Origin of the sequence: Streptomyces sp. NPDC059008 (assembly GCF_042749045.1) — a bacterium.
Lineage (GTDB): Bacteria > Actinomycetota > Actinomycetes > Streptomycetales > Streptomycetaceae > Streptomyces.
Window position 1 is genome coordinate 1 of record NZ_JBHYJC010000051.1, and the last position, 49,196, is coordinate 49,196.

Below are 49,196 nucleotides of genomic sequence, written 5' to 3' on the forward strand. Positions count from 1 at the left end.
GCGCCCGGCTGAGCAACCGGGCGCCGGCGCCGGGAGGTTGCGCCGCGACGTCCCGTCCGGCCACGCCCCTACGGCGCGGCCGGACGGGACCCGTGGTCAGGACACCAGCTCCACCGTCTGACGGCTACGGCGGTGCTGCTCCTCCCAGTTCGTCAGCGCCGCGCCACAGGCGTGGTCGAGATGGCGCAGCCCGCTCAGGTCGAGCCGCACATCGCGGTCGGCGGGCAGTGCCTCGAGCTGGTCGAGGATCTTCGGCAGCCGCAGGAAGGTGGCGTTGCCGACGGCCCGTACCAGCACCGGCTCGTCCTCGTCGGCCGGGGTGTCGACCTCCAGGTGGACATGGGAGGTCTCCCAGGCCGTCTTCACGACGGCCATCAGCAGACCGATCAGGACGCCCTCGAACATGTTCACCGTGACGATCGCGATGGCGGTGACCATCAGTACGACCGCCTCACCGCGGTGTTCGCGCCACAGCGGCCGCAGCGCGCGCACCGGGATCAGCTTGCAGCCCGAGTACACCAGGACGCCCGCCAGCGCGGCCAGCGGCACCACGCCCAGCGCGGCCGGGAACGCCGCGGCGAACACCAGCAGCCAGACGCCGTGCAGCACCCGGGAGGCCTTGGTCTTCGCGCCCGCATGGACGTTGGCGGCGCTGCGCACGATGACCGCGGTCATCGGCAGCGCACCGAGCACACCGCATACGGCGTTGCCCGCGCCCTGGGCCATCAGCTCCTTGTCGTAGTCGGTCTTCGGCCCGTCGTGGAGCCGGTCGACGGCGGCGGCGCTGAAGAGGGACTCGGCCGAGGCGATCAACGCGAAGGCGAACACCGTGCCGATCACCCCGATGTCGGCCAGCCGGCCCAGGTCGGCGAGGCCGGGCGGCTGGATCGCGTCCAGCAGCCCGCTGACCTTGACCCGGGCGACCGGCAGGTCCAGCACCCAGACCGTGGTGGTGGCGAGCGCCACCGCGGCCAGCGGCGCGGGCAGGATCCGTGCCGCGCGCCGCCAGCGGGGCCACAGCACCAGGACGGCGATGGTGCCGGCGCCGATGGCGAGCGCACTGAGCGCGGTCTGGGACCGTGCGGTGTCGGCGACCAGGCCCGGCAGCGAGCCGATGTTGGCCAGTCCGCTGCCCGGCGCCTTGGCGTCGGTGAGGGCGTAGAGCTGTCCGGCGATCAGCACCAGGCCGATGCCGGCCAGCATGCCCTGGACGACGGCGACCGAGATCGCCCGGAACCAGCGCCCCAACTTCAGTGCGCCCATGACCAGTTGCAGGGCACCCGCGGCCAGCACCAGCGCACCCAGCGTGCTGACGCCGTACTCCTTGACGGCCTCGAAGACCAGCACCGTCAGGCCCGCGGCCGGGCCGCTGACCTGCAGGCTGCTGCCGGGGAGCAGACCGGTGAGCAGTCCGCCGACGATACCGGTGACGAGCCCCAGCTCGGCCGGTACGCCGGAGGCGACCGCCACGCCCACACACAGCGGGACGGCGACCAGGAAGACGACGAGGGAGGCGGTGAAGTCCGCGCGGAAGGAGGTGAGTTTCTTCATGAGGGTCACCTGTGCCTTCACAGCGGGAGGAACAGGTCGGTGGCCGGATGGTGGGCGGCCACCATGCCGGTGTGGACTTCGTAGAACCAGCCGTGCAGGTTCACCTCGCCGGTGGCCAGCCGCTCCTGGACACAGGGGTAGCCGCGCAGCCGGTCGAGCTGCTCGCGCACATGCTGCTGGACGGCGGCGGAGACGGTCGGCTCCGCGTCGTCGGGCAGCTGGTCGGAGAGCTGTTGCGCCAGCCAGTCGCGGACGGCGGGCGCACCGGTCAGGTCCTCGCCGCGGGCCTTGGCGCCGACCGCGCCGCAGTGCGAGTGGCCGCACACCACGATGTCGGCCACCTGCAGCACGCGCATCGCGTACTCGATGGTGGCGGCCTCCGCGCAGGCCGCCATGCCCTCTTGGTAGGCGGGGACGGCGTTGCCCGCCGTCCGCAGTTCGAACAGTTCGCCGGGCCGCGCGCCGGTGATCAGGGACGGCACGACACGGGAGTCGGAGCAGGTGATGAACAGGGCGAGGGGCGACTGCCCGGCCGCGAGGCGGCCGTAGGTCTCCTGCTCCTCACGCCGGTCGGCGATATGGGCCATCAGACCCCGGGCGTGCTGAATGAAGGTCTCCACTGGGAGGTCTCCTGCTGATGAGGGTTGCCACTGTGGGGTGGTGGCGGAAACATGCGAGGTGCGGATGGTGCGGCAAGACCGCCACGACCGCCCTCAGCAGCGGAAGACGCAGTGCAGGACGGGGAGTCTCTCCGGTCTCGACGCGGCCTTGGTCGAGCTGTGTGCGGGAGCGGGGTCGGTGTCCTCGGCGCCGTGGCGCAGCCGGTCGACTTGGCCGTACGGCAGCGGCCGGCCGCCGTGCCTGGGGACCCCGACGGCGGTGTGCGCGGAGCCGCGGGCCTTGCCGCGCTCGTTCTCGCGCTTGGTCTTTTCCTCGTTGGTGTCGCCGGCGGGCTGGGCGGACTTGGTGCCCGCGGGCTGGCCGGCTTTTGCGGTGGCAAGTGCGGGCGCACTGGCGGCCGTTGACGCGCCACCGAGCAGAAACGCCAGGATCACGGCGAGGACGGCCAGCGCGAAGCGGCAGGCGCGCAGCGCCGGTGTGCAGGGTATGCCGGTGCCCTTCCGCGTCATCGCTCCCCCGTGGATCGTCCACACGACTAAAACGTCCCCCAATAGTGCACCACATAGGTTTCCCGTGTGCTAACGAGAAATGACATCAAGTTTCAAGACATTCTTGGATGTTGCGGCAGACGTCCGAAGTGACGTCCGGATACCCGCCTGCCGTCGCTGCCGGCCGGGTTCAGGCCCGTTCCGTCTCCGCCCGCGGGGCCGCGGGGGCCGCGACGGGGGCCGCAGGCCGTCTGGCGGCCCAGGCGACGAGGGGGACGATCGCCAGTGCGAGGATGCCGCCGGACAGCGCCAGCGTCGTGAAGCCCCCGGCCACCACGACCAGCCCCGAGGACGCGCCGCCGGCCGCGCCGGCGACGGATATGCCGACGTCCACCAGCCCCTGCGCCGCGGCCCGGTTGGCGGGCGGCAGTGCGTCGGTGACGATGGCGGTGCCGCTGACCAGGCCGAAGTTCCAGCCGAGGCCGAGCAGCATCAGCGCAGTGGCGAGCGCGGGTACGGAGTGCGGTGACGCCGTGGCCGCGAGGACACCGGCCGCCAGCAGGGTCACCCCGGACGCGGCGGCGGTCCACAGCCGGCCGACCCGGTCGACCAGGAGCCCGGTCAGGGGCGACGGCAGGAACATCGCGCCGACGTGGAGGGCGATGACGAACCCGGCCTCCTGGGTGCCGTGCCCGTGCGCGCGCATGTGCACGGGGGTCATCGTCATGATCGCGATCATGACGAGCTGGGTGAGGACCATGACCAGCGTGCCCATGACCACCCGCCCGCGCTGCGGGGGTGGGGCCGGCCGGTCGTCCGCCGCCGCGGCGTCGGCCGGTGGGGACGCCTTCTCGGCCAGCGTCTGGGCCAGTCGCAGCGGATCGGGCCGCAGCAGGAAGGCGAGGACGACCGCGGCCGCCCCGAACGCCGCGGTGGCCAGTATGAACGGCCCGGCGAGGCGCGGGATGCCCCAGGAGTGCGCGAGCCGACCGGTCAGCGTGACCAGGTTGGGGCCGACCACCGCGCCGAACGTGGTGGCGAAGAGCACCGTGCTCACCGCGCGGCCGCGGCGCGCGGGGGAGGCCAGATCCGCTCCCGCGTAGCGCGCCATCAGGTTCGTCGCGGTGCCGGCCCCGTACACCAGCAGGCCCAGGAAGAGCAGCGGAGCGCTGTCGACGGCGGCCGCCGCGACGACGCCGAGGCTGCCGAGCGCCCCGGTGCCGTAGCCGAGCGCGAGTCCGGGGCGCCGGCCCCAGCGCCGGCAGATCCGGCCGATGCCCACGGCACCGAACGCGGACCCGGCGGTGAACAGCGCGCTGGGCACGCCCGCCAGACCGGTCGAGCCGAGCATCTCCTCGGCGAGCAGGGCGCCGACGGTGATTCCCGCGGCGAGGCCCGCACCGCTGAGGATCTGGGAGAAGACCAGCACGGCCAGAATGCGCCGCTGTTCGGGGAGGTCGCGCGTGGCCGGCGCACCGTTCCTAGCCGTCATGGTTCCTTTCCGATCGGGACGGTGTCTGCTAAGCGGTCGACACGGGTTCGAGCGCCGCGATGTCCGAGAGGGACAGGTTCATCTGCTGGTGCAGGAAGCGCACGATCGTCCAGTGCGGCAGTGCGCCCTCGTCGAACGGGCCGAACTCCCGGCAGTACAACGGGATCCAGCGCAGGGCCTCTTCGAGCGCCTGCTCCCGGCCCGGCTCCTGCTGGTAGTCCTCGTACGCGATGCTGCGGTGTTCGATGAAGCACCGTCCCGGAAGCCGCTCCTCGCACAGGGCACGGTATTCACGGGTCTGCAGTATGAGGTAGTGCCATATCTCGTCGATTTCCTGCTCGACCGGCAGGAACAGTCCGCCGAGCTGATCGCGGTGGCGGGAGACGAGGTAGAGGTACCGCAGGCATTCGGTGACCTGCCGCGTCACGAACTCGGGTGAGAGTTCCGGGTCCTTGGCGGTGAAATGGTCGACCACCTCGGTGTACAACGCGTCTCCGAGCAGGTCCCTCAGATCGTCGGCGGATATCCGCGGGCGGCTGGTCATGACTCTCCTGTGCGAACGTGGGGTCGGGTGCGGTGCGCGGGTCAGGCGCCGTCGGCGAGCCAGGCGTACTTTCCCGACCGCCCGATGGGGATGTGCGCGCGGTGCTCGATCCGGCAGCGCCGTCCGGTCAGTTCACCGACGCCGTGCTCCAGCTCCGCGGCCTCCGCGTCGCCCAGGGGCGCGCCGTTGAACGTCGTGTACGCCAGCAGCGCCGCACCCTCGCCGGTCAGCCGCAGTTGGTGCACGAAGACGTGCGAGGACGCCTCGCCGATGCACCGGTCGAGATCGCCCTGGGCGACGGGTCCGCGCGGGGTGCTCAGCAGTTCCTTCTGGCGGCCGCAGAACTGGGCGATCTTCGACGGGTCCGGCGTGCCGTCCAGGGTGCGTACGCAGTCGCCCGAGCGGTAGCGGATCAAGGGCATGAAGGGGTTGCGCACACTGGAGACGATGAGCTCGTAGATCGTGCTTTCCGGTGCGACCGGGTGGAGTTCGACGCTCATTTTGTCGAGGTGCGGCCGGTAGGTGCCGCGTCGGTCGCTGAAGTAGAGATAGCCGAGCTCGGTGCTGCCGAACAGGTCGATGACGGGGCAGGCGAAGTGCTGGTGCAGAAAGCGCCGGACGTTCACCGGGGTGTATTCGTAGGCGTGGATGATGCTCGCGGGCGGCGGGAAGTCGTCCCACAGCCCCCATTCGCTGACTTTGCGCACCAGATGCGCCAGGTGGTAGCCGGAGCAGTCGAGGTGGTACCAGCCGCGGGGGTGCGCCTGCCGGGCGGTCTGGATCTCGTCGAGCATCCGCACGACCTCGTCGCGCTCCCACAGGGCCGGATCGAGCCGCAGGTTGAGATAGCAGGTGCGCTCGTCGAGCCGCCGGTCGTCGAGGGTGGGCACCGGCCGGGGCGGTACGCCGCTGCGGGCGGCGTTGACCCGTGCCACGTGCTCCGTCGCCAGAACGGTGGTCAGCGAGACCCGCCGGCAGCCCGACTCCCAGGTGTCGGCGATGTCGGGGTGCTCGCTCCACAACTGGTAGTAGGAGCGCAGCAGGAAGTACGGGGGCCGGATGATCTGCATGCGGGCGTGGTTGGTGCCCGTGGACAGTACGAACTCCGCCTCGCCGGCCTCCAGGGCCGCGGCCAGATGGGGCGTCATCCAGTTGTCGGGGAAGCCGCGCGCGATCTCCGGCTTGTCGAGTATGGGGAAGTGACCCTTCGCCAGCGACTCGCGGTAGATGGGGATGTCGCGGATCTGCTCGATGACCTCGGCGGTCGGCTGACCATCCATGGATTCCTCGTCAAGGCTCGGAGAACGGTGCCCTAGGGGGCGCATGCGGGGCGCGGTGCCCGGAAGGGGGCGGTGGCAGGCAGCGCCACCGGTCCCCCTCCCGGGTCCCTCAGCGGATACGGCGTCAGGAGATACAGCCGGCCTTCGGCGTGGCGCTGATGCAGCCGGACTTGGGCGCCGCGCTGATGCAGCCGTTCTTCGCGGCCTGCTGTGCGGAGTTGGCGGCGAGCCAGTTCTGCCAGACGTTGTCCTGGGCCATCTTCTTGATGAGCTGTTCCATGGGAGACCTCCGGGAAGAGTGCGGAAGACGGATGCGGCACAGCGCTGACCTGCGCTGATACCGCCACCATGAAGGTAAAAGTGTTACCAAGTGAATGTCAATCAAAGGCAATGTCGACGCGGGTGGAAGCGCAGCCCGCGCGCCAACTTTGGCGAGATTCCGTCGAGTTGATCAATGACGGGAACCAAATGACCCACAGTCATGTCGCGCCCGAATTTCTATGGTTCGACTCATTGGCGGGTATCAATCCCGTGCGGTACCTACGCCGGTATTACGCCGGATTGCGACCGTATTGCGCCGCACGGCGGACGCCGATCGGGTGACCTGCCGCGCACGTCCAAAGGCCGTCGGACACCACGGTGGAACGATCACTACCGGTTACCCGCTCATCGGTCCCGGCCCCAGGGGAGTCTGCTGTGCGAATTCTGCTCATCGCCGGCGCGTTCAACAGCCTCACACAGCGCGTCCACGCCGAACTCGGCGATGGCGGACACCAGGTGCGGGTGGAGCTGGTGACCCGCGAGACCCCGTTGCTGGAGGTCGTACGCCGGCATTCCCCCGAACTGATCGTGGCGCCGATGCTCAAGACGGCGGTGCCCCGCGAGGTGTGGTCCGCGTACACCTGCCTGATCGTGCACCCGGGGCCCGTCGGCGACCGCGGGCCGTCCTCGGTGGACTGGGCGGTGCACCTGGGCGCGGACCGCTGGGGCGTCACGGTCCTGCAGGCCAACGAGGAGATGGACGCCGGCGATGTCTGGGCCGCGGCCGACTGCCCCGTACCCGAAGTGGGCAAGAGCGATCTCTACCGCAACGAGATCGCCGACGCGGCGGTCGAGGCGGTGCTCTCGGCCGTCGACCGGGTGGCGTCCGGCAGCCATCGCCCGCAGCCCCAGGACGCCCTGCCCGACGCCGCCAAGCCCGGCCGCCCCCGGCCGCCGCTGCGCCAGGAGCAGCGCCGGATCGACTGGCACCGCGACCCCACCGACACCGTCGTACGCACCCTGCGCGCGGCCGACTCCCAGCCCGGCGTACGCGACGAACTGCTCGGCGACACCTGGTTTCTGCACGGCGGCCACCCGGAGGACACCCTGACCGGCCGACCGGGCGAGCTGCTCGCCACCCGATGTGGCGCGATCTGCCGGGCGACGGCCGACGGGGCGGTGTGGATCCCGCAACTGCGCCCGCCGCGCCGCCCGGGGGAGCCCGGCACCTTCACCCTGCCCGCCACGCTCGCGCTGGGCGCGGGCCTCCCGCCGCTCCCCGAGGTCCCGGCCCCGCTCGATCCCGACGACGGCCCCCGCACCTGGAGCGACATCCGCTACCGCGAGGACGGCCCGGCCGGATTCCTGGAGTTCTCCTTCCCCGGCGGCGCCATGAGCACCGACCACTGCCGGCGGCTGCTGGCGGCCTACCGCCACGCCTGTACCCGGCCCACATCCGTGCTGGTCCTCGGCGGCCGCCGGGACTTCTTCTCCAACGGCATCCATCTGAACGTCATCGAGGCCGCCGCCGACCCGGCCGAGGAGTCCTGGGCCAACATCAACGCCATCGACGACCTGGTGCACGCCGTCCTGACCACCACCGACCGGCTGGTGGTCGCCGCGCTGGGCGGCAACGCGGCAGCCGGCGGGGTGATGCTGGCGCTCGCCGCGGACGAGGTGTGGTGCCGCTCGGCGTCGGTGCTCAACCCGCACTACCGGCTGATGGGCCTCTACGGTTCGGAGTACTGGACGTACACCCTGCCGGGCCGGGTGGGCTCAGAGGTGGCCGGGCAACTCACCGCACGCGCCCTGCCGGTCACCGCCGCGGCCGGGCAGCGGCTCGGGCTGGTGGACCGGCTCGTCGACTGCCCGCCCCAGGAGTTCGCGCCCCGGACCGCTCACCTGGCGGCCCGGCTGGCGTCCTCGCCCGCGGTCCAGGCCCGTATCGCCGGCAAGAAGGCCACCCGGGAGCGTGACGAGGCCGAACGCCCGCTGCACGCCTATCGCGAGCAGGAACTGTCCCGTATGCGCGAGATCTTCTTCGACCCCGAGCAGCCTTACCACGCGCTGCGACGGGCGTTCGTGCGCAAGGAGCCGCCGGCCGGCACGCCCCCGCACCTCAACGCGGCCGCGTCGGGACCGGGGGCGGACCCGCAGTTTCGCTGAGCCCGAAGGCCGGTGGCCGAGGTCCCCCTCCCAGGCCACCGGCCCTTTGCGCGTACGAGCGGCGTCCGCCGCCCGCCGCCGTCCGGTTACGTGACGGGCAGGTACTTGTAACCGATACCGAAAACGGTGCTGATGGAGTCGCGCAGCCCGGGACCGAGGCGTCGGCGCAGCCGGGCGATGTGGACATCGACGGTGCGTGTACTGGACTGGCAGCTGGGCCAGACCGCGGCCATCAGCTGCTCCCGGGTGAAGGCGCGCTGGGGATGCAGCACCAGGTGGGCGAGGAGATCGAATTCCAGCCGTGGCAGGCAGACTTGGCGGCCTCTGATGAAGACCGTCCGGGCCGCGGTGTCGATCTGGATCGGCTCGGGCCGGGCGACTCGGCCGGCCGGGGCCGGTTCCATGGCGCCCGACGGCTCCTCACGCGGTGGTGCCAGAATGATGTGGACCTCGTCCGAGGGCAGCCGGTGCACCGATACGGGTTCCAGGTCGTGCAGGGTCAGTTGCCACTTGCCGTCGGGGAGCCGGTCGACCGCCAGGGGTGGCCCTTCGCCGGGCCCGGCTATCGCCGGACGGCCGAAGCCGGTCTCCGGTCGCCACGCAAGCGGGGTCGTCGAGGAGTTCATAAACATGATCTGGGCCCATTCCTCTTGCAAAGCAGGCGTGTACGGACAGACATGGCGGTGCTCGACGTTCAAGGTGTGCAGGTGCTGCGCAGCAGTCGCGACGCAGTCCGGGTTCGAGGCGGTGGACGGCGAGCCGGCACCTCCGTCGCAGGTGCGCCCAACGGGGGCGATCGCTCCGTTCGTGCCGTGGGAACGCTCGCGTCCACGCCCGTGGTCGGCCATGACGTGGTGCGATGCCGCGGCCTCCGGTCCAGTCGAACGCTACATGTGATCGAGCGGTTCCGGAAAGTAGCTTCCGCTAATTTCGGTTGCTCTTGAGCCGATTCCGTGTTTGCGCGGAGCCGCGGCGGGCGGCACAGCGGCAGGCCGCGTCCGGGCGGGCCGTTGTTTCCTTCCGTAAGCGCACGGGAAATTGAGGGAACGCTGTCAGATGGCGCCCGCCCGCCCTGGCTTCCATGCCGCGCCGCCCGCCCGTCCGGCATGGCTCAAAACCATCGGCCGGTCGGCTGTGATGGACGGATGCCCGTCGGATGGTCTGTACCTGTGGGCGTTGTCGTGGTGGGGCGCCCGGCAGGCGTCCGACCGGCCGTTCGGCGCGTGCCGCGCGGTGGGCGTCGTTCCGGCCACTGTGTGTCGTCGGCGCGACCGCCGCCCCGGGGGCTCGATTCCAGCCTCCACCGGCCCGCTGGGTCGCGCTCAACTTGGCCTATGCGGAGGGGTGTCGGTTGTTGATGTCCGCTTGTGGAGGGCTCGTGAAGGTGTGAATATGCCAAATAAATGACCTGTAGTGGCCGTGACTCCGAGGGGCGGCAAAGCGGAGGGGCTTCCGGGAGGGCGGCCGGAAAGTGGTTTCCTTTTCAATTTCATCGCGGCGAAACGGTGCGGAACCAGATATTCCAGACGACTGTTTTCGCAATGAGTTGAGGGTGAGTAGGGTGTGCCCCGCTGTCACTTGACCGGTGACGGGGTCCAGTTGAATTCGGCGCGGCTGGAATGCGGTGTGGGGGATGACGCCTTCGTGACCGGGAGGGGACCATGGCGGCCGGCTCTTTCGAGGGGCAGTACGTGTGGAGTCCGGCGGCCGACGACCGGGCGCTGGCGCGGGCGTGCATGGACGTCAGGGCCGGCCGGTACTTCAGCGCGCACGAGGTGCTGAAGGAGGCCCGGGAGGACTTCGAGCTGCGTGCCCACCGCTCGCTCGTCCTGGCGTCCGTGGCCGCCGACTCGGACCTGGCGGAGCGCTGGCTGGCCGAAGAGCCGGGCCCGGAGGCGGCGTTGCTCTGGGCGCGGGTGGCGATGCTGCGCGCCCTGCGCATGGCCGACGCCGGAGACCGGAGGCAGGGGGCGCTGGCCCGGATAGCGCAGGCGGCGTGCGAGCGGGCGGCGAAGGAGCTGCCCGAGGACCCCACCCCCTGGGTCGCCCAGCTGGCACTGGCCCGCCTCGACCGCCACCAGGACCCCGCGCCGCAGGGGCTGCTGACCGCGCCGACCGGTCCGTGGTACCTCTTCGCCCACATCCTCCGGCTCGACTCCTGGCACCGCGAGGCGCACCACCGCTTCCTGTCGTACTTCTTCACCCGGAACGGCGGTTCGTCCGGCGCGAGTTGGGACGTCGCCGCGTTCCTGAGCCAGCGGGCCCCGGCCCACTCGCCGCTGCGGCTGCTGCCGCTGGTGGCGCTGGTCGAGGACTACAACCCGTCCGCCCTGCTCGCGGACCGCACATGGGAGCAGCCCCAGTGGATCAGCACCGCCATGGGCATCTACCGCAACTGGTTTCCGCGGGTCGCCGATTACCGCTTCACACCGGTTTTGGACCTGGCGTACCTGGCACACGCGCTGTTCATGGCGAAACATGAATTCGAGGCGCGGGAGGTCTTCACGGCGATGGGGCCCTATGCCTCACGCATGCCCTGGAGTGCGTTCGGCGATCCGGCCGAGCAATTGACCAGGGCCAGACGCTCCTGCGGACTCCCGGTACCGCACGGCACCTGAGGAGTGTGCCGGGCGCTGCCGTGGGCCGTTTTCCGGTAGGCGTCGCGGGCACTTCCGTGGAAACGTTCTCAGCCGCCTCCACACCTTCTCCGCAAGCGCACCGAACGTTCGATCCGCTCAGCCCGATCAATTCTCCCCACGAATTCCCCAGAAAGGTTGCGGTTGTGTCCGAGCGTACCTCTCTTACTCGCTCGAAATCCCCCCACCATCCGTCGAGTCCCGTCACTCTCGACGACGACGCGACACTGCACGCCATGGGTTATCCGCGGAAACTGACCCGCAGATTCCGGGCGTTCGACAATTTCGCCATCTCCTTCACCATCATCAACATCATTTCCGGGATCTTCTCCTCCTTCGGTTTCGGGATGAACGCCGGCGGCCCACGGATCCTGATCTTCGGCTGGGTCGCCGTATCGATCATGGTGCTGTTCGTCGGCGCCGCGATGGGTGAGATCGCCTCCGCCTACCCGACCAGCGGCGCGCTCTACTTCTCGGCCGGCAAGCTCGCCAAGCGGCACAAGGGTGCCTGGTCCTGGTACACGGGTTGGTTGAACTTCGTCGGCCAGGTCGGCGGCACGGCCGCCACCAACTTCGCCGCCGCCACCTTCATCCAGGCGTTCATCGCCATGCAGTGGCCGTCCTACGAACCGACACCGCAGCAGACGGTCGGCATCACCGCGGCCATCCTTCTCGTCCAGGCGCTGGCGAACACCTATACGGTGCGGTTGGTCGCCTTGGTGAACCGGATTTCCGTATGGTGGCTGCTGATCGGCCTGGTGGTGATCGTCGGCGCGCTGACCCTGATACCCGACCACCATCAGTCGCCTTCCTTCGTGACCCACTTCGTCAACAACACCGGCTTCACCCACGCGATGTACGGCGGAATGCTGGGCCTGCTCGTCACCAGCTGGACCTTCACCGGTTTCGACGGCAGCTTCCACATGTCCGAAGAGACGGTGAAGGCGACGGTCAACGCGCCCAGGGGCATCATGCGGGCCATCACCTGCTCCGCGATCACCGGGCTGATCCTGATGCTCGCTCTGGTGTACGCAATCCGCGACTACGGCCATGCCGCGGCCGCCGAAGCACCGCCGGTGCAGATTCTCGTCGACGCGCTCGGCCAAAGCACCGCGAAGTTCCTGTTGTTGATCGTTATCGGCGCCATGCTGTTCTGCGGACTCGCCAACATGACCAGCAATACCCGGCAGATCTTCGCCTTCTCGCGCGACGGTGCGATGCCCGGCTCGCGGTGGTGGCATTCGGTCTCCGCCCGCACCCGTACCCCCGTCAAGGCCGTCTGGCTCGCGGCGGCGTGCCCGCTGGTGCTGGTGCTGCCCGGCTGGTGGTCGCACACCGCCTTCACCGCCGTGGTCAGCGTCAACGTCGTCGGGCTGTTCCTCGCCTACGCGGTACCGATCTTCCTGCGGCTGCGGCTGGACGACTTCCAGGCCGGACCGTGGAACCTCGGCCGCTACGGCAAGCCCGTCGCGGCGATCGCGGTGACCTGGATCCTGGTCAGCAACGTGCTGTTCATGCTGCCCCAGGCGTCACCGATCACCCCCACCTCGTTCAACTACGCGCCCATCGCGCTGACGGTGGTGCTGATCATCGCGACGGTGTGGTGGTTCGCCACCGCCCGGCGGCGCTTCCAGGGCCCGGTCAGCTACGGCCGCCCCGACGAGGTCGCGGCCATGGACCTCATCTAGGGCCTGTCCGCGTACGCACCATCCCGCCCCCTGACCCCACCAGAAGGGACGATCCCCGGCATGCCCCCGACAGGCGAAGCCCCGCACCCCCAGCCGACCGCCGCCGGCGAACTCACCGTCGAACCCGCCACGTCGGACGACTGGCACCAGGTGGTGCGGTGGGCCGCCGACGAACAGTGGAACCCCGGCCGCGACGACACCGCCTGCTTCCACCCCACCGACCCCGCCGGCTTCTTCCTCGGCCGGCGCGCCGGACGGACCGTCTCCGCGGTCTCCGTCGTCAACTACTCCGACCGCTACGCCTTCCTGGGCTACTACCTGGTCCACCCCGACCACCGCGGGCAGGGCCTGGGGCTCGCCACGTGGCGCGCCGCCGTCCCGCACGCCGGCGCCCGGACCGTGGGCCTGGACGCGGTGCCCGCCCAGCAACCGACGTACCGGCGCGCCGGGTTCACCCCCGCCCACGACACCATCCGCTACGGGGGACACCCCACCCGCCCCGGCACGGTGTCCCCGCACGTCGTCCCCGTCACCGGATGCCACCTCGACGCCCTCGCCGCCTACGACCGGCGCTGCTTCCCCGCCGACCGGCGGGCCTTCGTCGCCCGCTGGCTGACGGCTCCCGGCCACATCGCCCGCGCATACGTCCGTGACGGCGCGATCGCCGGCTACGGAGTCGTCCGGCCGGCCCACACCGGCCACCGCGTCGGTCCGCTCTTCGCCGACACCCCCGAAGCCGCCGAGGCGCTCTTCGACGCCCTCACCGCCTGTGTCGAGCCGTCCACCGAGGTCTTCCTCGACGCGCCCGAACCCCGGCGCGCCGCCCACACCTTGGCCACCAGCCGCGGTCTGACTCCCCGCTCCCACACCGTCCGCATGTACGCCGGGCCGGTCCCGCCGCCCGACCGGCAACGCACCTTCGGGGTGACGAGCCTGGAACTGGGCTGATCCGCCGCACGCGGACCCCAGGCGCCCGGAACGGGACGCCGTCGGGCCGCGTCAGGCGCCGACGGTGCCGTCGATGCCCTCCCGGAGGAGGTCGGCGTGGCCGTTGTGACGGGCGTACTCGTGGATCAGATGGAGCATCACCAGACGGAGGGAGACCTCTTCTCCCCAGCGGGGCTGATAACCCGTCACATCGAGGGAGGCGGCCGCCTGCTCGATGCGGCGGGAGTGCGCCACCTCGGACTGCCAGGCGGCGAAGGCCTCGGCGCGGGTGGACCCGTCGGCGTCGTAGGCCGCCTGGTAGTCGCCGTCGGCCGACCAGACGAGCGGGACGTCCTCGCCGTTGATCACCCGGCGGAACCAGGAGCGCTCCACCTCGGCCATGTGCCGCACCAGGCCGAGCAGGGAGAGCGTGGAGGGCGGCATGGACCGGCGGCGCAGCTCCTGGTCGGAGAGGCCGTCGGTCTTCATGGCGAGCGTGGCCCGGTGGAAGTCGAGATAGGCCCGCAGGGTCTCCCGCTCGCCGGCGCGTACGGGCGGGGAGGGGCGTTCGGTGGTCATGGCGGCGACGGATCCTTCGGGAGGGAGGGCGTGCTCCTGCGGACAGGGAGGACGCGAGGGAGCGGACCGTCCGCCGGGGCCGGAACGCTCCGGCGCGGCCGGGGGAGACGGCCGAGGTGATCTTCCCGGCCGGTGCGGACCCTCGCAAGCGGTTTTGCGCACGGCGGGCCCCGCCGCAGCGCACGGCATCGACGTGCCGGCCGTCGGCACGTCGATGTCCCTCCGTATGGCTCCGCACCCCGCAGGCGGGACGGGTGCCGGCCTCAGTGATTCACGGCAGATATCGCTCGATGGCGCCGGGCCCCTCCTCGGCGATGAGGCGCTTGGCCCATTCCAGGCTCTGGGGGGTGGGCTCGCGTCCGGAGGCCTTCACCAGGTCCTCCGGGTCGTAGGGCCGCTCGCTACCGGTGTACAGCTGGGTCGGCCGGCGCTGGGCCGACTGCTCTCTGCCATTGGTCGTCACAGGTCCTCCTTCGTCCGCGCCCGCCGGGTCGCCGGGACCTCGCTTGGTTCCATCATGGGACCGGCTTCGAACACCCGCACCCCCTAGGGCGACCCATCGGACCGGCCCTGAGCGCGTGCCGGCCTGACCGACGGCCTCCGGGCCCCGGGATAGCGCGGTGGAAACGCCTGCTCCGTCCAGATCGTCTTGCCGTACGGCGTGTAGCGCGTGCCCCAGCGCTGGACGAGCTGCGCGACGATGAACAGCCCCCGCCCGCCCTCGTCGTCGCTGGCGGCGTGCCGGAGGTGCGGGGAGGTGTGACCGGTGTCGGAGACCTCGGTCAGCAACGTCAGGTCGCGCAGCAGGCGCAGATGCAGCGGGCCCTCGGCGTGCCGTACCGCGTTGGTGACCAGTTCGCTGACCACGAGTTCGGTGGTGTACGACAGCTCCTCCAGGCCCCACTCCCGCAGTTGCCCGGTGGCCAGCTCCCGGGCCCGGCCCACCGCGGCCGGCTCGGCGGGCAGCTCCCAGGCCGCGACCTGCCGGGCGTCCAGCTCGTGGGTGCGCACCAGCAGCAGCGCGGAGTCATCGGCGGCCGGGCCGTCCGGCAGCAGCTCCGCGAGGGCCCGGTCGCACAGCTCGTCCAGCGGTCTGCGGTGGTCGGCCAGCACCCGGCCCAGCAGCTCCAGCCCCTCGTCCACATCCCGCTCGCGGGCCTCGACCAGCCCGTCCGTGAACAGCGCGATCAGGCTGCCCACCGGCAGTTCGAGCTCCAGCGATTCGAACGGCAGGCCCCCGAGGCCCAGTGGCGGGCCGGCCGGCAGATCAGGGAAGTACAGCCGGCCGTCCGCGTCGACCACGGCCGGCGGCAGATGGCCGGCCCGCGCCATCGTGCAGTGCCGTGAAACGGGGTCGTAGACCGCGTACAGGCAGGTCACGCCGGTGGCGACATCGTCCGGGGCGGCATCGGTGCCGATCCGGTCCGCCCGGTCCTCGGCGGTCTGCCCCACCAGGTCGTCGAGCCGGCTCAGCAGCTCGTCGGGGGAGAGGTCGAGCCGGGCCAGGGCGCGTACGGTCGTCCTCAGTCGCCCCATGGTGGCGGCCGCCTCCAGGCCGTGGCCGACCACGTCGCCGACGACCAGCCCGACGCGGGTGCCGGAGAGCTCGATGACGTCGAACCAGTCGCCGCCGACGCCGGCCCCTTCGTCGCTGGGCAGATAGCGGTAGGCCAGATCCACCGCGGACTGCTCGGGCAGATGCTGCGGCAGCAGATTGCGCTGGAGGGTCAGTGCGGCGGTGTGCTCCCGGGTGAAGCGGCGGGCGTTGTCCAGGCACACCGCCGTTCGGGTGACCAGCTCGTCGGCCAGCTCGACCTCACCCTTGTCGAAGAGCGAGGGCAGCTCCCCGCGGCTGAAGGTCACCAGGCCCATCGCAGTCCCGCCGGACCGCAGCGGCACGACCATGCTGCTCTCCCCGCGCACCATCCCGCCGGAGGACAGGCTGCGGTACGGCAGCGAACCGGGCGGGTACGCGACGCGGTACGGGTCGTGCGGCGGGGCGCCGGGCGGGTCGTCGGCGCGGCGGGTGGCGACCCGGACCAGCGTGGGCAGGGTGCCGTTGCCCGGATCCGGCTCCGCGCCCTCCAGCACCGACTGCACCAGGTCGACGGTGACCATGGCGGCGAAGTCCGGCACCGCCACCTCGGTCATCTCCCGGGCGGTGACGGTCATGTCGAGCGTGGTACCGATCCGGGTACCGGCCGCCACCAGAAGGTTCAGCCGGCGCTGCGCCTGATAGCGCTCGGTGATGTCGAAGGCGTCCTCGCACACCCCGATCACCTGCCCGCGGGCGTCCTGCAGCCGGTAGTAGGAGCACGACCAGACGTGATCGGGGCCCGGATCGGAGGGCTGCTGGCCGACGAAGTGCAGGTCGAGGATGGGTTCGCCGGTGTCGAGGACGTTGCTCATGACCTCTATGAGGGTGCGCGGATACCCCTCGGTCACGAACTCACCGTCGGGGTACAGTGCGTCGGCCCGAGCGCCGAGGAACTCCCGCAGCGGGTGCCCTATCTCCCGCACGAACGCGGTGTTCGCCCAGGTCAGCCGCAGATCGCGGTCGTAGATGCCCAGGCCTACCGGGGACTGGGTGGCCAGTCCGTGCAGCATCGACTGCTGGGAGTCCCACACCTGTTGTTCGTCCAGCGCGGCCGCCACCAGGATGCGGGACGGGGCGGCGCCCGCGTCGGCGGGGGCGCTCAGCGCGCAGGTGGTGATCGCCACCGGCAGCAGCCGGCCGTCCCGGTGCCGCGCCGTACGGGGCTCGCTCCCGCTGGGCGACGCCTCCTGGGCCCGTTCGGCCCACGCGGGACCGGCCGCCTCGGCGGCCGGCAGGAAGGTCTCCAAGGGGCGGCCGATGATCTCGGCCGGTGCGTACCCGAGGAGCCGCCGGGCCGCCGGACTCCAGCCGATGACCAGATCCCGGGCATCCAGAACCACTGTGGCCGCCCTGGTGACGTCGAGGGGACCACGGAAGTCGGCGCTCTCGGCCGCGTTCCATGCGTTCATGGCATCAACCCAGCCCGGTTCAGTACCTACAGCATCGAGCCTGATCAAGACCGGCACAACCGCGCTGCCCGACGAGATGCGCCCTTGGTGCGGCCCCGCGGTGTCGCTGGCACAGTGGGAGAGGGCGCGAGCGACAGGAGGCAGATGTCATGTCGGCCCATCGGCCCACGACCCCGGTACGGGGCGCTCCGTGCTGGGTCAGCCTGCTGGCCCGCGACCTGGAGGCCGCGCAGGGGTTCTACTCCGCGGTCCTGGACTGGCGGTTCCGCCGGGCCAGTCTCGGCGACGAGTTCTCCATCGCCCTGCTGGACGGCGAGCCGGTGGCCGGTATCGGTGCCCTCGCCCAGAGCCTCCAGATCGCCGTGGCCTGGACCGCGTACTTCGCGGTGGAGGACGCCGACGACACCGCGGGCCGGATCCGTGAGCGCGGTGCGACCGTCGCGGTCGGCCCGCTCAAGATAGGCCCCGGACGCGCCGCCCTCGCCGCCGACCGGGACGGCGCCACCTTCGGCTTCTGGGAGGGCCAGATGCTCGCCTGGTCGGTCGGGCAGGGCAACGCGCCCGCCAGCCTGGAACTGCGCACCCGTGACGCCTTCGAAGCCGCGATCTTCTACGCGGAGGTCTTCGGCTGGGCCTCCGAGGAGCCCGGCGGCTGCGATGTGACGTACGAACACGACCAGGTGATCGTCCGCGACGGTACGCACATCGTCGCCACCCTGCACGGCGGTGCCGTGGAGTCCGCCCCGGACCCGCGGGTGCGCCCCCGCTGGCACGTCCATTTCCCGGTCCGTGACATCGAGAAGGTGACGGCCGCCGCGGTCGCCGCCGGTGGCACCGTCACCCCCGTGACACCGGGCGCCGAGGGCGCGGGCCGGCAGGCGGTGATCCGCGACCCCGAGGGCGGCATCTTCACCGTCACCGCGGACTGACCCCCGCCACCTCAGCGGCCCTGCTCCGGCTCCAGCGGCGGGCACCACGCCGACTGCCGTTTCCCGCCGACCCGGCCGCAGAACCCGGCCTGGGTCGGCCGGCCCACACCGTCGATGCGCTGCACCGACAGCAGCTTGTCCAACGGGACCTGGCGGTCCACATCACCGCCGAAGCTGATGATCCCGCTCTCCCCGTCCAGCGCCGCGTCGCCGTGGACGCCGCTGATCGCATGCCACACCGCGGGCGGTGTCAGCGGCATCTGGGCGGCCTCCTCACGCAGTTGCTTGACCGCGTTGATGTACAGCTTGACGGCGTCGAAGCCGAGCGCCGCATGGCCGTCCAGGGAGGAGTTGGGGACCTTCGCGCACTCGTCGGGGAAGAGCCGGCTCAGCTCCGCGTACAGCTCGCTGGTGCCGTCGCAGTGCGCCGAGCCGAGGGTGAAGTCCAGGAAGTCGTAGGGGATTCCGGGGTAGTGCTCGCGCCGGTCCGCGTCGGCGGCCAGCCGCGCCACGTCGTCGCCGCCGATGAGCGTGGGCGGATCGGAGTTGCAGGACTCGTTGATCCCGCCGAGCAGCGCCTCGAAGTCCTCCGAGCGCCCCGCGTAGAACACCACCCCCTCGTAGGAGCAGCTTCGCTGGCCGACCGTCCCCGGGCCGGGGGCGTCGGACGAGGGATCCTCACCCGGTGGCGGGGGCGGGGTGAACACCGTCCGCTCGACCTGGAACCCGCGGGCCCGGAAGCGCTTGGCGGCATCGTCGCCGAGCGTCTTGCTGTACGTGTCGCTGGGATCGGCGGAACCGATGATCCGCACATGCCGGGCCGACCTGCCCGCGCTCCGTCCCACGAGGTGGTCGACGTACGCCGCGGCGACCTCCGCCTCACGGGTGTTCTGCGGCGACACCTGGAAGTACATCGGGGACTGCCGCACCAGCGTGTCCGCGGACAGCGTGGTGGCCACCATCGGCAGCCCCACAGCGGTCAGCCGCCGGATCGTCCGGTTGGTCGCCTCCCGGCTCTGGTCGAGCCCGGTGACCCCGACGAGGGAGGGGTCCTGCTGCTGGAGCCGCTCCAGGATGTCCACCACCCGCGTGCCGAAGCGCATCCCCGACCCGGCGTTGGCGGGGAAGATCCGCAGGATCGGCTCGGTGGCACCGGTGCTGCGCAGCTGCCGGGACTGGGCGCTCGCCGCGCCCTGCAGCGCCTCGCGCCCGTAGGCGAGCTGCCCCGAGGGCTTGCCCGAGACGCTGAGCAGCGCGGACAGATGGACGAGGGTGACGAAGGGACGTTCCGGCGCCGCCTGGTGCGCCTCCTCGGCGCGGGTGTTCTGGGCGTAGATGGTCTGCAGGGTCCGGTCGAGCGACGGGTCGGGGGAGTGGAAGGTGAAGCCGTGCCGTGCCACCCCGATGCACTCGCCGGTCTCCGCGGTGAGCAGGGTGCCGGCGTCCTCGTCGAACCGGCTCAGACCGCAGTGCGCCTGCCGGTAGCCGCTCTCGGCGCCCAGCACCAGCCCGCCCGTCCCCAGCAGCGCGAAGACCGCGGAGCAGGCCGCCACCACCGACACCATCCGGCGGGCCCACAGCGGCGGTTCGGGGATCCGCAGCCGGGCGTCCTGGGCGACCTCCAGCCGCCGCGTCAGCTCGTAGCTCTCCTCGGTGGGCGGCATGAGCCGGGGCACGCTGACCGGCAGGTACCAGGGCGCGCGGTTGCGGGCCCGGCCCTGGTGCAGAAAGGTGTCCCGCCAGCCGCCGTAGAGCCGGTCGGAGAGCCGCCACAGCTCACGTCGGCCCCAGTCGGCGCGGACGCCGGTGCCCTCGGCGGGTGGCTCGGCGCCGCAGGCGACGACCAGGAGCGGGTCGAAGGCGCCGGTCTCGTTGCGTACGTCGATGATCGTCCGGAGCAGCGTATAGCCGCAGTTGTCCGGACCCAGGCCGTCCAGCAGCGCCACGCAGTACGCGGTGCGCCGGGCCGTCCGGGGCCGCCAGATGCGGCGGCGGAAGGCGATGCGCAGATCCTCCAGGAACGCGTTGACCATCAACTTCCGTAATTGCTCGGGGTCTTCGACCTCGTTGTGGGGCGCGGTCAGCCGCTCGGCGAACCCGGTGAAGGTGCCCGGGTCGCGCGGTGCGAGGTAGGGCTGGTTGAGCAGCCAGCGGTACTCGCGGCCCAGGCCGCGGCGGATCCGCCACCAGGCGAGCGGGAAGACGTGGACCGCGAACAGCCACACCCACCACGGCACCTTGCCGTCCACCGCGAGTTCGGTCTCCGGGGAGCGCAGCAGCCCGAACAGCCGCCGGCGCCGGAACTCCCGCTCCCGCAGGGCCTGCAGCAGGGTGTGGTCATTGCCCTCCACATCGCCCGGATGGCTCCGGCCGCTGTCGGCGCCGACCTGGGCCAGCCAGTTGACCAGCCCGAACCGGCGGAAGCGGACCCGTCCGTCGCTGCCGTTGACGCTGAGGGCGAAGCCCTGCGCCAGCCGCTCCAGGGTGCGGCGCACCGCGTCGACGGACTCCGGGTCGGCGGGCTGCGCACCGGCTTGCAGGTCGTGCAGTACGTGCGGTACCCGGCGGGGGTCGGCGTGGCCGAGGAAGTGGCTGATGCCCTTGGCGAGTTGGGCGTGGTCGTCCCCGCCGACCAGGCAGACCACCGGCAGGCCCTCGCGTCCCTGGGCCACTCCGCGGTGCCGCACCGGCTCCGGGCACTCCCGGCGGCGCGGCCTGCGGACCAGGTCGGCTATCAGACGGAGCAGATGCCCGGCTCCGTGGAAGACCGGGATCACGGGGGTGACGGGGGTATGGGAATCGAGTTCGTTCGACGCCATGGTGCCCCTGAGGAAGGGTCGGAGTAGGGCCGGTCATTCTGGCACCGCTCCGTCGGCGGTCGCTATGGTTCCGCCTCGCCCAGGGGTCTCGTGGTTCTCAGTGGCCCCGCCCACAGGGGATAAGGGGGGTGGGCGGGGCCGTCGCGGAAGGCGAACCTCCGGGAGTGAGTGGTCAGTTCAGGGCATCACCACCGCTCATGCCGGGGTCGGCGCCGGGGTCGTCCATGCCCGCGCCGGGGTCTTCGGTGCCCGTTCCCGGGTCCTCGGTGGCCGTGCCAGGGTCGTCCGCACCGCTGCCGGTGCCCGGGTCCTCGGTGCCGGTGCCGGGGTCCTCCGTACCGGTGCCCGCATCCTGTGCTCCGGCGTCCGCGCCGCCTCCGCCGCCTGCGGCACCGATCTCGGCGCCCGTGGCCTCCAGGGCGTCGGTGACCGGCTGGAAGAAGGTCTCGCCGCCCTGGGTGCAGTCGCCGCTGCCGCCCGAGGTCAGTCCGACGGCCGAGTCGCCGGAGAACATCGAGCCGCCGCTGTCGCCGGGCTCGGCGCAGACGTCCGTCTGTATGAGGCCGTTGACGATGTCGCCGTTGCCGTAGTTCACCGTGGCGTCCAGGCCGGTGACGGTGCCGTCGTGGAGGCCGGTGGTGGAGCCCGACCGCTGCACCTTCATGCCGACGGCGGCCTCCGCGGCCTTGGTGATCTGCTGGGTGCTGCCGTTGCCCAGGTCGACCGCGCTCTGCGGCTGGGCGGCCGTGTCGTCGTAGGTGACCAGCGCGAAGTCGGTCTTGGGGAACTTGGAGTCGGCGACCGTGCCCAGCGGCTGGCCGCCGCCCTGGTCCGCCGACCAGGTCGGCGAGTCGTTGCCGCAGTGCCCCGCCGTGAGGAACGCGGGGGCGCCCTTGACCGTGACGTTGAAGCCCAGGGAGCAGCGGGCGTTGCCGCCGAAGATGGCGCTGCCGCCGATCGGCCCGGCGGCCGCGCCGCCGCCTCCGGCGTCCCCGCCGCCCGCGGCGCCACCGGCGTTCTGACCACCCGCGTTCCCGCCGCCCGCGGCACCGCCCGCATTCGCGCCGCCCGCGTTCCCGCCGGCGTTCCCGCCCGCGCCTCCGCTGCCCGCGGCGCTGCCCGCGCCCCCGCCGTCGTACCGCTGGAACTCGCCCTGGGACCGCTTGACGGTGACCAGCTCGCGCATACCGCCGGCGGCCTTGGTCAGCGTGGCCATCTTGGCGCCGGTGACCGTTCTGTCGGCCAGCACCACGATCTTGTTGGTCTTCGGGTCGATCGACCACGCCGTGCCGGGCACCGCGGCGGTCTCGCGCAGGGTCTGCGTGCCGGCCTTCAGCGCGGTCATGCTGTTGCGGACGACCTTGGCGACCGCGCCCTTGGCCCGGACGCTCTCGGCGTCGTCCTCCGACAGGACGTTCATGACGAGGTGGCCGTTCGCACCGTCCAGGTACCAGCCGGCGGCCTGGTCCCCGAGGTCCGCCTTGAGGGACGTCGCCAGCTGGGTGGCCGCGTGGGCGCCGAACGTCCGGGGGACCGGTGGCCGGTCCGTGCTCGCATTGGCGTCGGGGAGCAGGATCGCCGCGGCCGCGATGGCGGCCGCGGCCGCCCCGGCGACGACGCCCGTCCGCTTGTTCACATGTCGGTGGCTCAATTCACTGACCTCCAGGGACGCACAGGGACGAAGCACACGGGAGGCCGCGGTGCGTCGCGTCAGCACCCGTGCGAGTTGCTCACCCAGTCCTACGTAGCGCCGCCCACTGCGGTCTCACGGCCACTCAACCTGTGATGAATTCCGCCGTTCGCGTTGGCGAAGCCCTACACTCCCCGGGCTCCGCGACCGCAGGGAGCCCCGGGTCCGGTGGGGCGTAAAGGGCAGCTGTGGCCCTGCTTAAGAAAACCTCGATGGACCAGAAGCCCGGCATACGGAAGATTTCTAGATCGAGACCGGGTGGCCGATATACGCCTCCCGGCAGGTCACAGCACTCTTACCTACCCACGGGAGCCGGCGCGGTGAAGGCACTGGTCAAGCAGAAGGCGGAGCCGGGACTGTGGCTCACGGAGGTCCCCGAGCCGGACTGTGGGCCGGGTGACGTACTGATCAAGGTCCTGCGCACCGGTATTTGCGGTACGGACCTGCACATCCGGGCCTGGGACGGCTGGGCGCAGCAGTCGATCGCCACACCGCTGACCATCGGCCACGAGTTCGTCGGCGAGGTGGTGCGAACCGGCCGCGAGGTGGCCGACATCAAGCCCGGCGACCTGGTCAGCGGCGAGGGGCACCTGGTCTGCGGCAAGTGCCGCAACTGCCTGGCCGGCCGCCGCCACCTGTGCCGGGCCACCGTCGGCCTCGGCGTCGGCCGGGACGGCGCCTTCGCGGAGTACGTGGCGCTGCCCGCCGGCAACGTGTGGGTCCACCGCAGCCCCGTCGACCTCGACATCGCCGCCGTCTTCGACCCGTTCGGCAACGCCGTGCACACCGCCTTGTCGTTCCCGCTGGTCGGCGAGGACGTACTGATCACCGGCGCCGGACCGATCGGCATCATGGCCGCGGCCGTCGCCCGGCACGCCGGCGCCCGCAATGTCATGATCACGGACGTCAGCGAGTCGCGCCTGGCACTCGCCCGCAAGGTCGGCGTCAGCCTCGCCCTCAACGTCGCCGACGCGACGATCGCCGAGGGGCAGCGCGCGCTGGGGCTGCGCGAGGGCTTCGACATCGGCCTGGAGATGTCCGGCCGGCCCGAGGCGATGCGCGACATGATCGCCAACATGACGCACGGCGGCCGGATCGCCGTCCTCGGCCTGCCCGCCCAGGACTTCGCCGTCGACTGGGCCCGGATCGTCACCTCCATGATCACGATCAAGGGCATCTACGGCCGGGAGATGTTCGAGACCTGGTACGCGATGTCGGTGCTGCTGGAGGGCGGTCTCGACCTGGCACCCGTGATCACCGGTCGCTACCCGTACCAGGACTTCGACGCCGCCTTCGACGACGCCGCGAGCGGCCGCAGCGGCAAGATCATCCTCGACTGGACTGCTTGAATTTTAGGCTCGGTTCGCCTCCGGGGCGCCAAAGCCGGTGTCGAGAGACCGACCGTGCTCAGCCCTCCTCCGTCGGGCCTCCGCGCGGCCGGCCTCTCGACACCGGCGCGCCCCTTTGGCTCACTCGCCCACCGCACCCTCAAGGAGCACCCCAATGTATGACTCCGTACGCGACGAACTGCGCGGCACCCTCGACGAGATCCGCGCCGCCGGACTGCACAAGCCCGAGCGCGTCATCGGCACCCCGCAGTCCGCCACCGTCGCGGTCACCGCGGGCGGCAACCCCGGCGAGGTCCTCAACTTCTGCGCAAACAACTACCTCGGCCTCGCCGACCACCCCGAGGTCGTCGCGGCCGCCCACGGAGCGCTCGACCGCTGGGGCTACGGCCTCGCCTCGGTCCGCTTCATCTGCGGCACCCAGGAGGTCCACAAGGAGCTGGAGCAGCGGATCGCCGGCTTCCTGGGCCAGGAGGACACCATCCTGTACTCCTCCTGCTTCGACGCCAACGGCGGCGTCTTCGAGACCCTGCTCGGCCCGGACGACGCGGTCATCTCCGACGCCCTCAACCACGCCTCCATCATCGACGGCATCCGGCTGTGCAAGGCCCGCCGCTTCCGCTACGCCAACCGCGACATGGCCGACCTGGAGCGCCAGCTGAAGGAGGCCGAGGGCGCCGGACGCAAGCTGATCGTCACCGACGGTGTCTTCTCCATGGACGGCTATGTCGCGCCGCTGCGCGAGATCTGCGACCTGGCCGACCGCTACGGCGCCATGGTGATGGTCGACGACTCGCACGCGGTCGGCTTCGTCGGCCCCGGCGGCCGCGGCACCCCCGAACTCCACGACGTGATGGACCGCGTCGACATCATCACCGGCACCCTCGGCAAGGCCCTGGGCGGCGCCTCCGGCGGCTATGTCGCGGCCCGCGCCGAGATCGTCGCGCTGCTGCGCCAGCGCTCCCGCCCGTACCTCTTCTCCAACTCGCTCGCCCCAGTGATCGCCGCCGCCTCGCTCACGGTCCTGGACCTGCTGGAGTCGGCCGGCGACCTGCGCGAACGGCTGAACGCGAACACCGCGCTGTTCCGCTCCCGGATGACCGAGGAGGGCTTCGACGTCCTGCCCGGCGACCACGCCATCGCCCCCGTCATGATCGGTGACGCGTCGGAGGCGGCCCGGATGGCGGAGCTGCTCCTGGAGCGCGGGGTGTACGTCATCGGCTTCTCCTACCCCGTGGTCCCGCAGGGCCAGGCGCGCATCCGCGTACAGCTGTCGGCCGCCCACTCCACCGAGGACGTCCACCGCGCCGTGGACGCCTTCGTGGCGGCGCGGTCCGACATGGCGGCCGAGGCGGAGCCCGCTTCCGGCGTGTGAAGACCAGCGGGCGCGGCCTGCGAAAATAGCCGCATGATCGAAGCACGACGGCTGCACATCCTGCGTGCGGTGGCCGACCACCGCACGGTCACCGCCGCGGCCGCCGCGCTCTATCTCACGCCCTCGGCGGTCTCCCAGCAGCTGGCCGCCCTGGAACAGGAGACCGGCCACCGCCTGGTGGAGCGCAGCGCCCGCGGTGTGCGGCTGACCGCCGCGGGCGACATCCTGCTCTCCCACGCCAACGCGGTCCTGGCCCAGCTGGAGCGCGCCGAGTCCGAGCTGGCCGCGTACGGCTCGGGCGAGGCGGGCACGGTGACCGTCGCGGCCTTCGCCACCGGCATCGGCCTGGTCGTCGCGCCCGCGCTCACCGCCCTCGCCCGCTCCGCGCCCGGCATACAGGTCCGCGTCCAGGACGCCGAGGGCGACGCCAGCCTGCGGATGGTCCTCGACCGGCAGGTCGATGTGGCGGTGGCCGTCGAATACCGGGGCGCGCCCCGCGCGGACGACCCACGGCTGACCCGTCTGCCGCTGTACGCCGAGCCGTTCGACGCCGTACTGCCGACCGGCCACCGCCTGGCACAAGCGGAACAGGTGGCGGTCGCCGATCTCGCCGAGGACCCCTGGATCGGCCCGTACCAGGGCAACCCCTGCCATGACGTGGTCGTCCTGGCCTGCGAGTACGCCGGATTCGAGCCGCGCCTGGAGCACTCCTCCGACGACTTCCGGGCGGTGGTCGCCCTGGCCTCCGCCGCGGCCGGCGTGGCCCTCGTGCCCCGCTCGGCCCTGCGCGATGTGGACCTGACGGGGGTGGTGGTCCGGCCGGTCGACGGGGTGGTGCCCACCCGCCGGGTCTTCGCCGCGGTACGCCGTGGAGCCGAGGAGCATCCGCTGTTCCGCCCGGTCCTGGCCGCCCTCCAGGAGGCCGCGGCCGCGCAGGGGTGAGATCGCGGCGTTCGGGTGTCCGGCCCCGCGTCGTGCCCGCCGAGGTGAGTCGGCCGTGGCAGGCTCGTCGCGGCGGCGAGGAGGCGAGGCGATGGCGGTCGGCCCCACCGGCCCGGTCGGCGAGGCGCCGGCCACGGTGCCGCAGGATCCCTACGCGCTGGTGCGCACCCGCGGGTATCTGAAGCTTCTGCTGGTGGCGGCGGTGATCGGCGTACCGGTGTGCGCCGCCTCCTTCGGTTTCCTCGCGCTGGTCCATGCCCTGGAACCGCTGATCGAGCACGATCTGCCGCGGGCGCTGGGCTTCGCCGGGACACCGCTGTGGTGGCCGGTGTCGATGCTCGCGGTGGCCGGTCTGCTGGTCGGGCCGATCATCCGCTACCTGCCCGGCAAGGGCGGCCATGAGCCGGCCGACGGGCTGGCGCTCGGCGGCGCACCGCCGCCCGCCGCCCTGCCCGGCATCGTGCTCGCCGCCCTGGCGTCCCTCAGCTTCGGCGTGGTGCTCGGCCCGGAGGCGCCGCTGATCGCCCTCGGCGGCGGGCTGGCCATGTGTGCCGTACGGCTGATGAACCTGGGCCTGCCGGAGCGGACCCTGCCCGTCGTGGGTGCCGCCGGCAGCTTCGCGGCGATCAGCGCCCTGCTCGGCTCCCCGCTCCTGGGCGCCTTCCTGCTGATGGAGGTGGTGGGGCTGGGCGGTCCGATGCTGGGGATGGTGCTGCTGCCCGGCCTGCTCGCGTCCGGCCTGGGGGCCCTGATCTTCACCGGGCTGGGGGACTGGACCGGCCTCGGTACGTACTCGCTCGCGCTGGACGACGTCCCCACGGCCGCGGAGCCGATGGCCGGGGAGTTCGGCTGGGCCGTGGTCATCGGGCTGGCGGCCGCGTTCCTCGCGACCGGTGTACGGCGGCTCGCGCGGCTGCTGAAGGCACGCGTCGCGCGGCACCGGCTGCCCGCGACGGTGCTGATGGGCCTGGTGGTCGGTGGGCTGGCGGTCGGGTTCGCGGCGGCCACCGGCAAGCCCGCCACCGAGGTGCTCTATTCGGGGCAGTCGGCGCTGGGGTCGCTGGTGCACGGTGGCGCCGGCTATTCGGTGGCGGTGCTGCTGATGCTCGTGCTGTGCAAGAGCCTGGCGTACTGCGCCTCGTTGAGCGCCTTCCGGGGCGGTCCGATCTTTCCGGCGCTGTTCATCGGGGAGGCGGGCGGTGTGGCGCTGTCCCATCTGCCGGGCCTGTCGCTCACCCCGGCGTTCGCGATGGGGGTCGGGGCGATGGCGGTGGCCATGCTCCGGCTGCCGATGAGCTCGGTGCTGCTGGCCACGCTGCTGATGGGCAGCAACGGGCTCACGGTCATGCCGCTGGTGATCGTCGCGGTGGTCGTCGCGTACGTCGTGGTGCTGCGGCTCACCCCGGTCGCGCCCGCCGCCGCGCCGCCGCCCGCCTGACCGGTCGTCGGCTCACCGGCGCGGTGTGCGGCCGGTGTTGGTCCAGGTGGCCAACTGGCGCCGTGTCCAGGTGTTGACGACCCGGTCCGCCGGTACGCCGCACTCCTCGGCGCGGGCGCAGCCGTAGATCTGCCAGTCCAGCTGGCCCGGCGCGTGCGCGTCGCTGTCGATGGCGAACAGGGTCCCGGCCGCCAGCGCCTGACGGAGCAGCCGGCGCGGGGGATCGAAGCGGTCGGGACGGCAGTTGATCTCCACGGCCGTGTGGTGTTCGGCGCAGGCCGCGAACACCGCGTCGGCGTCGAACTGTGACTCCGGGCGCGGCTTGCCGGTGATCTGCCGCCCGGTGCAGTGGCCGAGGACGTCCACCAGCGGATTGCGGACCGCGGCCAGCAGCCGCCGGGTCATCGGTGCCTTGTCCATCCGCAGCTTGGAGTGCACCGAGGCGACCACCACGTCGAGCTGGGCCAGGAGTTCCGGCTCCTGGTCGAGGGTGCCGTCGTCGAGGATGTCGCATTCGATCCCGGTCAGCAGCCGGAACGGCGCCAGTCGCTCGTTGACCTCCGCCACCAGCGCCAGTTGCCGCCGCAGCCGCTCGGCGGTCAGTCCGCGGGCGACGGTGAGCCGGGGGGAGTGGTCGGTCAGCGCGCACCAGTCGTGACCGAGGTCGCGGGCGGCCCTGGCCATCGCCTCGACCGGGCTGCCCCCGTCCGACCAGTCCGAGTGCAGATGGCAGTCGCCGCGCAGCGCCTGCCGCAGCCGGGCTCCCCCGTCCCCCTCGACCAGCGGGCCGCCCACCTCGTCCTCCAGGCGGGCGAGGTATTCGGGCCGCACGCCCACGAGCGCCTCTTCGACCACCCGGGTGGTTTTGGGCCCGAGTCCCTTCAGCCGCCCCAGCGAGTGGTTGTCGGCGCGGGTGCGCACCTCGTCGTCAGGAAGGGCGGCGATCGTCGTGGCGGCGGTGCGGAAGGCCTGTACGCGGTAGGTCGCCGCCCCCTGGCGCTCCAGGAGGAAGGCGATGCGCTCCAGCGCCTCGACGGGCTCCACGTAGGCGGCTCCTTCCCGGCGTGCCCGGCCCTTCAGGTCCCCGTTGCCGGGTCCCCTTCACGGTGCCCCACCCGGAAGCGGGCTGCCACCGGGGTGATACCGGCGGTAAATCGCCCTTTTCCGCCGAGTCGGAAGCCGTGCCGTTATGCGGTTATGTCCGTTCTCGATGCGGTCGATCCGATTGCTTCGGAATGACGCACGGATAGTGCTGATGATTCCGTTCAATACGTTCTACGGCCGCAATGCCGGGGCGGGAAATCTGGGTGAATCGGGCGCAGTTAAAGCTCTTGCAACATTCGGCGGGGTTCGTTGGGGATGGCCTGTGGAGTTCTGGAGCCGGCGGGTGGTCAAGTGCCGTAAAAATTGACTGCCTTCAAGGAATCTGCACACCGAATGTGCAGTCGGCACACGGACTCCGGCGCCAGATACCTGCGCTGACCTGCGCGTCATCGGTTTGATGCGGGAATGTCCTGTTCGTCGAACGAGGGTGCGACGCATCCCCGGAGAGGAAACCGCAGGAGTTGTGAAGAAGCTGCCACCGATTCATGGATGTGCGTGCACGACACGTAATTCGGCGGAGCTTCGACGTTCGGTTCGACGGAAGTCGGATTAGCCGCACAACGCGCCTGCATGCTTTGATCCTTCGCACTGCGGGAGTCACACCAACGGTTCCCGATTTCGGGCCCGGACTCCCGCTGCCGTGGTCGGACCAGCCCACCGGACGGTTCGGCCGCAGCTTTTTCGAGATATTCATCCGAAGGGAAACATCATGAACTCCACCCCCCAGGTTCAGACCCAGGAAATCTCCGACGCCGACCTGGACAACGTGTCCGGTGGCCTCGTCGGCGGCGTGGTCGGTTCCGTGAGCGGCACCGTTGACTCCGTTGCCCCGGTCTCCCCGCTCGTCGGCGAGGTCACCGGCCTGGTCCAGGGCACCACCGGCGTGAACACCGGCGCCGTCACGGGCCTCGTCTCCGGTCTCTGAGCCCCCTCTGTGCCGCTGAGCGGCACAGCCGGCTTTGAACGGTGACAACGGCAGGTCGGCGCCCCCTCCTTGCCGACCTGCCGGGCCGTGTGCCCCGGATCCGCCCGGCTCGTCCGGGCCCCGGGGCACCCGGCCGCCATCCGTCTGACAGAACACCGCAGTTGAGGGAAGAGTGTCGTGCAGTTCCGCCAACAGGCCCTTTCCAAGCTGCAGTCGCCCGAGGAGATCGACCTGCCGGTGCGCTTCGCCCGGCCACAGGGCTGGCTCGTGCTGATCGTCACGGTCCTCGTCGTGATCGCCGCGGCCGTCTGGGCGGTGACCGGAACCGTCTCCGCCACCCTCGACGCACCCGGAATCCTCACCTACGGCCAGGGCAGCTACGTCCTGCAGAGCCCCGTCGCGGGCCAGGTCACCGCCGTATTCACCGAGGAGGGCCGACGGGTGGCCGCCGGCGCCCCCGTCCTGAAGGTCCGTACCGCGCAGGGCACCACCGTCGTACGCTCCCTGGCCGCCGGACGGCTGACCACGATGGTCGCCACGATCGGCTCGGTCGTCACCACCGGAGCGGACGTGGCCTCCGTGGAACGCGTCGCACACGCCGACGACCACCTGACGGCGACGCTGTACGTACCGGCCGAAAGCGGCGCCACCGTCCCCGTCGGCGCCCCGGTGGACCTCACCGTCCAGTCCGTGCCCAACCAGCGGTACGGCGTGCTGCGCGGCCGGGTCCAGGCCGTCGGCCGGATGGCCCAGACCCGCCAGCGGATCGGCGCCTTCCTGGGCAACAGCCAGCTCGGTGAGCAGTTCTCGAAAGCCGGCCCGCCCGTCGCGGTCCTGGTGCGGCTCGACGCCGCCCCGCAGAACAAGTCCGGCTACGCCTGGTCGACCTCCGGCGGGCCGCCCTACGCCGTGGACTCCATGACGCTGGCCACCGGAGCGGTCCACCTGGCCGCGCAGCACCCGGTCGATTGGCTGCTGCCGTGACCGCACCCCACGACTCCGCCGCCGCCCGGCAGCAGCAACTCCCGCCGCCCGGCCGCGGCCGGCACCGTCCCGAGCCCGCGCCCGGCACCCGCCGTACCCGGCGCGGTGCGCCGCCCGCACCGAAGACCGGGAAGCCGAAGACCGTCCGCACGCCCACCGTCCTGCAGATGGAGGCCGTGGAGTGCGGGGCCGCGTCCTTGGCCATGGTCCTCGCCCACTACGGAAAGCACGTCCCGCTCGAAGAGCTGCGGATCGCCTGCGGCGTCTCCCGCGACGGCTCCCGCGCCAGCAATCTGCTCAAGGCGGCCCGCTCCTACGGCCTGACGGCCAAGGGCATGCAGATGGAACCGGCCGCGCTCGCCGAGGTCACGGCACCGGCCATCCTCTTCTGGGAGTTCAACCACTACGTCGTCTACGACGGCACGGGCCGCCGCCTCGGCCGCCGCGGCGTCCACATCAACGACCCCGACAAGGGCCGCCGCTTCGTGGCGACGGAGGACTTCGACACCAGCTTCACCGGCGTCGCCCTGGTCTTCGAGCCGTCCGAGTCCTTCCGCAAGGGCGGCCGCAAACCCGGCGTCCTCGGCGCCGTGCCCGCCCGGTTGCGCGGTACCACCGGCACCCTGCTGGCCGCGCTGCTCGCCAGCCTGCTGCTGGTCGCGGTCGGCGCCGCGGTGCCCGCGCTCAGCCGTACGTACATCGACATGTTCCTGATCGGCAACCAGACCTCGCTGCTGGGGCCGCTCTTCGCGTCGATGGCGGCGATGGTGGTGCTCACCGCCGTACTGACCGGACTGCAACAGGCGAACCTGCTGCGCGGCCGGATCATCTCCTCCACCCTCACCAGCGCCCGCTTCCTGCGCCATCTGCTCAGGCTGCCGGTCACCTTCTTCGCCCAGCGCAGCCCCGCCGACCTGGTCCAGCGGCTGCAGTCCAACGACGCGGTCGCCGAAACCCTGGCCCGCGACCTCGCCGCCGCGGGCGTGGACGGCATCGTCGTCGTCCTCTACGCGCTCCTGCTGTGGAGCTACGACCCCCAGCTGACCGTCATCGGCATCGGGATCGCGCTGCTCAACGTCGTCGCGATGCGGATCGTCGTCCGGCTGCGCGCCACCCACACCCAGAAGCTGCGCGCCGACACCGCCCGGCTCACCAACACCTCCTACACCGGCCTGCAGCTCATCGAGACGATGAAGGCCACCGGCGGGGAGAACGGCTACTTCCGCCGCTGGGCCGGCCAGCACGCCGCAACGCTGGAGGAACAGCAGCGGCTCGGGGTGCCGAGCGCCTGGCTGGCCGTCGTCGCCCCCACCCTCGCCACCCTCAACAGCGCGCTGATCCTGTGGATCGGCGGCATGCGGGCCGTCGAGGGCCATATCTCCATCGGCCTGCTGGTCGCCTTCCAGGCGCTGGTGACCCGCTTCACCGCGCCCATCACCCGGCTCAACGGAGTCGCCGGCCGGATCCAGGACTTCGCCGCCGACGTGGCCCGCCTCAAGGACGTCGAGTCCTTCCCCGCCGACACCCTCTACTCGCGCCCGGGAACGGCGGGCGGCACCCGTCGGCTCACCGGCCACGTGACGCTGGAGAACATCACCTTCGGCTACAGCCCGCTGGACAAACCGCTGCTCACCGGCTTCTCCCTCGCGGTGGGCCCCGGCCGGCAGGTCGCCCTCGTCGGCGGCTCCGGCAGCGGCAAGTCCACCGTCTCCCGGCTGATCTCCGGCCTCTACAGCCCCTGGGAAGGCACCATCCGCATCGACGGACAGCGTCTGGAGGACCTCTCCCGCAGCGCGCTGGCCGCCTCCGTCTCCTTCGTCGACCAGGACGTCTTCCTCTTCGAGGGCACCGTCCGCGACAACGTGGCGCTGTGGGACCCCTCCCTCCCCGACGACGCGGTCGTCACCGCCCTGAAGGACGCCGCCCTCTACGACGACGTCATCGCCCGGCGCCCCGACGGCATCCACAGCCGCGTCGAACAGGACGGCCGCAACTTCTCCGGCGGGCAGCGGCAGCGGCTGGAGATCGCCCGCGCCCTGGTCCGGCGCCCCAGCATCCTGGTCCTCGACGAGGTCACCAGCGCCCTGGACGCCCAGACCGAGCAGATCATCATGGACAACCTGCGACGGCGCGGCTGCGCCTGCGTCGTCATCGCCCACCGGCTGAGCACCGTCCGCGACAGTGACGAGATCGTGGTCCTCGACCACGGCGTGGTCGTCGAACGAGGCCGGCACGAGGACCTGGTCGCCGCCGGGGGCGCGTACGCCGAGCTGGTCAAGGAGCACTGACGTGTCAGCCATGCCCCCGCCCGTCTCCTCGTCCCCGGCCGCGGAACCGGGTGCGACCGACGCGGTGACGCAGGCGCTGGGCGGCCTCGGCGCGCCCGTCGACTGCACCGGCCTGCGCAGCGTTCCGCTCGAAGGGCCGCAGGTGCTGTGGCTGGTCACCGGCGGTGCGCTGGACCTCTTCGCGGTCGACGCCGCCGCGGCCGGACACTGGCACTTCCTCGGCCGGCTCGAAGCCGGCACCCTGCTGCTCGGCCCCGTCGAAGGACCCCAGCGCACCCTGCTCGGCCGGCCCTCGCAGGACTGCTCGCTGCGCCGGATCCCGCTGCGCGAGCTGCCCCGGTACGACTACGCGCCGTACGGCGAGTACCAGGACACCGGGGCCTTCGCGCAGTACGGCGCGCAAGGAGGGTACGGCCACGAGGCGCCCTCCCCGCTGGAACACGCCTTCGCGCTGGGCACGGCCCGCAGCTCGGGCGTGCTCTTCGAGGCACCGCTCGACGGCCGGCCCGGCGACGACGCGGTGGCCGACGACGACGTCCTGTGGATGCCGGTGCCGCCCGGCAGCGTGCAGTACGGCGCCTCCTACAGCGCGGAGGCGGCCGGCGACCTGCTGGTGGACCCCGAGCTGTGGCAGCAGATGGTCAACCAGCAGTTCCGGCTGCTGTCCGCCGTCGACCGCTGGATCGAGCAGCTGGAGCGCGCCCACGAGGACCGCACCGCCGCCGGCATCAAGGCCGGTGAGGCCGTCCGCGAGCGGGCCGACCAGGCGCTGCTGGCCTCCATCGGCCGCCCGGAGCGCTCCGGGCGGGGCGGTGACGGGCCGGGACGGGGCGGCGACGACGCCACCTTCGCGGTGTGCCGGACGGTCGCCGAGGCGGCCGGCATCACGCTGACCGAGCCCCCGAAGGGCGGCCCGGTCAACGAACGGGTCTCCCCGGTCGAACGGATCGCGGTCGCCTCCCGGATCCGCACCCGGGCGGTCAGGCTCGCCGGGAGCTGGTGGCGGACGAACACCGGCCCGCTGGTGGGACAGCGCGCCAAGTCCGGCGCCCCGGTGGCGCTGCTGTGGCGCCGCGGCCGCTACGAGGCCGTCAACCCGGCCTCCGGACTGCGGCTGCGCATCGGCAAGGACAACGCCGAGGAGTTCGAGCCGCGCGCGGTGATGTTCTACCGCCCGCTGCCCGAGCGGCCGCTGACCATGTGGCGGCTGATGCGCTTCAGCCTGCGCGGGACCCGGACGGACGTCCGCAACCTGGCCCTGAGCGGACTGGTGACGGTCGGCCTCGGCGCGCTCGTCCCCCTCGCGACCGGCCAGGTACTCGGGGTGTACGTACCCGCCGCGGAGCGCAGCCTGATCGTTCAGGTCTCCCTGGCGGTCGTCGTCACCAGCATCGTCTCCGCCGCCTTCATGCTGCTGCAGAACCTCACCGTGCTCCGGCTGGAGGGCCGCATCGAGAGCGCGCTGCAGCCGGCGGTCTGGGACCGGCTGCTGCGGCTGCCGACGAAGTTCTTCACCGAGCGCTCCACCGGCGAGCTGGCCAGCGCGGCGATGGGCATCAGCGCCGTCCGGCGGGTGCTGTCCGGCGTCGGCCCGGTGGCGGTGCAGTCCACGACGGTCGGCGCGATGAACCTCGTCCTGCTGCTGGTCTACAGCGTGCCGCTGGCGCTGGCCGCGATCGGCATGCTGCTCGTCATCGCGGCGGTGTTCCTCGCCATGGGCCTGTGGGAGCTGCGCTGGCAGCGGCGGCTGGTCAAGCTCGGCAACAAGCTCAACAACCAGGCGTTCCAGACCCTGCGCGGGCTGCCCAAGCTGCGGGTCGCGGCGGCCGAGAGCTTCGCGTACGCGGCCTGGGCCCGGGAGTTCGCCCGCTCCCGGGAGCTCCAGCAGAAGGCCGGCCGGATCAAGAACCTGACCACCGTCCTGAACGCGGTCTATCTGCCGCTGTGCTCGCTGACCCTGTTCATGCTGCTGGCCGGCCCGGCCCGCGGCACCATGTCCGCCGCCTCGTTCCTCACCTTCAACACCGCGGTGACCATGCTGCTGACCTCGGTCACCCAGATCACCGGCGCGTTCGTCGCGGCCGCCGCCGCGCTGCCGATGTTCGAGCAGATCAAGCCGGTGCTGGACGAGGCGCCCGAGGTACGCGGCGCCAGCGCCCAGCCCGGCACGCTCTCCGGCGGCATCGAGGCCAAGAAGCTCTCCTTCCGCTACACCGACGACGGCCCGCTCGTCCTCGACGACGTCTCGCTCCGGGTCCGGCCCGGAGAGTTCGTCGCGGTGGTGGGGCCCAGCGGATGCGGCAAGTCGACCCTGCTGCGGCTCCTGATCGGCTTCGAGCGACCCTCCTCGGGCAGCGTCCTGTACGACGGGCAGGACCTCGCCGCCCTGGACCAGGCCGCGGTCCGCCGCCAGTGCGGGGTCGTGCTGCAGAACGCCCAGCCGCTCACCGGCTCCATCCTGGACTGCATCTGCGGCGCGGAGGCCTTCACCCAGGAGGAGGCCTGGGCGGCCGCCGAGATGGCGGGCCTGGCCGAGGACATCAAGCGGATGCCGATGGGCCTGCACACCATGATCTCCGGTGGTGGCGCGATCTCCGGCGGCCAGCGCCAGCGGCTGATGATCGCGCAGGCGCTGGTCCGCCGCCCCCGGATCCTCTTCTTCGACGAGGCCACCAGCGCCCTGGACAACGAGACGCAGCGCATCGTCATCGACAGCACCCGCAGGCTCAGCGCCAGCCGGCTGGTGATCGCCCACCGGCTGACCACGGTCATGGACGCCGACCGCGTGATCGTGATGGAGGAGGGCCGGATCGTCGAACAGGGCGCCCCGGCCGAGCTGCTCGCCGACACCGGCGGCCGGCTGCACGACCTGGTGCGGCGTCAGCTGGCCTGAGCCGCGGGCCGGCGGCGTCCCCGAGGGGCGGACGGCCCCGCCGGGCCGAGCCGTTCCCCGATTCCCCGCAGAACACCGCATATCGTGCAGTGCAGCGGACGGAGGATGAGATGGCCACAGCGCGCAGCCTGTTCGAGGCGCTGCCACCGGACCGGCGCCGGCGGCTGACCGACGTCGCACGGGAGGTGTCGCTGCCGCGCGCCACCCGGGTCTTCGAGGAGGGCCACCGGGCGGACCGGTTCTGGATCATCCGCAGTGGACAGGTCGTGCTCGACCAGCGCGTCCCCGGACGCCGGGCGGCGGTCGTCGAAACCCTCGGCCGCGACGAACTGCTCGGCTGGTCCTGGCTGTTCCCGCCCTACCTGTGGCACCTGGGAGCGGAGACCGTCGGCCCGGTGGAGGCGGTGGAGTTCGACGCGGGCGTGGTCCGCGCCCTGTGCGAGTCCGATCCGATCCTCGGCCGGGAGATGTACCGCTATGTCGCCGAGACGGTCGCCGACCGGCTGCACGGCACCCGCACCCGGCTCCTCGACCTCTACGGCCCCCAGGGCAGCGGACCGGACCCATGAGCCCGGCGGCGGCCACCGGGTCGTGACCGGCGACCGCCGCTTCCGCACCGGACGGCGGAACCCGTCCCACGGGGGCCGCCCGGCCCCGGTCAGGCGCCGACGTAGGCCGCGAGGTGCTCGCCGGTGAGGGTGGAGCGGGCGGCGACGAGAGCGGCCGGTGTGCCCTCGAAGACGATCGTGCCGCCGTCGTGGCCGGCGCCGGGCCCGAGGTCGATGATCCAGTCGGCGTGCGCCATGACCGCCTGGTGGTGCTCGATGACGATGACCGACTTGCCGGCGTCGACGAGCCGGTCGAGCAGTCCGAGCAGCTGCTCGACATCGGCGAGGTGCAGCCCGGCGGTCGGCTCGTCCAGGACGTAGACGCCGCCCTTCTCGGCCATGTGGGTGGCCAGCTTGAGCCGCTGCCGCTCGCCGCCGGACAGCGTGGTGAGCGGCTGGCCGATGGTGAGGTAGCCGAGCCCGACATCGGCCAGCCGCCGCAGGATCCGGTGGGCGGCCGGCGTGTGCGCCGCGCCGTCGCCGAAGAACTCCTCGGCCTCCGTCACCGACATCGCCAGGACCTCGCTGATGTCACGGCCCCCCAGGTGGTAGTCGAGCACCGAAGCCTGGAACCGCTTGCCCTCGCAGTCCTCGCAGGGGCTGGCGACGCCGGCCATCATCGCCAGGTCGGTGTAGACGACCCCGGCGCCGTTGCACGTGGGGCAGGCACCCTCGGAGTTGGCGCTGAACAGCGCCGGCTTCACGCCGCTGGCCTTCGCGAACGCCTTGCGGATCGGGTCGAGGAGTCCGGTGTACGTCGCCGGGTTGCTGCGCCGCGAGCCGCGGATCGGGGCCTGGTCGACCGACACCACACCGCCGTCGGCCGGGATCGACCCGTGCAGGAGCGAGCTCTTGCCGGAGCCGGCGACACCGGTGACGACGGCGAGCACCCCGAGCGGGATGTCGACGTCGACGTCGCGCAGGTTGTTCGCCGTCGCGCCGCGGATGCGCAGAGCGCCGGTGGGCTCGCGCACCGTCTCCTTGAGGGCGGCCCGGTCGTCGAAGTGGCGGCCGGTGACGGTGCCGCCGGCCCGCAGGCCCTCGACGGTGCCCTCGAAGCAGACGGTGCCGCCCGCGGCGCCGGCGCCGGGGCCGAGGTCGACGATGTGGTCGGCGATCGCGATCACCTCGGGCTTGTGCTCCACGACGAGGACCGTGTTGCCCTTGTCCCGCAGCCGCAGCAGCAGAGCGTTCATCCGCTGGATGTCATGGGGGTGCAAGCCCGAGGTGGGCTCGTCGAAGACATAGGTGACGTCGGTGAGCGAGGAGCCGAGGTGCCGGATCATCTTGACGCGCTGCGCCTCGCCGCCCGACAGCGTGCCCGCGGGCCGGTCGAGCGCGAGATAGCCGAGCCCGATCTCCACGAACGAGTCGAGGGTCTGCTGGAGCGCGGTGAGCAGCGGCGCCACCGAGGGCTCCCTGAGGCCGCGGACCCATTCGGCCAGGTCCCTGATCTCCATCGCGCAGGCGTCCGCGATGCTGACGCGCTTGATCTTCGACGCCCGGGCCCCCTCGCTGAGCCGGGTGCCCTCGCAGTCGGGGCAGGTGGTGAAGGTGACCGCCCGGTCGACGAACTCCCGGATGTGCGGCTGCATCGCCTCCCTGTCCTTGGACAGCATCGACTTCTGGACCCGGGGGATCAGCCCCTCGTACGTCATGTTGATGCCCGCGATCTTCATTCTGGTCGGCTCGCGGTGCAGGAGGTCGTGCAGCTCCTTCTTGGTGAACCTGCGGATCGGCTTGTCCGGGTCGAAGAAGCCCGACTCGATGTAGAGCCGGGAGTTCCAGCCGCCCCCGGTGTAGCCGGGGATCGTGAACGCGCCCTCGTTGAGCGACTTGCCGTCGTCGTACAGCTGCGCCAGGTCGATGTCGGTGACCGAGCCCCGGCCCTCGCAGCCCGGACACATCCCGCCGGTGCGCTGGTAGGTCGCCTTCACCGCCTTCCTGGCGCCGCGCTCGACGGTGATCGCACCGCTCGCCCGGACCGAGGCGGTGTTGAAGGAGTACGCGCTGGGCGGGCCGATGTGCGGCTTGCCGAGCCGGCTGAAGAGGATGCGCAGCATCGCGTTGGCGTCGGTGGCGGTGCCGACCGTCGAGCGGGGGTCGCCGCCCATCCGCTGCTGGTCGACGGAGATCGCGGTCGTCAGCCCGTCGAGTACGTCCACCTCGGGCCGGGCCGTGGTCGGCATGAAGCCCTGCACGAAGGCGCTGTAGGTCTCGTTGATCAGCCGCTGCGACTCCGCGGCGATCGTGTCGAACACCAGCGAGCTCTTGCCCGAGCCGGAGACACCGGTGAACACCGTCAGCCGGCGCTTGGGGATCTCGATGCTGACGTCCTTGAGGTTGTTCTCGCGGGCACCGTGCACCCGGATCATCTCGTGGCTGTCGGCGATGTGCGGTGCGGGCGACCGCGGGTCCGTCCTCTTGGCCATGCTCATCGTCTCCTCTGTCGTGGGCGGTCGGTGGAGCCATCGCGACCCGGCCACGCGACGCGCACGGCCATGACGATCAGGCTAGGGCCTGTCCGATGGGTCATGGCCGGGTCCGCGGCGCCTGGTGCGGCACCTCGCGGCGTTGCCGAAACGTCCCGAGAGCTCCGCTATCGAGACGCTCCGGCGCCTTGCGATGCACCGCACCAGACGCCGCGGCCTTTCCGACCCTGACCCATCGGACAGACCCTAGATCCGGCTCGGTCGCCACCGCTTCTCGATTCCTGATCGGTCCGGCCCCGATCGCTCCCCTCACCTGCCCGTGACGGACGACGACGGCCCCACCGCACCGTCCGGGCGCCTGATCACCGACCTCGGGCGCTGTGGGAAAATCGTCGGATGAAACGGCAGGACCTCGACGACCTCGTCCGGCTGCGGCGGGCCCGCGACCGGATGGACCGCGACTACGCCGAGCCGCTCGACGTCCCGGCGCTGGCGCACGGCGCCCTGATGTCGGCGGGCCACTTCTCCCGCAGCTTCCGCGCCGCCTTCGGCGAGACGCCGTACGGCTACCTGATGACCCGCCGCATCGAGCGGGCCAAGGCGCTGCTGCGGCGCGGCGACCTCAGTGTGACCGAGGTCTGCTTCGCCGTCGGCTGTACGTCGCTGGGGTCGTTCAGCTCGCGCTTCACCCAGCTGGTCGGCGAGAGCCCGAGCGCCTACCGGGCCCGCAGTCATGATCATGGCGCGGCCATCCCGGCCTGCATCGCCAAGATCCACACCAGACCGGTCAGGAACGGAGAAGCGGGCCGCGCCGCCGGGCCGTAGCGTGCACGGCATGGACATCACCCTTTCCCAGTGCTTCATCGCCGTCGACGACCATGACAAGGCGATCTCCTTCTACCGCGATGTGCTCGGCCTCGAGGTACGCAACGACGTCGGGTTCGAGGGGATGCGCTGGGTGACCGTCGGGGCGCCCGCGCAGCCGGACGTGAACATCGTGCTGGAGCCGCCGCTCGCCGACCCGAACGCCTCACCGGCCGACAAACAGGCCATGGCGGAGCTGATGGCCAAGGGCCTGCTGCGCGGCGTCATCTTCGCGACGCAGGACTGCGACGCCACCTTCGAGCGCATCAGCGCCGCGGGCGGCGAGGTGCTGCAGGAGCCGATGGACCAGCCCTACGGCGTCCGCGACTGCGCCTTCCGCGACCCCGCCGGCAACCTCCTGCGCTTCACCCAGCCGCTGCGCGGGTGAGCCCTCGGCGGGGCGGGCCGGACCGGCCGGGGCGCGGCGCGGCGTGAGCCGGGAAGCACCGGCCAAAAGGACGCCGCAGCCGTGGAACCTTCCCCCCGCCCCGGCCGACTACCTGTGCCGGGTCGTGCCTGCGACCCGCCGGCCGGCACCTGCGGCCGGTGAGACGGCCGGGGGACCGGCTGGTGACGGGTAGGGGAGAAACACACCATGCGTCGTGGGAAGCTGTGCGGTCTGGCGGTGGTCGTCGCGCTGGTCGCCACCGCGTGCGGCGGCGAAGGCGCGGACACCGGTGAGAAGGCGTCCGGAAGCGGCGGCCCGGGTTTTCCGGTGCGGATCGCCGACTGCAAGGGTGCGACGACCACCTTCTCGTCCGCACCGCGCAAGATCGTCACCAGTAACGCCGCCGCCCTGGAGATCCTGCTGCGACTCGGCGCGGGCGACCGGGTCGTCGGGACCGGGTTCCCGCCCGGCAAGGGCACCCTGCCCGGCGAACTCGGGGCCAAGGCCGGGAAGGTGCCGGTGCTGGGCCGGCACGTCATCCCCAAGGAGAAGCTGCTCGGGTCGGGCGCCGACCTCTATGTCGACGCCTTCGCGTCGATGAACAACATGGGCGGGGCGGGCGACGCGCCGAGCGCCGAGGAGTTCGAGGCGGCGGGGATCAAGCACATCTACCTCGCCTCCACCGCGTGCGCCCCGATGGCCGGGAAGCCGCAGCGGGACCTGTCGGGAGTGGAGGGGGACATCAAGCGGCTGGGCGCGGTGACCGGCACGTCCCGGCGGGCGGACGAGCTGGTGGCCGGCATGCGGTCCAAGGTCGCCGCGGTGCGGAAGGCGGTGGGCGACCTCGCGCCCGGCAAGCGGCCGACGTACTTCTTCTTCGACTTCGACGCCGGCACCAAGCAGCCGATGGCGGTCTGCCGCAACCAGGTCGCCAACGCGGTCATCGGCCAGGCCGGGGCGCGCAACGTCTTCGACGACTGCGACGGGGACTTCAAGCCGGTCTCCTGGGAGGACGTGGTCGCCAAGAACCCGGACTTCATCCAGCTCGGCGTCCGCGACCGCGGCGACGCGGCGGCCACCAAGAAGGCGTTCGACCAGGCCGAGGCGTTCTTGAAGAGCTTCCCCGCCACCAAGGGGCTCGCCGCTGTGCGCAACGGGCATCTGCTGCGGATCGGCTCGGAGCGTACGACCATCGCCGGCGTCGGCAACGCGGACACGGTCGAGGAGATCGCGCACACCGTCCACGCGGCACGGTTCAAGGCGGAGCGGTAGTGGCGTCCGTGCTCGACGCCCCGCGCGCACAGCGGCAGCCGGCCGGCCGGCGCACCCCGCGCGCCGGGCTGCTCGCCCTGGTGCTGGGCCTGGCGCTCGCGGTGGCGCTGACCGCCGCGGTCTCGCTCGGCTCCACCGACATCGCGCCCGCGCACGTCTGGTCGGTGGTGCTGCGCCGGCTGGGCGGCGCCGCGCCCCGGCCGGGCACCGACGACCTGATCGTGTGGCAACTGCGCGTCCCCCGCGCCCTGTTGGCGGCGCTGGTGGGAGCCGGACTGGGCCTGGTGGGGACGGCGACCCAGGCGCTGGTGCGCAATCCGCTGGCGGACCCGTACCTGCTGGGCATCTCCAACGGCGCGTCGCTCGGCGCGGTCGCCGCGATCGTGCTGGGGGCGAGCGCCGGCGGCGTGCTGGGGCTGGGGCTGTCGGCGGCCGCGTTCGCCGGTGCGCTGGGCGCGTTCGCCCTGGTGTGGTGGATGGCGCGGCGCGGAGGAGGGTTCTCGCCGCTGCGGCTGGTGCTGGCCGGGGTGGGGATCGGGCAGTTCCTGTCCGGGTTCACCAGCTATCTGGTGCTGCAGGCCGGCGACGAGCAGCAGACTCGCAGCGTGCTGTTCTGGCTGATGGGGAGCCTGAGCGGGGCCACCTGGAACGTGCTGTGGCCGCCGGTGCTGGCGGTCGCCGCCGGGCTGCTCGCGCTCCAGGCGCGGGCCCGCCCCATGAACGCGCTCGTCATGGGCGACGAGACCGCGGCCGGGGTGGGCGTGGACGTCACCCGGCTGCGCCGCGAACTGTTCGTGGTGACCAGCCTGTTGACCGGCGTCCTGGTCGCGGTCTCCGGGGCGATCGCCTTCGTGGGGCTGATGGTGCCGCATCTGTGCCGGATGGTCATCGGCGGCGACCACCGCCGGCTGCTGCCGCTGTCCGCGCTCACCGGGGCCCTGCTGCTGGTGGTGGTGGACATCGCGTGCCGTACGGCCATGGACGCCCAGGAGCTGCCGGTGGGCGTGGTGACGGCGATGATCGGCGCGCCCGCGCTGCTGTTCGTCCTGGACCGGCGGATGGCGGTGGGCCGGTGAACGTCGAGATCGAGGACCTGCACGTCGGCTACGCGGGCCGCGACGTGGTCGCCGGGGTGCGTCTGATGGCCGCGGCCGGGGAGATCGCCGGACTGGTCGGGCCCAACGGCAGCGGCAAGTCCACCCTGCTGCGGACCGTCTACCGCCATCTGAAGCCCACCGCGGGGCGGGTACTGCTGGCCGGGACCGACCTCTTCGCGCTGACACCCGCGCAGACCGCGCGGCAGGTCGCCGCGCTGCCGCAGGAGCGCGGCAGCGACTTCGAGCTGACCGTGCGCGAAGTGGTGGCGATGGGCCGGACGCCCTACAAGCGGGCGTTCGCGGGCGAGGACCACACCGACCGGGAGACCGTCGCGGCCGCCCTGGCCGCCGTGGGCCTGGCCGGGCAGGGCGCCCGCCGGTTCTCCGCACTGTCCGGCGGGGAGCGCCAACGCGCGCTGCTGGCACGGGCGTTCGCGCAGGATCCGGACGTACTGGTGCTGGACGAGCCCACCAACCACCTCGACGTCCGGCACCAGGTCGAACTGCTCGCGCTGCTGCGCGCACAGCGCCGTACGACGCTGATCTCGCTGCACGATCTGAACGCCGCGGCGTCCCTGTGCGACCGGCTGCACGTGCTGCACGCCGGGCGGGTGGTGGCCTCCGGCACGCCCCGCGAGGTGCTGACACCGCGGCTGCTGGCCGAGGTGTTCGGGGTGCGCGCCGCGGTGGCCGAACACCCGCTCACCGGCGACCCGTTGATCGCCTTCGACCACCGCGAGCCGCTGCCCGCCGGCGACGGGTGAGGGGCACCCGGGCGAGCCCGGTGCGGGTGCGGGGTTCCGGGACCCCGCCCCCTCACCCCGCCACGTAGTGGCTCGGCCGCCCCTCGCGCAGCACCAGCCGGCCGCGCCGCTCGGCATCCGCCCGGTGCATCAACTCCCGCCGTCCATCGGTGTGTTCGAGTACGCAGGAGTGCCACGGCGTGAGCCACACATCGGGCGCTTCGAGCAGCCGGATCCCGAACTTGGCCGAGCCCCGCGGCTGCGGGTGGATCGAGAGCCGGAACGCCTCCGGGTGGTGCACGGCGACCAGCCCGCCCCAGGCGCGGCTGCGCCGCATCACGCCGTACGCGCGCCGGCGGCAGTCGCGTTGCAGCGCCGAACGGGTACCGGGGAAGTGGGCGGTGTCCTCGAACAGGAACCGGGTGATGCCCTGGTACAGCCGCCGGGCCGACTCGTCGCTGCGGGTCAGCGACCGCAGTTCCGCCAGGGACGGGGCGTGGTGCTCCTCGACCAGCAGCCGCTTGTCGTCGTGCGTCAGCCCCTCCCCGTACACCTGGCGCAGGTCGAAGACGTCCAGCCGGGTCAGACCCTCGGCGCGGATCAGGACGCGCAGCGCGTCGCTGTAGGCGTCGATGTCGCGGTCCGGCACCCCGATGAGATCGCTGAAGACATGTCCGTCCGAACAGATGGCCACCCGCGCACCGGGCGGATACACCGCCTCGATGCGCGCGCACAGCGCGTCCAGGAAGCGCAGCGCCAGCCGTTCGCCCTCGTCGGGGAGGTGGCCCAGGACCTTGGCGGGGTTGGGCGACTTGCAGGGAAAGCCCGGCAGGGTGAACAGGATCGGCTCGCCCGCCGCCACCGGAGCGGCCAGCTGACGCAGTTGGGCGGGGAAGCCGTCGGGGGAGTCGCCGTGGGTGGCGTCCAGCGTGCGGCGGTACGGCAGCAGCGTGGCGAGCACCGCCGCGCAGCGGGCCTGCTGGTCGGCCGGCGCGGCGGTGTGCGGTCGGGTGGGGCTGGTCAGCACGTGGTGACCGCCCCGCCGGACACCGGGCAGCCGCCGGCCGCGCCGTAGGCGACCGGCAGCCGGTCGACCCCGCGCGCCAGTACCGCGGGTATCCAGCGCAGTTCGGCATCCGCGACGGCCGGCCGGAGGTCGGGCAGCCGCCGCAGCAGCGCGCCCAGGGCGATCCGGAGTTCGAGCCGGGCGAGCGCGGCACCGGGGCAGAAGTGGATGCCGTGGCCGAAGGCGAGGTGCGGGTTGGGGGAGCGGTCGAAGTCGAGGGCGTCCGCGTCGGCGAACCGTTCGGGGTCGCGGTTGGCCGCGCACAACGACACGATCACGGAGTCGCCCGCCGGGATCCGGGTTCCGTGCAGATCGGCGTCCTCGGCGAAGAACCGCCAGGTCGTCAGCTCGAAGGCGCTGTCGTAACGCAGGAGTTCCTCGACGGCGCGGGGCAGCAGCTCCGGACGGTCGGCCAGTTCGGCGAGGTGCTCGGGGTGGCGCAGCAGGGCGACCAGGGCCGTGGTGATCTGATGGGTGACCGGCTCCTGGCCCGCGACCAGCAGCTGGAAGATCATCGAGTCCAGCTCCTCCGGGCCGATCCCGCCGGCGTCGCGGGTGGCCACCAGCCGGGAGAGCAGGTCCTCGCCGGGCTCAAGGCGCTTGTGCACCACCAGATCGGCGATGTACTGCTGCAGCCCGCGCAGCCGCGCCTCGTAGGCGGGACGGCCCGGATCCCCGGGCCCCACGGGCTGGACGACCTTCCCCCAGTCCCGGTCGAAACGGTCCGCGAACTCCCCGGGCAGGCCGATCACATGGGCGAGCACCTGGAAGGGGAAGTGCGCGGCGAAGGCCTCGACGAGATCCGCCTCGCCGTGCTCCGGGAGCCGGTCGAGCAGCGCGTCGGCCATCGCCTGGAAACGGGGTTCGAGCGCCGCCACGCGCTGCGGGGCGAAGGCGTCGGTGATCAGCCGGCGCAACGCGGTGTGCCGGGGCGGGTCCTGATGGAGCAGATGCACCTGCAACTGGGAGTGCTGGGGCTCGGGCATGATCGAGGCGCGGGCCCGCCAGGCCGCGTTGCCGCGCGAGTGGTGCTTGCCCAACCGGGGGTCGGTCAGCGCCTGGTGCGCGGCCTCGTACCCGGTGACGAGCCAGGCGCACACCCCGCTGGGGAAGCGCACCCGGTGGACCGGGCCGCGCGCCCGCAGCTCGGCGTACAGGGGATAGGGATCGCGGGTGTACTCCGCTCCGTACAGCGGAACGGGATCGGGCAACGTGGACAAGGCGTCCTCCTCGACGGCGTGCGACAGCCGCACCCGCACGGCACGGCGTGGGAAAGGTCGGCCGCGGGACGCGCCGAGTTCCCGCCGACCGCGGGGAATTCGGCGGACGCGCGGACCGGCGGCGAGGTACGGGCCGTGAAGTGGCGCGCCGGCCAAACCCAGTTAGTCGCTCCGCCGCACCCTCGGGTTCCGGCCGGCGAACGGGACGAACCTCACGCGCCGACGGACCCCCGAAGGCCCGCTTCACACCGTTCGCGCCTGCCACCATGACGCGATGTCCACCACTCCGGCCGACCGCAGTCGGCCCGCACTCCCTCCGGCCGTCGGGCGGCTGCTGCCCGCACGGCCGGTCATCGGATTCATCGCCCTGCTGGCGCTGCTCTTCGCGCTGTCGTACGCCGCCGGTGCCCTCGCCGGCCCGGTGGCGCCGGGCCTGCACCCGGCCGGCGGCACCCGCGCGCCCGGTACCGCGCCCGCCGACGACGGGGACATGGGCCAGATGCACGGCATGGGCGCCGGGGCACCCCGCCCGGTGACGGTGGGAGCGGCACGATGAGTGCGCGGCCGGCGCGGCCCGCACCCCGATCGGTGGGCGGCCGGGCGCCTGCCGGCGACCCGCCGCCCGACCAGACCACCACCCTCACCATCGGCGGGATGACCTGCGCCGCCTGCGTGGGACGGGTCGAGAAGAAGCTCGGCCGACTGGACGGCGTCGCGGCCTCGGTGAACCTGGCCACCGGGCGGGCGACGGTCAGCCACCCCGCGGCGGTCCCCGTCAGCGAACTGATCTCCACGGTCGAGGCGGCCGGTTTCACCGCGCGGCTCCCCGAGCCCGTCGCCCCGGAGCCGGGCGGCGAGGACCGGCCGCCGGCCCCCGGGCGCCCGGACGGGGCGGACGGCGAGGACGGCCAGGCCTCCCGCGCCGAGCGCCACCGGCTGCTGCTGACCGCCCTGCTCTCGCTGCCCGTCCTGGCCCTGTCGATGGTGCCCGGCTGGCAGTTCCGCAACTGGCAGTGGCTGTGCTTCGTGCTCGCCGCACCCGTCGCCGTGTGGGGCGCCGCGCCCTTCCACGCACGGGCGCTGCGGGGCCTGCGGCACGGCGCCGCGACCATGGACACCCTGGTCTCCCTCGGCGTCGTCGCGTCCTTCGCCTGGTCCGGCTATGCGCTGTTCCTCGGCGGGGCCGGCGCGCCCGGTATGACGATGCCGTTCAGCTTGCTGCCCACGGCGGGCGACGGCAGCGCGCACCTCTATCTGGAAGCCGCGGTCGGCGTACCGCTGTTCGTGCTGGCCGGACGCCGGATGGAGGCCAGGGCCCGGCGCGGCACCGGCTCCGCGCTACGGGCGCTGGCCGAACTCGCCGTCAAGGACGTCACCGTACGGGCGCCCGCCGGCGAGCCGGGGCCCCGCCCGCCGGAGGGAAACGGGGAGTGGCGGAGCATCCCGGCGGACCGGCTGCGGGCCGGCGACCGCTTCCTGGTGCGCCCCGGCGAGCGGGTCGCCACCGACGGCACCGTCGTCGAGGGCAGCTCCGCCCTGGACCTGTCCCTGATCACCGGGGAGAGCCGCCCGATCGAGGTCGGTGCGGGCTCGGCGGTCGTCGGCGGCGCGGTCAACTCGGGCGGCCTGCTGGAGGTGCGGGCCGACGCGGTGGGCGCCGACACCCAGCTCGCCCGGATCACCCGGCTCGTCGAGGACGCCCAGACCGGCAAGACCCACATCCAGCGGCTCGCCGACGCGGTGGCGGCCGTCTTCGTCCCCGCCGTACTGACCGTGTCGGTCAGCGTCCTGGGCTTCTGGCTCGGCGCCGGAGCCGATCCGCAGGCCGCGATCACGGCCGCGGTCGCCGTCCTCGTCGTGGCCTGTCCGTGCGCGCTGGGGCTGGCCACCCCGACCGCGCTGCTGGCCGCCACCGGCCGCGGCGCCCAGCTCGGGATCCTGGTCCGCGGCCCGCAGGCGCTGGAGCGGCTGCGCCGGATCGACACCGTGGTCCTCGACAAGACCGGCACCCTCACCACCGGGCGGATGAGCGTCACCGACGTCACCGCGCGCACCGGCGGCCTCGACGCGGCCACCACGCTGCGCCTGGCCGCCGTCGTGGAGCAGGGCTCCGAACACCCGCTGGGCCGCGCGATCACCGCCCATGCCCGCGCGGCCCAGCCGCAGGGCGAGCAACTGCCGCCCCCGGTGGGCGACTTCAGCGCCACGCCCGGGTACGGCGTAGCCGGCACGACCGACGGGCGCCGGGTGGAGGTCACCCGCCCCGGCGACCTCACCGCTCTGCCGGCGCCCCTCCCGGACGCGGTGCGGGCGGCCGAGACCGCCGGTCACACCCCGGTGCTGGTGACCGTCGACGGCACCCCGGAAGCCGTCCTGGCCGTCGGCGACACACTGCGCCCCGACTGCTACCGCGCCGTGGACCATCTGCGGCGCCTGGGCCTGCGACCCGTCCTGGCCACCGGCGACCGCGCCGCCACCGCCCGCGCGGTGGCCGACCGGCTCGCCATCACCGAGATCCACGCCGAGGCCAGCCCCGAGGACAAGGCCGCCCTCGTCACGGCGCTGAAGGAGCAGGGCGGCCGGGTCGCCGTCGTCGGCGACGGCGTCAACGACGCGGCGGCCCTGGCGCTCGCCGACCTCGGCATCGCCATGGGCAGCGGCACCGACGCCGCGATCGGTGCCGCCGATGTCACCCTCGTCCGCGAGGACCTCCAGGCCATCGCCGACGCGGTACGCCTCGCGCGCCGCACCCTGGCGACGATCCGCGTCAACCTCGTCTGGGCCTTCGGCTACAACCTCCTGACCGTGCCGCTCGCCGCCGTCGGCCTGCTCAACCCGATGCTGGCGGCCGCCGCGATGTCCGTCAGCTCCCTGCTGGTCGTGGGCAACAGCCTGCGGCTGCGCGCCTGGCAGCCGGGCGGCGGCGCCCGCGGGCCCGCCCGCAGCACCGGACGAGCCCGTACCCCGGCACCTGGAGGGATCGTATGAACCGGCTGCCCGTAGCGGCCGTCGCCGTACCGCTGCTCACCTGCCTGGCGACCCTCGGCACGCTCACCGTGTGGACCGCGACCGGCAACGCGGGGACGCCCGCGCGGCTGAGCGTCGCCGAGGGCCGGGTGCTGGTCCCCGCCGGCTCCGAGGCCACCGCCGCGTTCTTCACCATCCGCAACACCGGCGGCGCGGACGACGTCCTGACGGGCGTCACCGGACCCACCGGCCACCGGGCGATGCTCAGCCGCACCGTCGACATCGGCCACAACGCCCGGAGCATGGCGATGGTCCCCTCCGCCACCGTTCCGGCCGGCGGCACACTGCGGATGACGCCGACGGACCTGGACGTCATGATCAGCCCACCGCCGGCGCTCGCACCCGGCGACCGGCTCACCTTCACCCTCCACTTCCGCGACAGCCCGCCGCGGACCGTACGGGCCCGGGCGGTGCGTCCCGGCCAGTGACGACAGGGGGCTCATGGACGCGCGGCGGCGCCGTCCATGAGCCCCCAACGCCGACCAGTGTCTTATAAAAAAAAACGAT

At 72.3% G+C, this 49,196-nt stretch carries 39 protein-coding genes; 22 read left to right on the forward strand and 17 right to left on the reverse strand.

What is annotated here, in order from left to right:
- Positions 1–96: 96 nt before the first annotated feature.
- From ACFWZH_RS34145 to ACFWZH_RS34175, 7 genes are all read right to left on the reverse strand, one after another.
- Positions 97–1,551, reverse strand: coding sequence for a SulP family inorganic anion transporter (locus tag ACFWZH_RS34145; RefSeq protein WP_384440396.1), 1,455 nt, complete (start codon positions 1,549–1,551; stop codon positions 97–99).
- A 17-nt stretch (positions 1,552–1,568) separates the two neighbouring features.
- Positions 1,569–2,171: a carbonic anhydrase gene (locus ACFWZH_RS34150; RefSeq protein ID WP_384440399.1), complete on the reverse strand. Its 603-nt coding sequence runs from the start codon at positions 2,169–2,171 to the stop codon at positions 1,569–1,571.
- A 93-nt stretch (positions 2,172–2,264) separates the two neighbouring features.
- Positions 2,265–2,681, reverse strand: a complete 417-nt coding sequence (locus ACFWZH_RS34155; protein ID WP_384440402.1) for a hypothetical protein — start codon at positions 2,679–2,681, stop codon at positions 2,265–2,267.
- Between the two features lie 169 nt (positions 2,682–2,850).
- Positions 2,851–4,152, reverse strand: coding sequence for an MFS transporter (locus ACFWZH_RS34160; protein ID WP_384440405.1), 1,302 nt, complete (start codon positions 4,150–4,152; stop codon positions 2,851–2,853).
- Between the two features lie 28 nt (positions 4,153–4,180).
- The gene (locus ACFWZH_RS34165; protein ID WP_384440408.1) at positions 4,181–4,696 is read right to left on the reverse strand and encodes a hypothetical protein; all 516 of its coding nucleotides are present in this window, start codon (positions 4,694–4,696) and stop codon (positions 4,181–4,183) included.
- 41 nt (positions 4,697–4,737) lie between these two features.
- Positions 4,738–5,976 (reverse strand): hypothetical protein, encoded by a 1,239-nt coding sequence (locus ACFWZH_RS34170; RefSeq protein ID WP_384440411.1) that lies wholly within the window; start codon positions 5,974–5,976, stop codon positions 4,738–4,740.
- A 124-nt stretch (positions 5,977–6,100) separates the two neighbouring features.
- Positions 6,101–6,256, reverse strand: a complete 156-nt coding sequence (locus tag ACFWZH_RS34175) for a hypothetical protein (RefSeq protein ID WP_384440414.1) — start codon at positions 6,254–6,256, stop codon at positions 6,101–6,103.
- A 416-nt stretch (positions 6,257–6,672) separates the two neighbouring features.
- On the opposite strand from ACFWZH_RS34175, the gene ACFWZH_RS34180 reads away from it, so the two are divergent.
- Positions 6,673–8,403 (forward strand): enoyl-CoA hydratase-related protein, encoded by a 1,731-nt coding sequence (locus tag ACFWZH_RS34180; RefSeq protein ID WP_384440417.1) that lies wholly within the window; start codon positions 6,673–6,675, stop codon positions 8,401–8,403.
- Between the two features lie 86 nt (positions 8,404–8,489).
- Here the strand turns inward: ACFWZH_RS34180 and ACFWZH_RS34185 are convergent, their stop codons facing one another.
- Positions 8,490–9,029, reverse strand: a complete 540-nt coding sequence (locus ACFWZH_RS34185) for a winged helix-turn-helix domain-containing protein (protein WP_384440420.1) — start codon at positions 9,027–9,029, stop codon at positions 8,490–8,492.
- A gap of 1,035 nt (positions 9,030–10,064) precedes the next feature.
- Here ACFWZH_RS34185 and ACFWZH_RS34190 point away from each other — a divergent pair.
- From ACFWZH_RS34190 to ACFWZH_RS34200, 3 genes are all read left to right on the forward strand, one after another.
- The gene (locus ACFWZH_RS34190; protein ID WP_384440423.1) at positions 10,065–11,021 is read left to right on the forward strand and encodes a hypothetical protein; all 957 of its coding nucleotides are present in this window, start codon (positions 10,065–10,067) and stop codon (positions 11,019–11,021) included.
- Between the two features lie 254 nt (positions 11,022–11,275).
- A complete protein-coding gene (locus tag ACFWZH_RS34195) occupies positions 11,276–12,727 on the forward strand; it encodes an amino acid permease (RefSeq protein ID WP_384440426.1) in 1,452 nt (483 codons plus the stop codon).
- 60 nt (positions 12,728–12,787) lie between these two features.
- Complete coding sequence (locus ACFWZH_RS34200; protein WP_384440429.1) at positions 12,788–13,675, forward strand: GNAT family N-acetyltransferase; 888 nt, start codon at positions 12,788–12,790, stop codon at positions 13,673–13,675.
- A 51-nt stretch (positions 13,676–13,726) separates the two neighbouring features.
- Here ACFWZH_RS34200 and ACFWZH_RS34205 read toward each other — a convergent pair whose 3' ends face one another.
- The 3 genes from ACFWZH_RS34205 to ACFWZH_RS34215 all read right to left on the reverse strand — a co-directional run bounded on the left by ACFWZH_RS34205 (position 13,727) and on the right by ACFWZH_RS34215 (position 17,239).
- On the reverse strand, positions 13,727–14,233 hold the full coding sequence (locus tag ACFWZH_RS34205; protein WP_384440432.1) for a DinB family protein: 507 nt from the start codon (positions 14,231–14,233) through the stop codon (positions 13,727–13,729).
- A gap of 271 nt (positions 14,234–14,504) precedes the next feature.
- Positions 14,505–14,696, reverse strand: a complete 192-nt coding sequence (locus ACFWZH_RS34210; protein WP_384440435.1) for a hypothetical protein — start codon at positions 14,694–14,696, stop codon at positions 14,505–14,507.
- 83 nt (positions 14,697–14,779) lie between these two features.
- The gene (locus tag ACFWZH_RS34215) at positions 14,780–17,239 is read right to left on the reverse strand and encodes a SpoIIE family protein phosphatase (protein WP_384440438.1); all 2,460 of its coding nucleotides are present in this window, start codon (positions 17,237–17,239) and stop codon (positions 14,780–14,782) included.
- Between the two features lie 149 nt (positions 17,240–17,388).
- On the opposite strand from ACFWZH_RS34215, the gene ACFWZH_RS34220 reads away from it, so the two are divergent.
- The gene (locus tag ACFWZH_RS34220) at positions 17,389–18,168 is read left to right on the forward strand and encodes a VOC family protein (RefSeq protein WP_384440441.1); all 780 of its coding nucleotides are present in this window, start codon (positions 17,389–17,391) and stop codon (positions 18,166–18,168) included.
- Between the two features lie 11 nt (positions 18,169–18,179).
- On the opposite strand, the gene ACFWZH_RS34225 is transcribed toward ACFWZH_RS34220, so the two are convergent.
- Together ACFWZH_RS34225 and ACFWZH_RS34230 are read right to left on the reverse strand one after the other, a co-directional pair.
- Complete coding sequence (locus tag ACFWZH_RS34225) at positions 18,180–20,987, reverse strand: hypothetical protein (protein WP_384440444.1); 2,808 nt, start codon at positions 20,985–20,987, stop codon at positions 18,180–18,182.
- Positions 20,988–21,159: 172 nt separating this feature from the next.
- Positions 21,160–22,623: a S1 family peptidase gene (locus ACFWZH_RS34230; RefSeq protein ID WP_384440447.1), complete on the reverse strand. Its 1,464-nt coding sequence runs from the start codon at positions 22,621–22,623 to the stop codon at positions 21,160–21,162.
- 374 nt (positions 22,624–22,997) lie between these two features.
- On the opposite strand from ACFWZH_RS34230, the gene tdh reads away from it, so the two are divergent.
- The 4 genes from tdh to ACFWZH_RS34250 all read left to right on the forward strand — a co-directional run bounded on the left by tdh (position 22,998) and on the right by ACFWZH_RS34250 (position 27,778).
- Positions 22,998–24,026 carry an L-threonine 3-dehydrogenase gene (tdh, locus tag ACFWZH_RS34235; RefSeq protein ID WP_384440450.1) on the forward strand — a complete coding sequence of 343 codons (1,029 nt, stop codon included), beginning with the start codon at positions 22,998–23,000 and terminating at the stop codon, positions 24,024–24,026.
- A 154-nt stretch (positions 24,027–24,180) separates the two neighbouring features.
- On the forward strand, positions 24,181–25,398 hold the full coding sequence (locus ACFWZH_RS34240; RefSeq protein ID WP_384440453.1) for a glycine C-acetyltransferase: 1,218 nt from the start codon (positions 24,181–24,183) through the stop codon (positions 25,396–25,398).
- A 33-nt stretch (positions 25,399–25,431) separates the two neighbouring features.
- Positions 25,432–26,340, forward strand: coding sequence for a LysR family transcriptional regulator (locus ACFWZH_RS34245; RefSeq protein WP_384440456.1), 909 nt, complete (start codon positions 25,432–25,434; stop codon positions 26,338–26,340).
- Positions 26,341–26,431: 91 nt separating this feature from the next.
- Positions 26,432–27,778 carry a chloride channel protein gene (locus ACFWZH_RS34250; RefSeq protein ID WP_384440497.1) on the forward strand — a complete coding sequence of 449 codons (1,347 nt, stop codon included), beginning with the start codon at positions 26,432–26,434 and terminating at the stop codon, positions 27,776–27,778.
- Positions 27,779–27,790: 12 nt separating this feature from the next.
- Here ACFWZH_RS34250 and ACFWZH_RS34255 read toward each other — a convergent pair whose 3' ends face one another.
- Entirely contained in the window at positions 27,791–28,822 is a 1,032-nt protein-coding gene (locus tag ACFWZH_RS34255) for a PHP domain-containing protein (protein ID WP_384440459.1), read from the reverse strand.
- Between the two features lie 769 nt (positions 28,823–29,591).
- On the opposite strand from ACFWZH_RS34255, the gene ACFWZH_RS34260 reads away from it, so the two are divergent.
- From ACFWZH_RS34260 to ACFWZH_RS34280, 5 genes are all read left to right on the forward strand, one after another.
- A complete protein-coding gene (locus ACFWZH_RS34260) occupies positions 29,592–29,807 on the forward strand; it encodes a type A2 lantipeptide (RefSeq protein ID WP_384440462.1) in 216 nt (71 codons plus the stop codon).
- Between the two features lie 177 nt (positions 29,808–29,984).
- Positions 29,985–30,791, forward strand: coding sequence for an HlyD family efflux transporter periplasmic adaptor subunit (locus tag ACFWZH_RS34265; RefSeq protein WP_384440465.1), 807 nt, complete (start codon positions 29,985–29,987; stop codon positions 30,789–30,791).
- Positions 30,788–33,079: an NHLP family bacteriocin export ABC transporter peptidase/permease/ATPase subunit gene (locus tag ACFWZH_RS34270; protein ID WP_384440467.1), complete on the forward strand. Its 2,292-nt coding sequence runs from the start codon at positions 30,788–30,790 to the stop codon at positions 33,077–33,079. Before ACFWZH_RS34265 ends, ACFWZH_RS34270 begins: the two co-directional genes overlap by 4 nt.
- A 10-nt stretch (positions 33,080–33,089) precedes the next feature.
- Positions 33,090–35,972: an NHLP bacteriocin export ABC transporter permease/ATPase subunit gene (locus ACFWZH_RS34275; RefSeq protein ID WP_384440500.1), complete on the forward strand. Its 2,883-nt coding sequence runs from the start codon at positions 33,090–33,092 to the stop codon at positions 35,970–35,972.
- A 110-nt stretch (positions 35,973–36,082) separates the two neighbouring features.
- A complete protein-coding gene (locus ACFWZH_RS34280) occupies positions 36,083–36,541 on the forward strand; it encodes a cyclic nucleotide-binding domain-containing protein (RefSeq protein WP_384440470.1) in 459 nt (152 codons plus the stop codon).
- A gap of 89 nt (positions 36,542–36,630) precedes the next feature.
- Here the strand turns inward: ACFWZH_RS34280 and ACFWZH_RS34285 are convergent, their stop codons facing one another.
- Positions 36,631–39,018, reverse strand: coding sequence for an ATP-binding cassette domain-containing protein (locus ACFWZH_RS34285; protein ID WP_384440472.1), 2,388 nt, complete (start codon positions 39,016–39,018; stop codon positions 36,631–36,633).
- A gap of 390 nt (positions 39,019–39,408) precedes the next feature.
- Here ACFWZH_RS34285 and ACFWZH_RS34290 point away from each other — a divergent pair, with 390 nt between their 5' ends.
- The 5 genes from ACFWZH_RS34290 (at position 39,409) to ACFWZH_RS34310 (ending at position 43,397) form a co-directional block, all read left to right on the forward strand.
- A complete protein-coding gene (locus tag ACFWZH_RS34290; protein ID WP_384440475.1) occupies positions 39,409–39,837 on the forward strand; it encodes a helix-turn-helix transcriptional regulator in 429 nt (142 codons plus the stop codon).
- Between the two features lie 10 nt (positions 39,838–39,847).
- On the forward strand, positions 39,848–40,264 hold the full coding sequence (locus tag ACFWZH_RS34295) for a VOC family protein (protein WP_384440477.1): 417 nt from the start codon (positions 39,848–39,850) through the stop codon (positions 40,262–40,264).
- A 207-nt stretch (positions 40,265–40,471) separates the two neighbouring features.
- Entirely contained in the window at positions 40,472–41,536 is a 1,065-nt protein-coding gene (locus ACFWZH_RS34300; protein WP_384440480.1) for an ABC transporter substrate-binding protein, read from the forward strand.
- An 8-nt stretch (positions 41,537–41,544) separates the two neighbouring features.
- Positions 41,545–42,612, forward strand: coding sequence for a FecCD family ABC transporter permease (locus ACFWZH_RS34305; RefSeq protein ID WP_384440503.1), 1,068 nt, complete (start codon positions 41,545–41,547; stop codon positions 42,610–42,612).
- Positions 42,609–43,397, forward strand: a complete 789-nt coding sequence (locus ACFWZH_RS34310; protein WP_384440482.1) for an ABC transporter ATP-binding protein — start codon at positions 42,609–42,611, stop codon at positions 43,395–43,397. Before ACFWZH_RS34305 ends, ACFWZH_RS34310 begins: the two co-directional genes overlap by 4 nt.
- A gap of 52 nt (positions 43,398–43,449) precedes the next feature.
- Here the strand turns inward: ACFWZH_RS34310 and ACFWZH_RS34315 are convergent, their stop codons facing one another.
- Positions 43,450–44,400, reverse strand: a complete 951-nt coding sequence (locus ACFWZH_RS34315) for an L-tyrosine/L-tryptophan isonitrile synthase family protein (protein ID WP_384440506.1) — start codon at positions 44,398–44,400, stop codon at positions 43,450–43,452.
- Complete coding sequence (locus ACFWZH_RS34320; protein WP_384440485.1) at positions 44,397–45,662, reverse strand: cytochrome P450; 1,266 nt, start codon at positions 45,660–45,662, stop codon at positions 44,397–44,399. The genes ACFWZH_RS34315 and ACFWZH_RS34320 overlap by 4 nt, the downstream gene beginning before the upstream one ends.
- Before the next feature lie 274 nt (positions 45,663–45,936).
- On the opposite strand from ACFWZH_RS34320, the gene ACFWZH_RS34325 reads away from it, so the two are divergent.
- Genes ACFWZH_RS34325 through ACFWZH_RS34335 form a run of 3 tightly spaced genes read left to right on the forward strand, consistent with a single transcriptional unit; the run spans position 45,937 to position 49,117 of the window.
- Positions 45,937–46,218 (forward strand): hypothetical protein, encoded by a 282-nt coding sequence (locus tag ACFWZH_RS34325; RefSeq protein WP_384440488.1) that lies wholly within the window; start codon positions 45,937–45,939, stop codon positions 46,216–46,218.
- Positions 46,215–48,650, forward strand: coding sequence for a heavy metal translocating P-type ATPase (locus ACFWZH_RS34330; protein ID WP_384440491.1), 2,436 nt, complete (start codon positions 46,215–46,217; stop codon positions 48,648–48,650). Before ACFWZH_RS34325 ends, ACFWZH_RS34330 begins: the two co-directional genes overlap by 4 nt.
- Positions 48,647–49,117: a copper chaperone PCu(A)C gene (locus ACFWZH_RS34335; protein ID WP_384440494.1), complete on the forward strand. Its 471-nt coding sequence runs from the start codon at positions 48,647–48,649 to the stop codon at positions 49,115–49,117. Before ACFWZH_RS34330 ends, ACFWZH_RS34335 begins: the two co-directional genes overlap by 4 nt.
- Positions 49,118–49,196: the final 79 nt, after the last annotated feature.

Coding starts and splice junctions, on each gene's coding strand:
- ACFWZH_RS34145 (WP_384440396.1), bottom strand. CDS start 1,551: ATGAAGAAACTCACCTCCTTCCGCGCGGACTTCACCGCCTCCCTCGTC.
- ACFWZH_RS34155 (WP_384440402.1), bottom strand. CDS start 2,681: ATGACGCGGAAGGGCACCGGCATACCCTGCACACCGGCGCTGCGCGCC.
- ACFWZH_RS34160 (WP_384440405.1), bottom strand. CDS start 4,152: ATGACGGCTAGGAACGGTGCGCCGGCCACGCGCGACCTCCCCGAACAG.
- ACFWZH_RS34165 (WP_384440408.1), bottom strand. CDS start 4,696: ATGACCAGCCGCCCGCGGATATCCGCCGACGATCTGAGGGACCTGCTC.
- ACFWZH_RS34170 (WP_384440411.1), bottom strand. CDS start 5,976: ATGGATGGTCAGCCGACCGCCGAGGTCATCGAGCAGATCCGCGACATC.
- ACFWZH_RS34175 (WP_384440414.1), bottom strand. CDS start 6,256: ATGGAACAGCTCATCAAGAAGATGGCCCAGGACAACGTCTGGCAGAAC.
- ACFWZH_RS34185 (WP_384440420.1), bottom strand. CDS start 9,029: ATGAACTCCTCGACGACCCCGCTTGCGTGGCGACCGGAGACCGGCTTC.
- ACFWZH_RS34190 (WP_384440423.1), top strand. CDS start 10,065: ATGGCGGCCGGCTCTTTCGAGGGGCAGTACGTGTGGAGTCCGGCGGCC.
- ACFWZH_RS34195 (WP_384440426.1), top strand. CDS start 11,276: ATGGGTTATCCGCGGAAACTGACCCGCAGATTCCGGGCGTTCGACAAT.
- ACFWZH_RS34200 (WP_384440429.1), top strand. CDS start 12,788: ATGCCCCCGACAGGCGAAGCCCCGCACCCCCAGCCGACCGCCGCCGGC.
- ACFWZH_RS34205 (WP_384440432.1), bottom strand. CDS start 14,233: ATGACCACCGAACGCCCCTCCCCGCCCGTACGCGCCGGCGAGCGGGAG.
- ACFWZH_RS34215 (WP_384440438.1), bottom strand. CDS start 17,239: ATGAACGCATGGAACGCGGCCGAGAGCGCCGACTTCCGTGGTCCCCTC.
- ACFWZH_RS34220 (WP_384440441.1), top strand. CDS start 17,389: ATGTCGGCCCATCGGCCCACGACCCCGGTACGGGGCGCTCCGTGCTGG.
- ACFWZH_RS34225 (WP_384440444.1), bottom strand. CDS start 20,987: ATGGCGTCGAACGAACTCGATTCCCATACCCCCGTCACCCCCGTGATC.
- ACFWZH_RS34240 (WP_384440453.1), top strand. CDS start 24,181: ATGTATGACTCCGTACGCGACGAACTGCGCGGCACCCTCGACGAGATC.
- ACFWZH_RS34245 (WP_384440456.1), top strand. CDS start 25,432: ATGATCGAAGCACGACGGCTGCACATCCTGCGTGCGGTGGCCGACCAC.
- ACFWZH_RS34250 (WP_384440497.1), top strand. CDS start 26,432: ATGGCGGTCGGCCCCACCGGCCCGGTCGGCGAGGCGCCGGCCACGGTG.
- ACFWZH_RS34260 (WP_384440462.1), top strand. CDS start 29,592: ATGAACTCCACCCCCCAGGTTCAGACCCAGGAAATCTCCGACGCCGAC.
- ACFWZH_RS34275 (WP_384440500.1), top strand. CDS start 33,090: ATGCCCCCGCCCGTCTCCTCGTCCCCGGCCGCGGAACCGGGTGCGACC.
- ACFWZH_RS34280 (WP_384440470.1), top strand. CDS start 36,083: ATGGCCACAGCGCGCAGCCTGTTCGAGGCGCTGCCACCGGACCGGCGC.
- ACFWZH_RS34285 (WP_384440472.1), bottom strand. CDS start 39,018: ATGAGCATGGCCAAGAGGACGGACCCGCGGTCGCCCGCACCGCACATC.
- ACFWZH_RS34290 (WP_384440475.1), top strand. CDS start 39,409: ATGAAACGGCAGGACCTCGACGACCTCGTCCGGCTGCGGCGGGCCCGC.
- ACFWZH_RS34295 (WP_384440477.1), top strand. CDS start 39,848: ATGGACATCACCCTTTCCCAGTGCTTCATCGCCGTCGACGACCATGAC.
- ACFWZH_RS34300 (WP_384440480.1), top strand. CDS start 40,472: ATGCGTCGTGGGAAGCTGTGCGGTCTGGCGGTGGTCGTCGCGCTGGTC.
- ACFWZH_RS34325 (WP_384440488.1), top strand. CDS start 45,937: ATGTCCACCACTCCGGCCGACCGCAGTCGGCCCGCACTCCCTCCGGCC.
- ACFWZH_RS34330 (WP_384440491.1), top strand. CDS start 46,215: ATGAGTGCGCGGCCGGCGCGGCCCGCACCCCGATCGGTGGGCGGCCGG.
- ACFWZH_RS34335 (WP_384440494.1), top strand. CDS start 48,647: ATGAACCGGCTGCCCGTAGCGGCCGTCGCCGTACCGCTGCTCACCTGC.